Source organism: Nocardia sp. NPDC058633 (assembly GCF_042717045.1).
Classification (GTDB): Bacteria; Actinomycetota; Actinomycetes; order Mycobacteriales; family Mycobacteriaceae; genus Nocardia.
On record NZ_JBHXRA010000027.1, the window covers coordinates 1 to 49,261 of the forward strand.

The 49,261-nt window shown below is 67.9% G+C and carries 49 protein-coding genes, 2 pseudogenes and 1 riboswitch; of the genes and pseudogenes, 31 read left to right on the forward strand and 20 right to left on the reverse strand.

Going from position 1 to position 49,261, the window contains the following annotated elements:
- Nucleotides 1-337, reverse strand: a pseudogene (locus ACFWUR_RS27590) (hypothetical protein); the annotation flags it as partial.
- 359 nt (nt 338-696) lie between these two features.
- Here ACFWUR_RS27590 and ACFWUR_RS27595 point away from each other — a divergent pair.
- The 4 genes and pseudogenes from ACFWUR_RS27595 to ACFWUR_RS27610 all read left to right on the forward strand — a co-directional run bounded on the left by ACFWUR_RS27595 (nt 697) and on the right by ACFWUR_RS27610 (nt 5,099).
- Nucleotides 697-2,319 (forward strand): DUF2207 family protein, encoded by a 1,623-nt coding sequence (locus ACFWUR_RS27595; protein ID WP_378910689.1) that lies wholly within the window; start codon nt 697-699, stop codon nt 2,317-2,319.
- A 206-nt stretch (nt 2,320-2,525) separates the two neighbouring features.
- A pseudogene (locus ACFWUR_RS27600) lies at nt 2,526-3,512 on the forward strand (IS481 family transposase); the annotation flags it as partial.
- 328 nt (nt 3,513-3,840) lie between these two features.
- Nucleotides 3,841-4,695: a hypothetical protein gene (locus ACFWUR_RS27605; protein ID WP_378910691.1), complete on the forward strand. Its 855-nt coding sequence runs from the start codon at nt 3,841-3,843 to the stop codon at nt 4,693-4,695.
- 110 nt (nt 4,696-4,805) lie between these two features.
- Nucleotides 4,806-5,099 (forward strand): hypothetical protein, encoded by a 294-nt coding sequence (locus ACFWUR_RS27610; RefSeq protein WP_378910692.1) that lies wholly within the window; start codon nt 4,806-4,808, stop codon nt 5,097-5,099.
- Here the strand turns inward: ACFWUR_RS27610 and ACFWUR_RS27615 are convergent, their stop codons facing one another.
- The 3 genes from ACFWUR_RS27615 to ACFWUR_RS27625 all read right to left on the reverse strand — a co-directional run bounded on the left by ACFWUR_RS27615 (nt 5,100) and on the right by ACFWUR_RS27625 (nt 6,991).
- The gene (locus tag ACFWUR_RS27615; protein WP_378910693.1) at nt 5,100-5,918 is read right to left on the reverse strand and encodes an alpha/beta fold hydrolase; all 819 of its coding nucleotides are present in this window, start codon (nt 5,916-5,918) and stop codon (nt 5,100-5,102) included.
- Nucleotides 5,919-6,126: 208 nt separating this feature from the next.
- Complete coding sequence (locus ACFWUR_RS27620) at nt 6,127-6,690, reverse strand: methylated-DNA--[protein]-cysteine S-methyltransferase (protein WP_378910695.1); 564 nt, start codon at nt 6,688-6,690, stop codon at nt 6,127-6,129.
- A gap of 37 nt (nt 6,691-6,727) precedes the next feature.
- On the reverse strand, nt 6,728-6,991 hold the full coding sequence (locus tag ACFWUR_RS27625) for a hypothetical protein (protein WP_378910696.1): 264 nt from the start codon (nt 6,989-6,991) through the stop codon (nt 6,728-6,730).
- 62 nt (nt 6,992-7,053) lie between these two features.
- Between ACFWUR_RS27625 and ACFWUR_RS27630 the strand changes: the two genes are divergently transcribed.
- Entirely contained in the window at nt 7,054-8,553 is a 1,500-nt protein-coding gene (locus ACFWUR_RS27630) for a PLP-dependent aminotransferase family protein (RefSeq protein ID WP_378910697.1), read from the forward strand.
- On the opposite strand, the gene ACFWUR_RS27635 is transcribed toward ACFWUR_RS27630, so the two are convergent.
- Both ACFWUR_RS27635 and ACFWUR_RS27640 read right to left on the reverse strand, forming a co-directional pair.
- Nucleotides 8,540-8,911 (reverse strand): hypothetical protein, encoded by a 372-nt coding sequence (locus ACFWUR_RS27635; RefSeq protein ID WP_378910698.1) that lies wholly within the window; start codon nt 8,909-8,911, stop codon nt 8,540-8,542. The genes ACFWUR_RS27630 and ACFWUR_RS27635 overlap by 14 nt on opposite strands.
- 78 nt (nt 8,912-8,989) lie before the next feature.
- Entirely contained in the window at nt 8,990-10,087 is a 1,098-nt protein-coding gene (locus ACFWUR_RS27640; protein ID WP_378910699.1) for a CaiB/BaiF CoA transferase family protein, read from the reverse strand.
- Nucleotides 10,088-10,223: 136 nt separating this feature from the next.
- Here ACFWUR_RS27640 and ACFWUR_RS27645 point away from each other — a divergent pair, with 136 nt between their 5' ends.
- Complete coding sequence (locus ACFWUR_RS27645) at nt 10,224-10,706, forward strand: DUF456 domain-containing protein (RefSeq protein WP_378910700.1); 483 nt, start codon at nt 10,224-10,226, stop codon at nt 10,704-10,706.
- A gap of 46 nt (nt 10,707-10,752) precedes the next feature.
- Here ACFWUR_RS27645 and ACFWUR_RS27650 read toward each other — a convergent pair whose 3' ends face one another.
- Nucleotides 10,753-11,601, reverse strand: coding sequence for an amidohydrolase family protein (locus ACFWUR_RS27650; protein ID WP_378910702.1), 849 nt, complete (start codon nt 11,599-11,601; stop codon nt 10,753-10,755).
- A 160-nt stretch (nt 11,602-11,761) separates the two neighbouring features.
- Complete coding sequence (locus ACFWUR_RS27655) at nt 11,762-13,150, reverse strand: FAD-dependent oxidoreductase (protein WP_378910703.1); 1,389 nt, start codon at nt 13,148-13,150, stop codon at nt 11,762-11,764.
- 190 nt (nt 13,151-13,340) lie between these two features.
- Between ACFWUR_RS27655 and ACFWUR_RS27660 the strand changes: the two genes are divergently transcribed.
- The 4 genes from ACFWUR_RS27660 (at nt 13,341) to ACFWUR_RS27675 (ending at nt 16,208) form a co-directional block, all read left to right on the forward strand.
- Nucleotides 13,341-13,799: a hypothetical protein gene (locus tag ACFWUR_RS27660; protein ID WP_378910704.1), complete on the forward strand. Its 459-nt coding sequence runs from the start codon at nt 13,341-13,343 to the stop codon at nt 13,797-13,799.
- Nucleotides 13,800-13,844: 45 nt separating this feature from the next.
- Nucleotides 13,845-13,963: riboswitch (SAM riboswitch) on the forward strand.
- Between the two features lie 17 nt (nt 13,964-13,980).
- Nucleotides 13,981-14,397 carry a rhodanese-like domain-containing protein gene (locus tag ACFWUR_RS27665; protein ID WP_378910705.1) on the forward strand — a complete coding sequence of 139 codons (417 nt, stop codon included), beginning with the start codon at nt 13,981-13,983 and terminating at the stop codon, nt 14,395-14,397.
- A 10-nt stretch (nt 14,398-14,407) separates the two neighbouring features.
- Nucleotides 14,408-15,616 (forward strand): O-succinylhomoserine sulfhydrylase, encoded by a 1,209-nt coding sequence (locus ACFWUR_RS27670; RefSeq protein WP_378910707.1) that lies wholly within the window; start codon nt 14,408-14,410, stop codon nt 15,614-15,616.
- Nucleotides 15,617-15,674: 58 nt separating this feature from the next.
- Nucleotides 15,675-16,208, forward strand: coding sequence for an STM3941 family protein (locus ACFWUR_RS27675; RefSeq protein WP_378910709.1), 534 nt, complete (start codon nt 15,675-15,677; stop codon nt 16,206-16,208).
- A 143-nt stretch (nt 16,209-16,351) separates the two neighbouring features.
- Here ACFWUR_RS27675 and ACFWUR_RS27680 read toward each other — a convergent pair whose 3' ends face one another.
- Together ACFWUR_RS27680 and fgd are read right to left on the reverse strand one after the other, a co-directional pair.
- Nucleotides 16,352-16,696 (reverse strand): hypothetical protein, encoded by a 345-nt coding sequence (locus ACFWUR_RS27680; protein ID WP_378910710.1) that lies wholly within the window; start codon nt 16,694-16,696, stop codon nt 16,352-16,354.
- Nucleotides 16,697-16,795: 99 nt separating this feature from the next.
- The gene (fgd, locus tag ACFWUR_RS27685; RefSeq protein ID WP_378910711.1) at nt 16,796-17,806 is read right to left on the reverse strand and encodes a glucose-6-phosphate dehydrogenase (coenzyme-F420); all 1,011 of its coding nucleotides are present in this window, start codon (nt 17,804-17,806) and stop codon (nt 16,796-16,798) included.
- Between the two features lie 158 nt (nt 17,807-17,964).
- Here fgd and ACFWUR_RS27690 point away from each other — a divergent pair, with 158 nt between their 5' ends.
- From ACFWUR_RS27690 to ACFWUR_RS27705, 4 genes are all read left to right on the forward strand, one after another.
- Nucleotides 17,965-18,723, forward strand: a complete 759-nt coding sequence (locus tag ACFWUR_RS27690) for an HAD-IIA family hydrolase (RefSeq protein ID WP_378910747.1) — start codon at nt 17,965-17,967, stop codon at nt 18,721-18,723.
- A gap of 150 nt (nt 18,724-18,873) precedes the next feature.
- Nucleotides 18,874-19,965 (forward strand): LLM class flavin-dependent oxidoreductase, encoded by a 1,092-nt coding sequence (locus tag ACFWUR_RS27695; RefSeq protein WP_378910713.1) that lies wholly within the window; start codon nt 18,874-18,876, stop codon nt 19,963-19,965.
- Complete coding sequence (locus tag ACFWUR_RS27700; protein ID WP_378910714.1) at nt 19,962-20,564, forward strand: FMN reductase; 603 nt, start codon at nt 19,962-19,964, stop codon at nt 20,562-20,564. The genes ACFWUR_RS27695 and ACFWUR_RS27700 overlap by 4 nt, the downstream gene beginning before the upstream one ends.
- Before the next feature lie 28 nt (nt 20,565-20,592).
- On the forward strand, nt 20,593-21,141 hold the full coding sequence (locus ACFWUR_RS27705) for a YceI family protein (protein ID WP_378910716.1): 549 nt from the start codon (nt 20,593-20,595) through the stop codon (nt 21,139-21,141).
- A 68-nt stretch (nt 21,142-21,209) separates the two neighbouring features.
- On the opposite strand, the gene ACFWUR_RS27710 is transcribed toward ACFWUR_RS27705, so the two are convergent.
- Nucleotides 21,210-21,671, reverse strand: a complete 462-nt coding sequence (locus ACFWUR_RS27710) for a MarR family winged helix-turn-helix transcriptional regulator (RefSeq protein WP_378910717.1) — start codon at nt 21,669-21,671, stop codon at nt 21,210-21,212.
- A complete protein-coding gene (locus ACFWUR_RS27715) occupies nt 21,668-22,300 on the reverse strand; it encodes a DJ-1/PfpI family protein (protein WP_378910719.1) in 633 nt (210 codons plus the stop codon). The genes ACFWUR_RS27710 and ACFWUR_RS27715 overlap by 4 nt, the downstream gene beginning before the upstream one ends.
- Nucleotides 22,301-22,415: 115 nt before the next feature.
- On the opposite strand from ACFWUR_RS27715, the gene ACFWUR_RS27720 reads away from it, so the two are divergent.
- Both ACFWUR_RS27720 and ACFWUR_RS27725 read left to right on the forward strand, forming a co-directional pair.
- The gene (locus ACFWUR_RS27720; protein ID WP_378910721.1) at nt 22,416-22,634 is read left to right on the forward strand and encodes a hypothetical protein; all 219 of its coding nucleotides are present in this window, start codon (nt 22,416-22,418) and stop codon (nt 22,632-22,634) included.
- A 12-nt stretch (nt 22,635-22,646) separates the two neighbouring features.
- Nucleotides 22,647-23,744 carry an SPFH domain-containing protein gene (locus tag ACFWUR_RS27725; RefSeq protein WP_378910722.1) on the forward strand — a complete coding sequence of 366 codons (1,098 nt, stop codon included), beginning with the start codon at nt 22,647-22,649 and terminating at the stop codon, nt 23,742-23,744.
- Between the two features lie 90 nt (nt 23,745-23,834).
- On the opposite strand, the gene ACFWUR_RS27730 is transcribed toward ACFWUR_RS27725, so the two are convergent.
- Nucleotides 23,835-24,257, reverse strand: a complete 423-nt coding sequence (locus ACFWUR_RS27730; protein ID WP_378910724.1) for a Rid family hydrolase — start codon at nt 24,255-24,257, stop codon at nt 23,835-23,837.
- A 95-nt stretch (nt 24,258-24,352) separates the two neighbouring features.
- On the opposite strand from ACFWUR_RS27730, the gene ACFWUR_RS27735 reads away from it, so the two are divergent.
- A complete protein-coding gene (locus ACFWUR_RS27735) occupies nt 24,353-24,850 on the forward strand; it encodes a MarR family winged helix-turn-helix transcriptional regulator (protein WP_378910725.1) in 498 nt (165 codons plus the stop codon).
- A 10-nt stretch (nt 24,851-24,860) separates the two neighbouring features.
- Here ACFWUR_RS27735 and ACFWUR_RS27740 read toward each other — a convergent pair whose 3' ends face one another.
- Nucleotides 24,861-25,367 carry a nitroreductase family deazaflavin-dependent oxidoreductase gene (locus tag ACFWUR_RS27740; protein ID WP_378910727.1) on the reverse strand — a complete coding sequence of 169 codons (507 nt, stop codon included), beginning with the start codon at nt 25,365-25,367 and terminating at the stop codon, nt 24,861-24,863.
- Between the two features lie 74 nt (nt 25,368-25,441).
- Here ACFWUR_RS27740 and pta point away from each other — a divergent pair, with 74 nt between their 5' ends.
- Nucleotides 25,442-27,520 (forward strand): phosphate acetyltransferase, encoded by a 2,079-nt coding sequence (gene pta / locus ACFWUR_RS27745; protein ID WP_378910728.1) that lies wholly within the window; start codon nt 25,442-25,444, stop codon nt 27,518-27,520.
- Nucleotides 27,517-28,716 carry an acetate kinase gene (locus tag ACFWUR_RS27750; protein ID WP_378910729.1) on the forward strand — a complete coding sequence of 400 codons (1,200 nt, stop codon included), beginning with the start codon at nt 27,517-27,519 and terminating at the stop codon, nt 28,714-28,716. Before pta ends, ACFWUR_RS27750 begins: the two co-directional genes overlap by 4 nt.
- A gap of 8 nt (nt 28,717-28,724) precedes the next feature.
- On the opposite strand, the gene ACFWUR_RS27755 is transcribed toward ACFWUR_RS27750, so the two are convergent.
- Genes ACFWUR_RS27755 through ACFWUR_RS27765 form a run of 3 tightly spaced genes read right to left on the reverse strand, consistent with a single transcriptional unit; the run spans nt 28,725 to nt 33,960 of the window.
- Entirely contained in the window at nt 28,725-31,520 is a 2,796-nt protein-coding gene (locus tag ACFWUR_RS27755; protein ID WP_378910730.1) for a tetratricopeptide repeat protein, read from the reverse strand.
- A 5-nt stretch (nt 31,521-31,525) separates the two neighbouring features.
- On the reverse strand, nt 31,526-32,482 hold the full coding sequence (locus tag ACFWUR_RS27760; RefSeq protein ID WP_378910731.1) for a glutamate ABC transporter substrate-binding protein: 957 nt from the start codon (nt 32,480-32,482) through the stop codon (nt 31,526-31,528).
- Entirely contained in the window at nt 32,479-33,960 is a 1,482-nt protein-coding gene (locus ACFWUR_RS27765; RefSeq protein ID WP_378910732.1) for a hypothetical protein, read from the reverse strand. Before ACFWUR_RS27765 ends, ACFWUR_RS27760 begins: the two co-directional genes overlap by 4 nt.
- A 128-nt stretch (nt 33,961-34,088) precedes the next feature.
- On the opposite strand from ACFWUR_RS27765, the gene ACFWUR_RS27770 reads away from it, so the two are divergent.
- A complete protein-coding gene (locus ACFWUR_RS27770) occupies nt 34,089-34,727 on the forward strand; it encodes an NUDIX domain-containing protein (protein ID WP_378910733.1) in 639 nt (212 codons plus the stop codon).
- A 137-nt stretch (nt 34,728-34,864) separates the two neighbouring features.
- On the opposite strand, the gene thiE is transcribed toward ACFWUR_RS27770, so the two are convergent.
- Entirely contained in the window at nt 34,865-35,563 is a 699-nt protein-coding gene (thiE, locus tag ACFWUR_RS27775) for a thiamine phosphate synthase (protein ID WP_378910734.1), read from the reverse strand.
- 209 nt (nt 35,564-35,772) lie between these two features.
- On the opposite strand from thiE, the gene thiO reads away from it, so the two are divergent.
- From thiO to ACFWUR_RS27805, 6 genes are all read left to right on the forward strand, one after another.
- Nucleotides 35,773-36,858, forward strand: a complete 1,086-nt coding sequence (thiO, locus tag ACFWUR_RS27780) for a glycine oxidase ThiO (RefSeq protein ID WP_378910735.1) — start codon at nt 35,773-35,775, stop codon at nt 36,856-36,858.
- Entirely contained in the window at nt 36,855-37,070 is a 216-nt protein-coding gene (thiS, locus tag ACFWUR_RS27785) for a sulfur carrier protein ThiS (RefSeq protein WP_378910736.1), read from the forward strand. The genes thiO and thiS overlap by 4 nt, the downstream gene beginning before the upstream one ends.
- A complete protein-coding gene (locus ACFWUR_RS27790; protein WP_378910737.1) occupies nt 37,063-37,821 on the forward strand; it encodes a thiazole synthase in 759 nt (252 codons plus the stop codon). Before thiS ends, ACFWUR_RS27790 begins: the two co-directional genes overlap by 8 nt.
- An 85-nt stretch (nt 37,822-37,906) precedes the next feature.
- Nucleotides 37,907-38,854 (forward strand): ABC transporter ATP-binding protein, encoded by a 948-nt coding sequence (locus tag ACFWUR_RS27795; RefSeq protein ID WP_378910738.1) that lies wholly within the window; start codon nt 37,907-37,909, stop codon nt 38,852-38,854.
- Nucleotides 38,854-39,615, forward strand: a complete 762-nt coding sequence (locus ACFWUR_RS27800; RefSeq protein ID WP_378910739.1) for an ABC transporter permease — start codon at nt 38,854-38,856, stop codon at nt 39,613-39,615. The genes ACFWUR_RS27795 and ACFWUR_RS27800 overlap by 1 nt, the downstream gene beginning before the upstream one ends.
- 245 nt (nt 39,616-39,860) lie before the next feature.
- Entirely contained in the window at nt 39,861-40,709 is an 849-nt protein-coding gene (locus ACFWUR_RS27805) for an adenylate/guanylate cyclase domain-containing protein (RefSeq protein WP_378910748.1), read from the forward strand.
- Here ACFWUR_RS27805 and ACFWUR_RS27810 read toward each other — a convergent pair.
- Nucleotides 40,692-41,030: a hypothetical protein gene (locus tag ACFWUR_RS27810; protein ID WP_378910740.1), complete on the reverse strand. Its 339-nt coding sequence runs from the start codon at nt 41,028-41,030 to the stop codon at nt 40,692-40,694. The two genes, ACFWUR_RS27805 and ACFWUR_RS27810, sit on opposite strands and share 18 nt — an antisense overlap.
- A 49-nt stretch (nt 41,031-41,079) precedes the next feature.
- A complete protein-coding gene (locus ACFWUR_RS27815) occupies nt 41,080-41,223 on the reverse strand; it encodes a hypothetical protein (protein ID WP_378910741.1) in 144 nt (47 codons plus the stop codon).
- Between the two features lie 85 nt (nt 41,224-41,308).
- Here ACFWUR_RS27815 and ACFWUR_RS27820 point away from each other — a divergent pair, with 85 nt between their 5' ends.
- The 5 genes from ACFWUR_RS27820 (at nt 41,309) to ACFWUR_RS27840 (ending at nt 49,130) form a co-directional block, all read left to right on the forward strand.
- Complete coding sequence (locus ACFWUR_RS27820; protein WP_378910742.1) at nt 41,309-43,024, forward strand: acyclic terpene utilization AtuA family protein; 1,716 nt, start codon at nt 41,309-41,311, stop codon at nt 43,022-43,024.
- A 73-nt stretch (nt 43,025-43,097) separates the two neighbouring features.
- Nucleotides 43,098-44,249, forward strand: a complete 1,152-nt coding sequence (locus ACFWUR_RS27825; protein WP_378910743.1) for an acyl-CoA dehydrogenase family protein — start codon at nt 43,098-43,100, stop codon at nt 44,247-44,249.
- A complete protein-coding gene (locus tag ACFWUR_RS27830; RefSeq protein ID WP_378910744.1) occupies nt 44,246-45,844 on the forward strand; it encodes an acyl-CoA carboxylase subunit beta in 1,599 nt (532 codons plus the stop codon). The genes ACFWUR_RS27825 and ACFWUR_RS27830 overlap by 4 nt, the downstream gene beginning before the upstream one ends.
- 8 nt (nt 45,845-45,852) lie before the next feature.
- A complete protein-coding gene (locus ACFWUR_RS27835; protein WP_378910745.1) occupies nt 45,853-47,898 on the forward strand; it encodes an acetyl/propionyl/methylcrotonyl-CoA carboxylase subunit alpha in 2,046 nt (681 codons plus the stop codon).
- A 71-nt stretch (nt 47,899-47,969) separates the two neighbouring features.
- Nucleotides 47,970-49,130: an acyl-CoA dehydrogenase family protein gene (locus tag ACFWUR_RS27840; protein WP_378910746.1), complete on the forward strand. Its 1,161-nt coding sequence runs from the start codon at nt 47,970-47,972 to the stop codon at nt 49,128-49,130.
- Nucleotides 49,131-49,261 lie beyond the last annotated feature (131 nt).

Below are 49,261 nucleotides of genomic sequence, written 5' to 3' on the forward strand. Positions count from 1 at the left end.
CCGTGATGCTGAGCGTCGGCGCCTCGAAGGGCAGGTTGTTCTCCGCCAGCAGCGGTTTCCACGCCGCTTCCAGGCACGTCGCGGCCGATTCGAAGAAGGCGCGTGCCGTGGCGACCTGGGTGCCCCACGGCGCGTAGTCGCACGATGCCGGAACCAGGGTGCCGTCGGAGTCGGTGAGCAGCGGGTTGTCGCCGGTCGCGGCGGGCGCGGTGCCGGGTTGCGGGGTGTAGGTGGTGGTGGGCTCGGGGCCGATCGCACCGATGCCGAGGTCGACGCCGGTCCTGACGGCGTTCCAGCCCAGGCCGCCGACTACCAGGAAGATGACAACCAGCAGCAACGTTGTGAACCCGCCACCGCGTTTCCGTGGTGGCGGAGGCGGCCTGCCCGGCGGACCGTAAGGCATCGGCGGCGGCCGGTATCCCGGCGGCGGACCGTACGCCGGACGCTGGCCGTACCCCTGCGGCTGTGCGTATCCAGGATGGGCCTGCGGCTGCGGATGACCTGGCTGCCTATATCCCGGTTGTGGCCGGTATCCCGGGGGCGGACCATAGCCAGGGGGTGGTGGAACCGGTCGTCCACCTGGACCATTCGGCCCATAACCGTACGGTGGTTGAGTCACTCCCCCGTACCCCCCTCGTCTCATGAGTCGTCGACAGCCGCTGACGCAGAATAGCAAGCTGTCTAGAGTAGGCACCCATGCTGACTTTTCGGGGGGGCGCCGCGGGCGCGCTGCTGCTCGCTGCGGCGGGGTTGTTCGTAGCCGCGCCGGTAGCCCACACGGAGCCCTCGACCACCGGTGTTTCGATCACCGCCGATCTCACGCTGACCGAAACCGGTGTGCTCGAGGTCATCGAAACTGTCGTGGTGCCCGCCGACGGGAATTTCACGATGTCGCTGCCGTTGCGCCTCAAGGTCGGTGACGATGTCGAGCGGGTCTTCAAGGTCACCGATGTGACCCAGAGCGGCTCCGGCACCGCGACCACCGTGAACGACCAGTTCGTCGTCGAGGCGAAGCCGGGCGAATCGAAGTTCACGTATACGGTGCACAACACCGTCTCCGACATGCCCGGCACGCAGGTGTTCCACTGGCTGGGCGTGCTCAATGCCGATATCGCCCTGCTCGATGTCTCGGTGATCAGCCCGAGCTTCCAGATGGGCATCGTGGACTGCAAACTCGGTTCCGCCGGCAATGCCAGGCCGTGCGCCGACGTCCACGTCGAACCCGACGGCGTGCTCTACCTGCACCAGACCGACCTGCGCAAGGGCGATGCCATCGACCTCACCCTGCAGATGCCTCCCGGCACCGTGCCCGCCAACGCCGATGTGCGTGGCGGAGGTACAGGAGCCTTCGCGTTCACCGCGCCCGTGTTCGCCGCCTTCGGCGCCCTCCTGCTGGCGTTGGCGGGCATGGTCGCCTATGTGCTGTTGGCGCGGAAGCGGGCCGCCGCCGCGCTCGCGGGCAGCGATGCCTTCGATCCGCTGATCGAGCAGGGTGGCCGTGTCGAGTTCACCTCCCCCGATGGTGTGCTGCCCGGCGAGGCGGGCCTGATCATCGACGAGCACGCCGACCCCGTCGACATCGCCGCCACCGTCGTCGATCTCGCCGTCCGGCGCTACCTGTGGATCACCCCGGTGAACGCGCGCGGCGAAGACGATTGGCGCATCAGCCGCGTCAACGCCCCCGACGACCAGCTGCGCGAGTACGAGCGCACCGTCTACGACATGCTGCTCCCCGAGGGCACCGACGCCGTCGCCGTCCGTGAACTGCGCGCACCCGGCCGCCTGCACCTCGACCCGATCCGCGCCGCCATGCGCAACGACGCCGTCGCCACCGGCGCCTTCGCCGACCCGAAACAGCGCGCCCTCCCCCGCTGGATCGGCGCCGCCCTGGTCGTCCTCGGCCTGATCATCACGGTCGCCCTGGCCCTGACCGCGGGCCACGCCCTGGTAGGTGTAGCCGTTGCCCTCGCGGGCGGAGCCGCGATCCTGCTGCCGAACTACCTCCCCACCCGAACGCCCCTCGGCGACACCGTCGCGGGCCGAGTCCGCGCCATGCACCGCGGCCTCGACACCGTCACCCGCGACCGCATCCCCCCCATCGACCAGGAAACGATCTTCTCCCGCGCCCTCCCCTACACGGTGATCAGCGGCCGAGCCGACAACTGGATCCGCACCTTCCGCGACATGAACCCCGCCGCGGACTCACAACCGGGCCTCTACTGGTTCGCCGGCTACGACCGAGACCCCAACCTCCACCGCTTCGCCGCCCAATTCCCGTTCTTCATCACGGCATTGGAAGGCGCGTTCAACCCACGCTGACCAGCCACCACCCCACTACAAGAAGCCACACCTCCCACCCCAAGCCTGTCCCCGTCTCTCTCCCCCGCCCCCGCACCCCCCCGCACTCCCGACCCTTAGGTGTGTTGACCACAGAGGTTGGTGACGGCGTGGCGAGCTGACAGGGCGAAGACCTCCGAGTGAGATGCGAGCTGTCTAAGGAACGCGTCTCTCAACGGAGGTCTTCAGTGACACACCGTAATGCACCCCTGACCGAACTCGGACGTCTACGACTCGCCCGCTGTGTCATCGACGACGGCTGGCCACTGCGCCGAGCAGCCGAACGATTCCAGGTCTCACCCACCACCGCCGCCCGCTGGGCCGCCCGCTACCGCCATCACGGTGTTGATGGCATGGCCGACCGGTCCTCGCGTCCTCACCACAGCCCGACTCGCACCCCGACCCACACCGAACGCCGCATCATCAAAATCCGTGTCCTGCGCCGGTGGGGACCGGCACGGATCGCTTACCTGCTGGGCCTGCATCCCTCGACCGTCCACCGAGTATTGACCCGCTACAAACTGGCCCGTCTGCGCTGGCTCGACCGCACAACCGGCACCCCGATCCGCCGCTACGAACACGACAACCCCGGCGACCTGATCCACGTCGACATCAAAAAGCTGGGCAATATCCCCGACGGCGGTGGCGCGTGGGCTCTCGGGCAGAAACTCGGACGCACCAACCGCACCCGATCGGCGGACAAGACCCTCGACAGCCGTGGCCACAGCCACGTGGGTTACAGCTACCTCCACAACGCCATCGATGACTATTCCCGCTTGGCCTACACCGAGATCCTGGCTGACGAACGAAAGGAAACCGCTGCCGGGTTCTGGCGACGGGCGCAGAAGTTCTTCTCCACCAACGGAATAACGGTCCGGCGGGTCCTGACCGACAACGGTCCTTGCTACCGATCCAGGGCCTGGGCCGAGGCGATGACCACGGCCGGGATCACTCACAAACGGACCCGCCCTTACCGGCCACAAACCAACGGCAAGGTCGAACGGTTCAACCGGACCCTTGTCGATGAATGGGCTTATGCCCGCGCTTACCGGTCAGAGACCGAACGCCGAACCGCGTTCACCGAGTGGCTGCATACCTACAATCACCACCGAGCCCACACCGCACTCGGTGGACACCCACCAGCCAGCCGCGTTCCCAACCTCACAGGTCAACACACCTATGGGTCGCGGGTGCGTGGTTGGGGATGCGTGGTTGAGGGTGCGTGGTTGGGGGTGTGGTTTGCGGGTGTGTAGAGGGGGTGTGGGTTGGGGGTGTGTGGTGGGGGTGTGGGTTGCGGGTGCGTCGCTGGGGGTTTGGTCATGACGGATTCGGTGCTGGTCGAGGCGGTGTTCGGGTGGTGATGTCTTGTCGCTATCGATTTGTGGCATACGGCTGGCAAACGTTATCGTTCGCGGGCGGCGCGCGGGGACGCGTCGTTTCCCTTGAACTGGTTAGTGGGTGTTCGGCGTGATCCGTCGGTCTGGAAATGAGCATTCTTCGACGGTGCGGCGGATCGCTCGCCCGATTGTCGGGGTTCTGCCGATGGCGTTGGCGGTCGCCTGTGCCGGTGTGGCTGTCGCGGTGCCGCAGCCGGGTGTGAATGTGGCTCCGGTGCAGCCGGGTGTCACCACCGAGGCGCCTGTCGATGATGGTGGTCGCTCCGATCTGGCGAAGTTCGATGGGCCGGACTCGCTCGGCCACCTGACGCCTCCGCGTCCGGAGTCGCGCCCGGTGCCGGAATACACCGCCCCGGCCCCGCCGATCGTGATCGAGGAACTGCATCTTCCCGAGCCGGTCGAGCCTGTGGCCCCGATCGCCCCGCCCGAGCGCACGTTGCGTGTCGGCGACTTCACCACCCCGGTCCCGGACGAGGTCCCCGATGACATCCTCGGCGGCGTCAACGGTGCCGCCGCCGAGGTCGAAGCCGCGATCGCCACCCAGGGCCGCTCGGTCGGCATCGACCCGAGTCGCTCGGACAAGATCGCCGCGGCGACCGTCGGCGGTGCGCTGGCCGGTGCCGCGATCGCCGGTGTTCCCGCTGCCGCGGTCGGCGCGGTGGGTGGCGGACTCGCCGGTGCGGCGGTCGGCGCGGGTGCCGGGTTCGTGGTCGGCGCGGTGACGACCGGCACCGCGGGCGCGATCATCGCGGCCGCGTCCGCCGTTCCGACGGGTGGCGTTGGCGCGGTCGTCGCGCTCGGTGCCGCCGCCGCGGCCACCGCGGGAGCCACGGGTGCCGGTGCTGCGATCGGGGCCGGGGTCGGTGCGGCCGCCGGTGCCGCCGCGCTCGGTATCCCGGCCGCGGTCGGCGGGGCTGTCGTGGGTGGCGTGCTCGGCAGCGGGTACGGCGCCACCCTCTGACCGGGCCCGAGCGAAAATGCCCTCCGGCCCGATCACCAGGCGAGCGCGGTCAGCGGGGCGTCGATCGCGAGGCCGGGGTAGCGTCGAAGCTGGTCGGATGGAGGTCGATGATGGCGGTACGTGGTGGGTTCGCGGCGGCGGCGTTGCTCGCGCTGGCGGTTCTGCCCGGGTGCGCTGCGCCGGATGCCCCGGCTCCGTCGCCGAGCGCCGCCCCGGCGACTTCGGTGTTGCCGCCGGCGCAAACCCTCGTCCCCGCGCAGCAGCGCAACGAGCGCATTCGCGGGATGCTCTATACCGTCGGGTGCAGCAGTAACAGCTGCGTGCAGGCCTACTTCGCCTGCCTGGACGGCTATCTCACCGGTGAGCCGTGCCAGTTCTTCCGCGATCACCCACCGCCACCCTGATCACCTTGTGCGGGTGAGGAATTTGCCCGCGGCCGGTGCGAGGATCGAGATCTTCGGGTTGTGGCTCACCCCGGCGAGTTCGGCGAACTCCGCGTTCGGCAGCACTTCGGCCGCGGCCTTGGAGCCCTTGATGAGCAGCGGCGCGGTCCGGTCGCCCGCGAGCACGAGTACCGGGACCCCGACCTCTTGCCAGTCGGCGGGGACGAGCCTTTTCCCGGTCATGTACGGCTTCATCACGGCCCAGTCGTGAGCCGTCGAATTCGACGTCGCCGCAAGCGTTTTCCAGAACGGCGTCATCCGCATCGCCGCCACCATGAGCAACGGCATCCCCATCGCCTTGGTCATGTAGTACCGCACGGTTTTCCCGCGCTTGCCCGCGGCGATCATCGGATGCAGCTCGGTTTCCAGATCCTTCGGCGGCACATGGCCTTTCGTGTCGACCACGAAGGGCGGCTCGAAGGCCACCACCTCGGTGACGCCGGGCACGGACTGCGCGGCCAGCAGCGCGAGCACGGCGCCGGAAGACCACCCGAACAGCGCCGCCTTGCCGCCCGCGACCTCGACCAGCGCCGCGATGTCGGCGATCTCGTTGGCCACGTTGTACACGCCGGGGGAGTCGGTGCTGTCGCCGCGTCCGCGCCGGTCGTAGTTCAGCACCGTCAGCCCGTAGTCGTCGGCCAGTGTTTGCGCGAGTTCGACCATCGTGGGGAACCCGCGGTAGCTGAACGCGCCACCGATCAGGATGACGGTCCCGGCGGTCCCTTCGCCGACCCGGTCGTAGGCAATCGTGGTGCCGTCGGCCGACGTCACAGTCTGCATGGGGAATTCCTCTCGATAACGGGCCGCCGGACTCGACGGTACGCGATCACCTCGACCGCAGGTCCGCACGGGTTTCGCGGACTCGACGGTTGGCCGGAGCCGGACGAGTTCGATCTTGTCGGTATAGACGGGGGCCGTCGCGAGAATTCATCGGTGGCACCGGATTCGGCAGGCCACACACGTGCCCGGCGCTGGACCGAGATGCTGATCAGAACAGCATCGGTTCGCCGAACCCCGGTGTCCGTTCGATCTCCAACAGTCGCGCTTTGGTGCCGATCCCGCCCGGCGCCGAGAAACCGTGCAACGCGTGATCGGCCGCGAGCACCCGGTGGCACGGGATGATGAGCGGAACAGGGTTGCGTCCCAACGCTTGTCCGACGGCTTGCGCGGAGCCGGGAGCGCCGACGCGGGCCGCGATCTCGCCGTAGCTGAGCGTGTGGCCCGGGTCGATCTCGCGCGTCACCGCGTACACCGCCCGATGGAATTCCGGCACACCACGCAGATCCACCTCGATCCAGCGCAGTGAGTCGAGCGCCCCGTCGAGGTGAGCGCGGATGCCGGCGATCGCCTCGACGATCACCGGCCCCGGCGCACTCTCCGGTACGGGAGCGCCATCGAACGGCCGGGTGATCCGGGCGAGGGTCTCCTCCTCGCTCGCCTCCGGTAGCTGGAATCGGACCACGGCGTCACCGTGCCAGGCGATCGCGCACAGCCCGATAGCGGTGTCGAACAGTGCCGAGACCACCGTCCCGGTCTGCGTCGAGTCACTCATGGCAACAGTGTGCGCCGACCCACCGACAAAGACACGCTCACGCGGCGATCGGCCCCCGCTGCGTGTCAGTCGGCGAATCGTCAAGGCCAGTTGCGGACAACTGGACCGCATCGTCCTCGGCCTCGTGCACCCGCATCGCATCCAGGTCCCGGAAGAGTCGCTGCTCGTCGTAAGTGTTGAAAGCCCGGTCATGCGGCAGATATTGGAAAGGCCAGAACGGTAGCTCACCCTTCTTGGGCGAGAAGTGGTAGACCGCCACCCCGAAGGCAACGGCAACGGCGATGGCAAGAAGACTGGTCATGCCAATAAGAATCCTCGCACTGGCCTTGCTTAGAAATATCCACCTGGGCAATACTGGTCTTTATGGCGACAAGAGTGATCGGCGCGGCGGGCCTGGCCAGAGACCTCGGCCGGTGGCGAGATCCCGACACCGACGGCGAATCCGAACGCCGCCCGCACCGGCCCGCCTATCTGGCCCTGGCCGAGGCCATCCGCCTGCTGATCCACGACGGTCGCGCTCCGCTCGGCGTCGCGCTGCCCAGTGAGCGCGATCTGGCGGGCACCCTCGGCGTCAGCCGTACCACCATCACCTCCACGTATTCGCTGTTGCGCGAACACGGCTACGTGATCAGTCGCCAGGGCTCGCGCAGCACCGTCGCGTTGCCGCCCTCGATCCAGCACGACGGCGCCAAGCCCAGCCGCGGCATCATGGCACTGATGGCGCAGCCGGAGCTGCCGACCATCGACATGACCTACGCGGCGATGCCGGCTTCGCCCGAGCTGCACGACGCTTATTCCACTGCACTGCAAGGTATTCCGTCCTACCTCGGAACCCACGGCATGGACCCGGTCGGCATTCTCGCGCTCCGCGAAGCGTTGGCCCGCCGCTACACCGCCCGTGGCCTGCCGACGGAACCGGAACAGATCCTGGTAACTCTCGGTGCGCAGCACGGACTTCGGCTACTGCTCAACGTGCTCGCCTCTCCCGGTGCGCGAGTCCTCATCGAGCACCCGTCCTATCCCAACGCCATCGAGGCCATCCGCGATGTCGGCGCCCGCCCCATCCCGATTCCGTTGCGACCCGAATTCCCCGACGCGGGTTGGGATCTCAAGGGCCTGCGCAGTACTGCGCGGCAAACCGCGGCCACCCTGGCCTACCTGGTTCCAGACTTCAACAACCCCACCGGCCTGCTGCTGGGCGCCGAAGGCCGCGCCGAGCTGGCCGCTATCGCCCGCGACACCCGGATGACCGTCGTCGTCGACGAGTCGATGGGCGAACTCAACCTGTCGGACACGACGATGCCGCCACCGGTCGCCGCGTTCGCCAAGGGCTCCGAGATCATCTCGATCGGTTCGGCGTCGAAGTCGTTCTGGGGTGGCCTGCGCGTCGGCTGGATCCGGACCAATCAGCCCCTGATCGCCAGGCTGCTCGGCATCCGCTCCACCGTCGACCTCGGCACCCCGGTGATGGATCAGCTCGCCACCGTTCACCTGCTAGAGAACGCCGAACCCATCCTCGAACGGCGCCGCCAACAGCTGCGCACCCAGCGCACCGCCCTGCTCGACGCCGTCGCCGAGGACCTGCCCGGCTGGCACATCGCGGTTGGTGCCGGGGGCATGTCGGTGTGGGCTCAGCTCCCGAGCCCGGTCTCCACCGCGCTGGCCGCCACCGCCCCCAACCACGGGGTGTTGCTCGCCGCCGGACCCCGTTTCGGCGTCCAGGGCGCCTTCGAGCGTTTCGTTCGACTGCCCTACACCCACCCCGAGGCCGACCTGCGCATCGCCGTCAAATCCATCGCCGCCGCCTACGACGCCCTCACCCCTCGCGCCGCCGACCCACTCCAGCCGCTCACCTGCTACTGAACGCGCACGGGTTGTGGCCCGTGGTTGCTTGCTCGGGGCGGACGGTTTCGTACCCCGCCCCGAACATGAACAGCACCGATGCCACCAACCCCACCGCGGTCAGCGGCACCGCGACCCCGGCGCGTTCGGACGGATAGCGAAACAGCAGCACCAGCAAACACAGCAGCGAGATCGCGGCGGCAAGGAGCAACCCGGTCGCGAGTCCGTTCAGCACACTCACCATCACCGGCACCGGCGCCTCACTGTGGCAACGGTTTTCGGCGGTCTCGGCGTTTCGGCCGTCGAAGAGTCCTTCAGCCAGGAGGAAGCACAGCACTGCGGCTCCGAAGGTGGTGACCGCGATGAGGGCGGCGAGCACCTTCGGTGGCGTTCGAGCGGTTCGGATCCTCGGGTGGCCGTCGATAGGGGAGAACTTTACCGACGACCACCCGGTAAATCAGTCAGCCCAGACCGTTTCGATCGGTGTCGCGATGGTCGGCGGGGGAGTGGGCGTGCCGCCGGGCGTGCGCGAGAAGCGCGGCGCGGGCGCGTGCTGGACCACCCCGTCGATCTCGATCAGGCCGGTACGGGCCACGATGTGCGGGTTCTCGGTGGCCTCGGTGAAGGTCAGCACCGGCGTGGTGCAGGCGTCGGTGCCGTCGAAGATCGCGGCCCACTCGTCGCGGGTCTTGGTCAGGAACTTGTCGGTGAACAGCTTGCGCAACTGTTCCTGACCGTTCGGGTCGATCTGCATCGGCAGACCTTCCGGATCGATCTCCAACCCGGCCAGCAGTTCGGCGTAGAACTGCGGCTCGATCGCGCCGACGGCCATGTACTTGCCGTCGGAGGTCTCGTAGGTGTCGTAGAACGCCATGCCGGTGTCGAGCAGGTTGGTGCCGCGCTCGTCGGACCACAGGCCGACCCCGCGCATGCCCCAGATCATGTGCGACAGGGAAAGCGCCCCGTCGATCATCGCGGCGTCGATCACCTGGCCCTTGCCGGAACTCTGCCGCTCCACCAGCGCGGCGAGTACGCCGAACACCAGGAACATCGAGCCACCGCCGAAGTCGCCGACCATGTTCAGCGGCGGTACCGGCCGCTCGCCTTTGCGCCCGATGGCATTGAGCACACCGGTGAGCGAGATGTAGTTGATGTCGTGTCCCGCGCGATCGGCGAGCGGGCCGTGCTGGCCCCAGCCGGTCATCCGGCCGTACACCAGGCGCGGGTTGCGGGCCAGCACATCGTCCGGCCCGAGGCCCATGCGTTCGGTGACGCCGGGACGGAAGCCCTCGAGCAGCACGTCGGCCTTCTCGACCAGGTCGAGGATTGCGGCGACATCGGCGGGGTCCTTCAGATTCGCCTCGACGATCGTTCGCCCACGCCACTGCGGGCGTTCCATGAAGCCGGGCAGCTGGTTCGGGCGCTGCACGCGCACCACGTCGGCACCGAGGTCGGCCAGTAGTAGCGCGGCGTGCGGGCCCGGCCCGATGCCGGCCAACTCGATGACCTTGATGCCCGCGAGGGGCCCCTGCTTGGCGGTGGACTCCGTGCTCACGCGGCGGACCTCAGTTCGTATCAAAGAATCGGTACGGTATTGACACTCTGACAATAGCGCTGGGGTGGCGGCTCGGGTAGAGCATGGGCGAGAATTCGCACGAGCGCGACTCGGCGCGGCAACGGGAGGACCGGTAGTGAGCGTGTGGGGTGAGGTCGTTGTCGGCCTCGTCGTTCTGGTCGGCATCGTCGGCGTGATCGTTCCGATTCTGCCGGGGGTGATCCTCATCTTCGCGGCGATCGCGGTGTGGGCGTTCATGACCGGCGGCACGACGGCCTGGACAGTGCTGGCCATCGCGACCGTCGCACTGGTGCTGTCCGGCGTCGTGAAGTACACCTGGCCGGGCAGGCGGATGCGCGAAGCCGGGGTGTCCAACCGTGCCCTGCTGGCCGGTGCGGTGCTCGGCATCATCGGCTTCTTCGTGATCCCGATCGTCGGCCTGTTCATCGGCTTCGTCATCGGCGTGTACCTGGCCGAGCTGTACCGCCTGAAGACCAACGACCTGGCCTGGCCCGCGACGCTGCACGCGCTCAAGGGCGTCGGCTTGTCGATGCTGGTCGAGCTGTTCGGCGCGCTGATCGCCGCCGGAGTGTGGTTCACCGGCGCGATTTTGAGCTGAGTAGAGGCGCAGGCGGACACGCCGGGTCGAGCCAGCTGGGAACCGACTACTCGACGACCGGCAACGGGCGGGTGTGCTCGCCCGCGCCGGGCAGTTGGTTGCGCGGGATCGGGATGGTCGGATTCTCCGCGCGGGGCGGCACCGGTTCCGTGCGGCGCACCGCGGGCAGCCGGTAGAACTCGCGGGCGTTGTCCTCGAGCACCGCGTGCACGTCCGCCCCGACCACCTGGGAGATCAGGTCCACATCGTGGTCCTCGAACGGTCTACCGGCGCGCGTGCCGGGTAGATCGCTGCCGAACATCAGCGCACCCGGGTTGACCGTGTGGATGCGCCGCAGCGTTTCGGCCACGTCCATCTCGACCCGGCCGAACCCGGTCGCCTTCACCCGCGCGCCGCGGTCCACGAGATCGAGCAGATAGGGCAGACCCTCCTCGGACATGCCGAGATGGTCGATGGAGAGCGCGGGCAGCTTCGAGATCACCGGTTGCAGCGAGGCCAGCATCTGACCGTCGATGTAGAGCTCGACGTGCCAGCCCGCCAGTTCGTGCGCGCGTAGTGCCTGCAACGTCATCTCGGTGATGTCGGCGGCGGCACGCTTGAGGTTGAACCGCAGGGCTCGCACGCCTGCCTTGTCCAGCTCGAGGATCTCGTCGTCGGTGGCGTCGAGATCGAGTCGGGTCACACCGACCCAGTCGGGACCGAGTGCGGACAGTGCTGCCTTCAGATATGTCTGATCCACGCCTTGGAAAGACGCGCTGACGACAGCACCGCCGCGAACGTCGAAGTGCCCCATGCGCTTTCGATAGTCATCGATCACGTAGGGCTCGGGGAGATATCCTTCGTTCTCGATCAGCGGGAACCGCGGATCGATGATGTGGACGTGGGCATCGAACACTTGTACAGAATGCCCTATCTTCGGCGCGCTGGCGCGCTCGCGTTCGCGGCCCCACCGGGACGGCCGCGGTCCGCCGCTTCGCGGCGGACCCTCCTCGAGGTCGGGTCGTGCGGGGCTGGGAGTGCGGTCATGGCGGACCTATGGTGTGGTCGGCGGCAGCTCAGGCCTTGTTCGGTTCGGACGCGCGCAGCATGTCCTCGCGCTCGACGACCTTCACGCGCTCACGGCCTTCGGGCTCGCCGAGTGCGCGCTCGTGGGCGTCGAGGCGGTACCAGCCGGCCCAGGTCGTGAACGGGATGCCCTTGCCCTCGAGGAATTCGGTGACGGCGTCGAGCTCGGGCTTGGGGGCCGGTGCGAAGGACTTGGCGTCGTCGAGCAGGCAGGCGATGGTCTCGTTGGCGTCGCCCTTGGTGTGGCCGATGAGGCCGACCGGGCCGCGCTTGATCCAGCCGGTCACGTAGGTGGCGGGCATGAACCGGGCGTTGCCCTCGGCGGTGTCGTCGGAGATCACGCGACCGGCCTCGTTGGGCACCGTGCCCGCCTGATCGTCGAACGGCAGCTGGGTCACGTTCTGCGACAGGTAGCCCACGGCGCGGTACACGGCCTGGATGTCCCAGTCGGTGAAGTTGCCGGTGCCCTTGACGTTGCCGGTGCCGTCGAGCTGGGTGCGCTCGGTCTTCAGGCCGACGACCTTGCCGTCTTCGCCGAGGATTTCCGAGGGGGACTCGAAGAAGTGCAGGAACAGCTTGTGCGGGCGGTCGCCGTGATCGCGGATGGCCCACTGCTCCAAGGTGTTGGCGACCATGTCGACCTGCTTGGAGTTGCGGCGCGCGGCTTCGGAGCCCTCGTCGTAGTCGATGTCCTCGGGATTGACGATGACCTCGATCGTCGGCGAGTGATCCAGTTCGCGCAGCTCGAGGGGCGTGAACTTGGCCTGCGCGGGTCCGCGACGACCGAAGACGTGAACCTCGAGGGCCTTGTTGCCCTTGAGTCCTTCGTAGACGTTCGGCGGGATCTCGGTCGCCAGCAGCTCGTCACCGGTCTTGGCCAGCACGCGCGCGACGTCGAGGGCGACGTTGCCGACACCAAGGACCGCGACCTTCTCGGCCTCGAGCGGCCAGGAGCGCGGCACGTCGGGGTGGCCGTCGTACCAGGACACGAAGTCGGCGGCACCGTAGGAGCCGTCGAGGTCGATGCCGGGGATGGCCAGCGCGCGGTCGGCGTTGGCGCCGGTGGAGAAGATGACCGCGTCGTAGAACTGGCGCAGGTCGTCGAGGGTGATGTCGGTGCCGTAGTCGATGTTGCCGAGCAGGCGCACCTGGTCCTTGTCGAGGACCTTGTGCAGGGCGGTGATGATGCCCTTGATGCGCGGATGGTCGGGGGCGACGCCGTAGCGGATCAGGCCGAAGGGTGCCGGCATGCGCTCGTAGAGGTCGATGCTCACGTCGGCATCGGACTTCATCAGGGCGTCGGCGGCGTAGATACCGGCCGGTCCCGCGCCCACGATCGCAATGCGAAGCGGGCGAGTAGCTGCACTCTGTTCGGTCATGTCTACGCGCACCCTTTGGTCGAGAACTGATTTGACGGCGTCGACTTAGCTTAGGCTAAGTCGATTATCCGACTTACTGGCAGCTGCCATCGACGTCGGCAGCAGCCGCAATCAACGCGATTCTAGCTGCGGCATCGCGGCCACCCGGCGCGCGGTGTAGCTGCCCGCGCGGGTCTGTCAGGATTACAGCATGAACGAGGAGCAAACAGGCTCGGATGACCAGCCCGTCGTGGTGGATCAGACCGACAAGCGTTCCATCGTCCCGTTCGTCGCGGCAGCGGTGGTGGCGATCATCGTGCTCATCGGCATCGTGCTGGGCGGACTGCTCTCACCCGCTGAGAAAAATGTCACAGAGGCCGACCGGCTAGCGGCCGCCGTCACCAACTATATCGACGCCCGCTCGCGCAGCGACCTGCGTCCGCCGACCGGGGTGGCCTGCCCCGGCTTCGACGAGGAGACCTCCGGCCTCGGCGAACAGCTCGGTGGCCCGAAATCCACTGTCACGATCGACGGCAAGGGTTTCGAGAACGCGACCGTCAACGGCGATCGCGCCAAAATCGACGCGACCGTGGTGGTCGACGGCAACCGCTCGACGTTCAACTGGAAACTGACCCGCGTCGACAGCGCGTGGCTGGTGTGCACCTTCTGAATCGTTTGACACGATGACCGGTGCCGAGGCAATCTCAGATCGCAAGGTCATGAGTGCCAGCGTCAAGCCCCGGCTCGCTGGTCGGCAACCCTCCTCCGCGGCGGGGTGCTCCGGGTGACGACCTGGCCGTGTGTTCCGGAGTTCCGGCACGGCAAGAGCGGATTCACGCAGGAGGATCGACATGACTTACGCCGGCGACATCACCCCTGAGAAGGCGTGGGAGCTGCTCACCGAGCATCCCGGTGCGGTACTGGTCGACGTGCGCACCGAAGGCGAGTGGGCACACATCGGCATCCCCGACACCAGCTCCATCGAACGCCCGGCCCACTTCATCGAATGGGTCGACGGCACCGGCACGCGCAACCCGGAGTTCGGCGCGCAGCTCGAGCAGGCCCTCGCCGACCGCCCCGACGACGCGCCGGTGGTGTTCCTGTGTCGCTCGGGTCAGCGCTCCGCGCACGCGGCGAACCTGGCGACGGCGGCGGGCGTGGCACCGTCCTACAACGTGCTCGACGGTTTCGAAGGCGGACCCGACGCGTTCGGTCAGCGTGGCAGCACCGGTTGGCGCGCGGTCGGCCTTCCGTGGCGTCAGGCATAAGGAGAAGAGCATGATCACCGGTGGTTCGTTCGACAAGCCACTGCCCGAAGGCGTGGGCCCGGGCACGCTCGGTGTGCGTGGCGGCCTGCGCCGTTCCGGCTTCGACGAGACGTCCGAGGCGCTGTACCTGACCTCGGGTTTCGTCTACGAGAGCGCCGAAGCCGCCGAGGCCGCGTTCACCGGCGACGTCGAGCACTACGTCTACTCGCGCTTCGGCAACCCGACTGTGGCGATGTTCGAGGAGCGCATCCGCGTGCTCGACGGTGCCGAAGCGGCCTTCGCGACCGCGTCCGGCATGTCGGCGGTGTTCACCGCGCTCGGCGCGCTGCTGAAGGCGGGCGACCGGCTCGTGGCCGCCCGCAGCCTGTTCGGCTCCTGTTTCGTGGTCTGCAACGAGATCCTCCCGCGCTGGGGCATCGAAACCGTCTTCGTCGACGGTGACGACCTCGAACAGTGGGAGCAGGCCCTCTCGGTCCCCACCCAGGCGGTCTTCTTCGAGACCCCTGCCAACCCGATGCAGACCCTCGTCGATGTCCGCAAGGTCACCGAACTCGCCCACGCCGCGGGCGCGAAGGTGGTGCTGGACAACGTCTTCGCCACCCCCCTGCTCCAGCGCGGCTTCGAACTCGGCGCCGACGTGGTCGTCTACTCCGGCACCAAGCACATCGACGGCCAGGGCCGCGTCCTCGGCGGCGCCATCCTCGGCGCCAAGGACTACATCGATGGCCCCGTCAAAACGCTGATGCGCCACACCGGCCCCGCGCTGAGCCCCTTCAACGCATGGACCTTGCTCAAGGGCCTGGAAACCATGCCGCTGCGCGTGCGCCACTCCACCGAATCGGCCCTGCGGGTGGCCGAGTTCCTGGAGACCAACACCTCGGTCGACTGGGTGAAATACCCCTTCCTGCAATCACATCCACAACACGCGCTCGCCAAGGAGCAGATGACCGGCGGCGGCACCGTCGTCACTTTCGCTCTCGCCGGCGACGACGGCAAGAAGCGAGCCTTCGAGGTCCTCAACCGCCTGCGCATCATCGACATCTCCAACAACCTCGGCGACGCCAAAACCATGATCACCCACCCTGCCACCACCACCCACCGAGCCATGGGCCCGGAAGGGCGCGCGTCGATCGGCTTGTCCGACGGGGTCGTTCGCATCTCGGTGGGCCTGGAAGACCTCGAAGATCTCCTCGGGGATCTCGACCACGCCCTCAGCTAGTCTCGAATATCCGCGCGATGACCAAAGCTGTTCGCTTCCAACGATTTACACTGCGACCATGACTTCTGGGGGAGTCGCACAACCTGCGACGTCCTACTATCCGACGCTCCTGCGCTCGGTGTCGATGATCGCGCTGTCGGCGGTGTTCGTCGCGCTGGGCGTCTGGATCGTGTTCTCCGATGACGCGCCGCTGTTGGCGCTGATCTCGGGTGTGCTGTGCATCCCGCTCGGACTCGGCGCCGGACTCTTCTTCGTCGGCCGACTGGTCCGGCGCAGGCCGGAATTGGTCTTGACCGAGGATGGACTCGACCATCGCCAGTCCGGTCGCTTCGCGTGGGACGAGGTGTCGCACGCGCGAATATTCGTCCAGCGCACCTCGGCATTTTCCACAATGCGTTACGTCCAACTCGGTCTGCACGACCCGGAGGCGTACTTCGCGCGAAGTACGCGCCGGATTCGCTTGCTGGCCAAGCTCAATCAGAAGCTCGGCTACGGCACAGTGAACCTGCCGGAATCCATGCTGGGCGCGTCCGCCGAACAGGTACTGACCGCGATGTGTCACTACCGACCGACCTTGCGCATCCTCCCGTAACCAGCACCACACCAGATCGATGACGGGCACAGGGCCGAACGCGGACGCTCGCGTGCGACCCTGCTGCGAAAACCCTTGTCGCCCTTCCTCGGTGCGGTGCTCTCAGCCGAGCGCGCGCAGGCGGGGCCAGGTATCGGCTGGATTCACTGCCTGGCGGCGTCCAGAATCGCGATGGCCTCGTCGATCGGATCGATGACGAAAAGTTCGGTTCCGGTGTCGGTGTCGATACGCAGACGTGTGCGGAGGCCGCCGCTGAACAGGCCGCCATCCGGGCTTTGCTGCCCGATGGCGCGCAGTTGGGTCAGGGGCGCTTCCCAGCGTTTGCCGCCGGTGATCGCGTCGAGGTGATTGGGTACGAAGAGCAGTCGGGTTTCGGTCAGGTGGAGGCGTCCGCCGACGGCTCTGCTGCCTTGTGTTCGATTGGCGAGTTTCTGCCAGACGACGTTCTCGGTGGCGTTCAGCGCGGGGCTACCGATCCACAATCCCATGGTTCGTGTCCTTGTGTCGTTCCGGTGTTCGTCACCGTGGATCGATCTCTGGCCGGGCGCCGTTAATCGCGCCCGGTCAGAGGTTTGAGCCGACCGGTCTCAGCCCAGTGCGCGCAGGCGGGGGGCGAGGTCTCGCTTGAACAGATCGAGGAAGCGGAGCTGGTCCTGGCCGGGGGCGTGGAAGACCAGGTGGTTGAGCCCTGCGTCGAGGTATGGCTTGATCTTGGCGACGGCCTCGTCGGGGTCGCTGGCGACGATCCAGCGCTTGGCGACCTGTTCGATCGGGAGGGCGTCGGCGGCCTTCTCCATTTCGATCGGGTCGGTGATGTCGTGCTTCTGTTCGGGGGTCAGCGAGAGCGGGGCCCAGAAGCGGGTGTTCTGGAGTGCCAGTTCGGGATCGGTGTCGTAGGAGATCTTGATCTCGATCATCTTGTCGATCTCGGCGACGTCGCGCTCGACCTTGGCGGCGCCTTCGGCGACGGCGGGCAGCAGCTTCTCGGTGTAGAGGTCCATGCCCTTGCCGGAGGTGCAGATGAACCCGTCGCCCGCTCGGCCCGCGTACCGGGCGACCACGGGGCCGCCCGCGGCGATGTAGACGGGGATGCCGCCCTTGGGAACGTCGTAGATGGAGGCGCCGACGGTGTGGAAGTACTCGCCGTCGAAATCGACGCGGTCGCCGGTCCACAGTTCGCGCATCATCTTCACCGCTTCGCGCAGGCGGGCGAAACGCTCCTTGAAATCGGGCCATTCGCCCTTATATCCGGTGGCGATCTCGTTGAGCGCTTCGCCGGTGCCGACCCCGAGCATCACCCGGCCCGGGTACAGGCAGCCCATGGTGGCGAAGGCTTGCGCGATCACGGCCGGGTTGTAGCGGAAGGTGGGGGTGAGCACGGAGGTGCCGAGCTGGATGCGCTCGGTGCGCTCGCCGACGGCGGCCAGCCAGGCCAGCGAGAACGGGGCGTGGCCGCCGTCGTGGCGCCACGGCTGGAAGTGGTCGCTCACGGTCGCGCTGTCGAGACCGTGCTGCTCGGCGGCGACGCCGAGTTCGACCAGCTCTCGCGGCCCGAACTGCTCTGCCGATGCCTTGTACCCGAGCTTGAGCTCAACCATTCCAGCCACTCCTGTCGTCCGTGGACCCCTGCCTCACGACACTAGCGCGCACCCGCGTGATCCGTGCCGTGCCGTTTCGTCACCCATCGCGGCGCGATATAGCGGACAATTAACTGGTGGCTACCAAGGATGAGCAGATCTTGTCGTATCTCACCGACATGGACGGCGTGTTGGTGCACGAGGATCAACTGATCCCCGGCGCCGACGAGTTCCTCGCCGAACTGCGCGCCAACGAGATCCCGTTCCTCGTGCTCACCAACAACTCGATCCGCACCCCGCGCGATCTGCAGGCGCGCCTTCGCCACACCGGCCTCGACATCCCCGAGGAGTCGATCTGGACCTCGGCGCTGGCCACGGCGACCTTCCTCGCCGACCAGCGGCCCAACGGCACCGCGTATGTGGTCGGCGAATCCGGCCTCACCACCGCGCTGCACGAGATCGGCTACGTGCTCACCGACAGCGATCCCGACTACGTGGTGCTCGGCGAGACCCGCACGTATTCCTTCGAAGCGATCACCACCGCGATCCGGCTGGTGGACAAGGGCGCGAAGTTCATCGCCACCAACCCCGACGCCACCGGCCCCTCGCGTGACGGGGTCTTGCCCGCCACCGGTTCGGTCGCCGCCCTGATCACGCGCGCCACCGGCAAGGAGCCGTACTACGTCGGCAAGCCGAATCCGCTCATGATGCGCTCGGCACTGCGCCAGATAGGCGCGCATTCCCAGTCGACGGTGATGATCGGCGACCGAATGGATACCGACGTCATCGCCGGCCTGGAGGCAGGCTTGCGAACAGTGCTGGTGACCTCGGGCATTTCGTCGAAGGCCTCGGTGGAGGCCTACCCCTTCCGCCCGACCGCGGTGGTCGGCTCGGTCGCCGACCTCGTCGGCCGCACCCGCCACCCTTTCGCGGACTGAGCGAATGGTCGGTTGATCACCAGGCCATGAGGGATTTTCTCTCTCGGGCGATGCCGCCCTGATGGCCTGGTGATCGAATGTCCAAGTAGGCATCGGAATAGTTCGCCGCCCCCCTGGGTTATAGTTGCCATGGCAACCAAAGGAGGGCCCGTGCAGTTCGGAATCTTCAGCGTCGGCGATGTGACCACCGATCCCACCACCGGCCGCACCCCCACCGAGGCCGAGCGGATCAAGGCGATGGTCGCGATCGCGCAGAAGGCCGAGGAGGTGGGACTCGACGTGTTCGCGATGGGCGAGCACCACAATCGACCTTTCGTGCCGTCCTCGCCGACCACGATGCTCGGCTATGTCGCGGGCCGCACCGACAAGATCACGCTGTCCACTTCCACCACGCTGATCACCACGAACGACCCGGTCAAGATCGCCGAGGACTTCGCGATGCTGCAGCACCTGGCCGACGGCCGGGTCGACCTGATGCTCGGCCGCGGCAACACCGGCCCGGTCTATCCCTGGTTCGGTAAGGACATCCGCGACGGCATCCCCCTTGCCATCGAGAACTACGCTCTGTTGCACCGGCTGTGGCGTGAAGACGTTGTGAACTGGGAAGGCAAGTTCCGTACGCCGCTGCAGTCGTTCACCTCGACACCGCGACCGCTCGACGACGTGCCGCCGTTCGTCTGGCACGGCTCGATCCGTAGCCCGGAGATCGCCGAGCAGGCCGCGTACTACGGTGACGGCTTCTTCGCCAACCACATCTTCTGGCCCACCGACCATTTCAAGCGGCTGATCGACCTGTACCGCCGTCGCTATGAGCACTACGGCCACGGCAGTGCCGACCAGGCCATTGTGGGACTCGGCGGGCAAGTGTTCCTGCGCAAGAACTCTCAGGACGCGGTGCGCGAATTCCGTCCCTATTTCGACAACGCGCCCGTCTACGGTCACGGACCGTCGCTCGAGGAGTTCACCGAGCAGACTCCGCTCACCGTGGGCAGCCCGGAGCAGGTGATCGAGAAGACGCTCACCTTCCGTGAGAACTTCGGCGACTACCAGCGCCAGCTGTTCCTGATCGACCATGCCGGATTGCCGTTGAAGACGGTGCTCGAGCAACTCGACCTGCTCGGCGAGGAAGTGATTCCGGTGTTGCGCAAGGAATTCGCGGCCCGACGCCCCGCGCATGTGCCGGACGCGCCGACCCACGCCTCGCTGCTGGCCGCGAAGGAAACGATGGAGGTGACGGCATGACCCGCATCGCCGTGGTGTCGGCCGGGCTGTCGCAGCCTTCGTCCACGCGATTGCTGGCCGACCGGCTGGCCGCCGCGACGGCGCGAGAGCTGGGCGGGCAGGTCGAGGTGGACTTCGTCGACCTGCGCGATCACGCCCGCGATCTCGCCGACAACCTGCTCACCGGGTTCCCCGCCCCGCCCCTGCGGGCGGCGATCGAGAAGGTCGTCACCGCCGACGGCCTGATCGCCGTCACCCCGATCTTCAGCGCCTCCTACAGCGGTTTGTTCAAGACGTTCTTCGATGTGCTGGAGCCGGATTCGCTGGCCGCGATGCCGGTGCTCGCCGGGGCGACCGGTGGTACCGAACGTCATTCCCTGGCTCTCGAACACGCGGTTCGTCCGCTGTTCGCCTACCTGCGCTCGATCGTCGTCCCCACCGCGGTCTACGCGGCGTCGACCGATTGGGGCGCGAACGGCGCAGATCATGCGCTGAACAACCGAATAGACCGCGCCGCAGCCGAATTCAGCGCGCTGCTCCTCGGCAGGACCGCTACCCGGCCCACCGACCCCTTTACCGATACCACCCCGTTCGAAGACCTGCTCGCAGCAAATCGCTGATCCACACCTACCCACAAGGAGAACACTCATGACCACCGCCATCGCCAAGGGACTCACCGCAGGCACCTGGGCCATCGACCCCACCCACTCCACCGTCGGCTTCGCCGTACGTCACCTGATGGTGAGCAAGGTCCGCGGCCGCTTCACCGACTTCGACGGCGCCCTCGTGATCGCCGAGGACGGCACCGCCACCGCGCACGCCGAGATCCGCGTCGACTCCCTCACCACCGACAACGCCCAGCGTGACGGACACCTGCGCACCGCCGACTTCTTCCATGCCGAGCAGTTTCCGCTGATGACCTTCAAGTCCACCGCATTCCGCGGCGAGGGCAGTGATTTCGTCGTCGACGGCGAGTTCACCGTGCGCGGCAACACCAAGCCGGTGAGCCTCGAGGTCGAGTTCCTCGGCGTGAGCCCGGGCATGGGCAACGGCCCTGTCGCCGGCTTCGAAGCCAAGACCGTGGTCTCGCGCCGCGACTTCGGCCTCGACATCGACATGCCGCTGCCCGACGGCGGCGCCGTGATCGGCGACAAGATCACCCTCACCCTCGAGATCGAGGCCGTGCTCCAGAGCTGAGCCCCTCGCCGAATCGACGCCCTCACCACCTCGTCCGGTGGTGGGGGCGTCGACCGTCGCGCATCGCTTTACGTTCGGGGCCGATCCTCGTCGGCGATGATCGTGTCGAGGGTCGCCGCGAGGCGAGTGAGGGTCGCGACCGTCGCGGCGAACTCGGTGGGACCCAGTGCCCGCGCCAGCCGGTGCGCCATGGCCGCGTGCTGCGGATTTATCCGACGAATGGCGGCCTCGCCTTCTTCGGTGATCGCGACCAGCTTGGCCCGCTTGTGCGCGGGGTTGGGCCGGTACTCGCACATACCCTTGCCGACCAGCAGGTCCGCGATCCGCTGCACGCTCTGGCGCGTGACGCCCATCGCGCGGGCGATACCGGCCACCGGCTGTGGTTGGTCCTGCACGGCGGCCATCACCTGCCACCAGGCCACCGAGATTCCGGCCGGTGCGGACAATCCGTCACCGATGGTGAGGAATTGGCCGTTGAGCCGGAAGACGGTGAGGGCGGCGCCGTCGAGCAAGTCCTGTTCCTCGTTCACACCGCGTGGCTCCCTTCGTGTTCGGCGAGCACGGCGTACCCGGCCGGGTCCTTCTGTGCGTACAGCTTGTACCAGGCCTCGAGTACGTGCGGTTCGTACAGATCGAGACGCGCGAAGATCTCCCTGGCGAACTCGAACGGTGACATGCCGTCGGCGGTGATCACGTCACGGTCGGTGATCGCCGGGACCTCGGCGTACCGCTCGGCGCCCGCGTATCCGCTGTAGACGAGGAATTCCGCCGCGTTGCTGGTGTGCGCGCGGTCGTCGAGCAAGCCCTCCTTGGCCAGCCCGAAGGTGGCGCCGCAGATCGCGGCCACCGGCACCCCGGCGTCGACGAACGCTGTGGCCTTCTGCGCGAACGCGGTCAGGTCCTGGCCCATCCACAGGTCCGCGCCGGGCAGGATCAGCATCGCGCTGTCGGTGGGGTCCAGATCGGCGACAGCGAGGTCGGGGGTCACTCGCAGGCGCCCCATGGTGGTGATCGGTTCGGTGGTGAGGCCTACCGTCGCGACCTCGAACGTTCCGGGCTCCCGGTGCCAGTTGCCGTTGGCGATGTGCGCCGTCGCGGCCCCCACTTCCCAGTCGGCGAGGGTGTCGTAGACGGCTACGTGAACTGTTTTCTTCGGCATGACAGTATGCTGTCATATTTGACAGGATACTGTCAATAAGAATTTTGCTACCGCCTGATAGCCGACCCTCCGTACGCTGACGGCATCCGGTGCGAGACAGGGAGGTTCACCCGCGATGACCGATTCCGTGCACGGCATGACGGGCACCATCACTTCGCCGATTCGGGAGGCAGGCGCACTGGGCGAGGTGCTGATCTCGATTCGCGGGGGCACCGAGCTCTACCTCGCCCGAGCAGAGGAGCCGATCGCCGCCTGGACCACCGTGTTGATCGTCGCGGTCCACCCGGGTCGCCTGGTCGACGTGGTCACCTGGATTCCGATTCCCGCTGAATGAAAGGGGCCCGCGATGCTGGGCTATCACGTTCCCGATCCCGACGAGGCCATGCTGGTCAGTGGCGCCAAGACCAAGGACGACTCCCCGTTCAAGGTGGTCATCGGGCGCGGCACCTGGGTGGTGCCACTGTTCCGGAAAGTCCGCTACCTGTCGCTGGCCATGTTCGAGTCCGAGATTCGGGAGCGCTGCGTCACCAAGCAGGCCATCCAACTCGATGTGCGTGCGGTGATCGCGTTCAAGGTCGCCAACGACACCCAGTCGATCGTCAACGCGGCACAACGCTTCCTGTCCGAACAGGAGCAGGAGATGTCGGTGCTGACCGGCCGCATCTTCTCCGGTCACCTGCGCTCGATCGTCGGCTCGATGACCGTCGAGGAGATCATCCGCGAACGCCAGAAGCTGGCCGACGAGGTACTCATCGCGTCCAAGGTGGAGATGAGCAATATCGGCCTGTGGGTCGACTCGTTCCAGATCCAGTCGATCGACGACGGCAACCTCGGCTACATCAATGCCCTTGCCGCGCCGCACAATGCGGCGGTCCAACGTGATGCCCAGATCGCCCAGGCGCAAGCTGCCCAGCGCTCCGCCGAAGCCGAACAGGAATCGTTGCGCCGTCGCGCCGAATACGAGCGCGAGACCTCGATCCTCAAGGCCGAGTACCAGCGCGACATCGACAAAGCCAATGCCGAAGCGGCACAGGCGGGCCCGCTCGCCGACGCCATCGCCAGGCAGGCCGTCCTGCACGCCCAGGCCGAACAGGCTCGGAAGAACGCCGAACTGCGCGAACAGCAGCTCCAAGCCGAAGTGGTGAAACCCGCTGAGGCGGAAGCGGAAAGAGTCCGAATCCTCGCGGTGGCCGAAGCCGACCGCACCCGCATTCAGGCCGAAGCGGCGGCGTCGAACAACCGCATCGCGTTGGACCAGATGCTCATCGAACAACTCCCCGAAATCGTCAAGCAGGCCTCGCACGGCCTCGCCGGCGCCAACCTCACCGTCCTCAACGGCCCCGACGGCGTGGGCGAGTTGCTCAACGGCATGGTCGGTCAGGGTCTGACGGTGTTCAACTCCCTGCAGAAGGCGTTGTCGAACGGCGAGGTCGACAAGGTCTGACGGTTCGAGCCGGGTGGACGTCCGAGTGCGGGCGTCCACCCCACCGCGTCGTGGCGTCGACCCCGTGGCGAGCTCGTTTCCGCGGTTCGGTCAGTCCTGTTGTCCGACCAGCGCGGTGACGCGAATCTCGACGCGCATGCCGGGCGCGCCGAGGGCCGCAACGCCGATCTCGGTCCAGATGGGCGCCCGATCGCCCATGCGCTCGCGGAACTGCTCGGCCATCACCCGGGTATGTTCGTCGCCGATCGAATCATCGGCCGTGGGGATGTGGTAGCTGTCCACGGCGATGACGTCTGTCCAGGTGGCTCCCACTGTCGCGAGAGTCCGCTCGACGTTGTCGAAGGCCTGGACGATCTCGTCCTCGAGTGACTCGGGGAAGGTGATGTCGTCGTTCCAGCCACCCTGTCCCGAGATGTCGACCCGGTCTCCGACGCGGACCGCCTGTCGGTAGTGGAGCAGGTCGAAAAGGTTCTGGCCGTACCCGGGGGTGCTGGTGAAAGTGGCGGTGCTCATTGGTGCGAACCCTTCGATTGACTTCATGTGTGAAGTCAGACTAGCGCACTTTTACTTCACGTGTGAACTCAATCGGCGCCGCTATGATAATCGGCATGACTGCGGTGACCCCAGGATCCGGCGACGCCGAGGCGGCAGCGCCCGCGTGGCTGAACCAGGAGGAGAAGGAAGCCTGGACCGGGCTGGTCTCGCTCATCCTGTTGTTGCCGGGCCGCTTGGAGGCGCCGCTGCACGCCGAGGCCGGGCTGACCCTCTTCGAGTACCTCGTGCTCAGCCACCTGTCCGAGGCTCCCGAGCGTCGAATCCGGATGAGCGAGTTGGCCTTTCTTGCCAACGGGTCCCTGTCACGGCTGTCCAACGTCGTCAAACGTTTCGAGCAGCGAGGCTGGGTCACCCGCTCGCCCGACCCCGACGATGGGCGCTACACGGTCGCGTCCCTCACCGAGGCCGGCTACGCGGTGGTCGTGGCGGCGGCCCCGACGCACGTGCGCGCGGTCCGCGAGTCCTTCCTCGACCAGGTGAGTGCCGCCGACGGACGAGCGCTGGCCCGGATCGCCGCGAAACTGCGGGTCCGCCCCGCCGACCTGGCCTGAAGCGAGCGGCTTACGTCCGGCGCAAGGCGAACATGCGCAGGTCGCGGGTGGTGCGGTCGCGGTAGGCGGCGTAGGCGCCGGTGATCTCGATGAAGCGGGCGAAGATCGCGTCCTGGTCGGCCTCGGGGACCGGGGTGGCGGTGACCGGGATCCGTTCGCCCGCGATGGCGACGGTGGCCGACGGGTCGGCGATCAGGTTCCCCGTCCACGCCGGGTGGTGCTGCTGGCCGAAGTTGGAACCGACCACGTACAGGGTGTCGCCGTCGTGCACGTAGAGCAGCGGCTGGGTGCGCGCGGCGCCGGACTTGCGACCGGTGGTGGTGAGCAGGATCACCGGGGCACCGATCGGGCCGAGGACGGTGTACTTGGCGTCGGTGCGTTCGAGCAGGGCCCGATCGAGTGGGGTGATCGTGCGGATCAGCCAAGAACCCGGTCTGGTCGCGGCGAAACGGTTGGCTGCGCGCGACAAGGGGTTGGTGCGGGAGCCCCACTGCCGATCCGGGAACTGCGATGTCATGGGCCGGACTATAACGCGATCGATCGGACCACACCGAACCCCTGAATCGCCGCCGATTCACTAAGCTCGCGAGCATGGTCGAACAAGCACCGTCCACCGTGTACATCGCCTCGCCCGAGGGTGACACCGGAAAATCTACGGTGGCACTGGGTGTCCTCGGCATGCTGTGCGCGACCACCGCGCGCGTCGGCGTGTTCCGGCCGATCACCCGCTCCGCCGACGAACCCGACTACATCCTCGAGCTGTTGCTCGAGCACAGCACCGCCGACATCAGCTACGAGCAGGCCGTCGGCGTCACCTACGAAGACGTGCACCGCGACCCCACCGCCGCGATCAGCGACATCGTGATGCGTTTCCACGATGTCGCCAAGGCGTGCGACGCGGTGGTGATCGTGGGCAGCGACTACACCGACGTCGCCAGCCCGAGCGAGTTGCGCTTCAACGCCCGCATCGCGGTGAACCTGGGCGCGCCCGTATTGCTGGTCGTTCGCGGCGCGGACCGCACCCCCGGCGAGGTGAAGCAACTGGTGGAACTGTGTACCTCCGAGCTCGCCACCGAGCACGCGCATCTGGTCGCGATCGTGGCCAACCGCTGCGCACCCGACGAGCTCGACGAGATCGCCACCACACTGTCCGGTTTCGACGTGCCGTCCTGGACGCTGCCCGAGGTGCCGTTGCTGATGGCGCCGACCATGGGCGAGCTGTGTGAGGCGATCGACGGCGAAATCTACAGTGGCGACGCGGAATTGCTGCAGCGTGAAGCGCTGCGCATCATGGTCGGCGGCATGACCGCCGAACACATCTTGGAGCGGCTCTCCGACGGGGTGGTGGTGATCGCGCCGGGCGACCGCTCCGACGTGCTGCTCAGCCTGGTGAATGCCCATGAGGCGGAGGGCTTTCCGTCGTTGGCCGGCGTGATCATGAACGGTGGTCTCCGCCCGCATCCGGCGATCGCGCGGCTGATGGAGGGTCTGCGTCCCAGGCTGCCGATCCTGGCCACCGAGCTGGGGACCTACGACACCGCCAGTGCCGTGCACGGCACCCGTGGCCGGATGTGGGCGGGCAGCCCGCGCAAGGTCGACACCGCGCTCGCGCTGATGGAGCAGCGGGTCGACGCGTCGGAACTGCTGCGGCGCGTGCAGGTTCCGTCCTCGGCGGTCGTCACACCGCAGATGTTCGAGTACCGCCTGATCGAACGCGCCCGCGCCGATCGCAAGCGCATCGTGCTGCCCGAGGGCGACGACGACCGCATCCTGCGGGCCGCGGGCCGGGTCCTGCAACGCAAGATCGCCGACCTCACCATCCTCGGCGACGAGACCTCGGTGCGCGCCCGCGCCGCCGAGCTCGGTGTCGACATCGCCGACGCCCAGGTGATGTCCCCACGAACCTCCGGCTACCTCGACGACTTCGCGGCCGAGTACACCGAACTGCGCAAACACAAGGGCATGACGCTCGAGCGGGCGCGCGAAACCATGGCCGACATCTCCTATTTCGGCACCATGATGGTGTACAAGGGAATCGCCGACGGCATGGTCTCCGGTGCCGCCCACACCACCGCGCACACGATTCGGCCCTCGTTCGAGATCATCAAGACGGTGCCCGGCGTCTCCACGGTGTCGAGCGTGTTCCTGATGTGCCTGGCCGACCGGGTGCTCGCCTACGGCGACTGCGCGGTGGTGCCCGATCCGACCTCGGAGCAGCTGGCCGATATCGCGGTGTCGTCGGCGGGTACGGCGGCCCGGTTCGGGATCGATCCACGGGTGGCGATGCTGTCGTACTCCACCGGTGCGTCCGGCACCGGCGCCGATGTCGACAAGGTCCGCGCGGCCACCGAGATCGTGCGCGAACGTGCGCCGGAACTGCCGGTGGAAGGCCCGATCCAGTACGACGCGGCGATCGAGCCCTCCGTCGCCAGCACGAAGCTGCCCGATTCCGACGTAGCCGGTAAGGCAACGGTGTTCGTCTTCCCCGACCTCAATACCGGCAACAACACCTACAAGGCGGTGCAGCGGAGCGCGGGCGCGGTCGCGATCGGGCCGGTGCTGCAGGGTCTGCGCAAGCCCGTCAACGACCTCTCGCGTGGCGCGTTGGTCGCCGACATCGTCAACACCGTGGCGATCACCGCCATCCAGGCGCAGGGAGATGCCGAGTGAGCGACCTGGTACTGGTGCTGAACAGCGGCTCCTCCTCGATCAAATATCAACTGCTGCACGCTGTCTCGGGAGACGTTCTCGCCTCCGGGCTGGTCGAGAAGATCGGCGAACCGCACGGCGGGCGGATCGCGCACGAGGCGGGCACCGCCGAACTCGAGTACAAGGGGTCGATCCCGGACCACAAAGCCGGTCTGCTGCGCGCGTTCGAGATGTTCCGCGAGACCGGCCTCGACCTGACCACCATCGGTATCGGCGCGGTCGGGCACCGGGTGGTCCACGGCGGCGAGGTGTTCTGGGAGCCGACCCTGATCACCGACGAGGTGTTGCACGCGATCGACAAACTGTCGGTGCTCGCGCCGCTGCACAACCCCGCCAATGTGGTCGGCATCGAGTCGACGACAGAGCTGCTGCCCGGCATCCCCCAGGTCGCGGTCTTCGACACGGCGTTCTTCCACGCGATGCCCGACGCCGCCAAGACCTACGCGATCGACGCGAAACTCGCGACGGCCCACGGCATTCGCAAGTACGGCTTCCACGGCACCTCGCACCAATACGTGTCGCGCAAGGCCGCGCAGTATCTGGGCAGGCCGACCGAAGAGCTGAACCAGATCGTGTTCCACCTGGGCAACGGCGCGTCCGCTTCGTCGATCCAGGGCGGCGTCGCGATCGACACCACCATGGGCATGACCCCGCTGGAGGGGCTGGTGATGGGGACGAGGCCGGGCGATCTGGACCCCGGCGTGATCCCGTATCTCATGTGGGCCGCCGATCTGGACGTGAGTCAGGTGGAACAACTGCTCAATCGCAGTTCCGGTCTCAAAGGAATGAGCGGGGTGAACGACTTCCGCGAGTTGCAGCAGCTCATCGATGGTGGCGATGCCACCGCCAAGCTCGCCTACGACGTCTACATCCACCGCCTGCGCCGCTACCTCGGCGCCTACCTGGTGGAACTGGGCACCGTCGACGTCGTCGTCTTCACCGCGGGCGTGGGCGAGAACAGTCCCGCGGTGCGCGCCGACGCACTGGCGGGGCTACAGGCACTCGGTATCGAAGTCGACCCGGCGCGTAACGAGACGAGAACCCCTGGCGTCCGCCGGATCTCACCGGACTTCGCTCCGGTGACGGTGCTGGTGGTGCCGACCAACGAAGAACTGGCCATCGCTCGCGCGGCCCACGACCTGGTCGGCGCGCGGTGATCGCGCGCTCAGAACCACGACTTGGGTCGTAGCGAGTTGGCGAGGTCGACGAGGGCGTAGCGATGGTCGCGGTCCGGTGCGTTGCGGGCCAGGGACCGCAAGCCGGTTTCGGTGCCGTCGCGCAGCTCACGTTCGGTGAAGTCGCGGCCGAACAGTTTGGCGTCCTTGCGTTTCGGGGTGTTCCCGGCCTGCAGCCAAGCCAGCGCGGTGCCCTGGACCAGCGTGCGCATGAGGGTGGCTCGGTGCTCGCCCGGCGCGATCGCCTGGGCGCGCGAGGCGGCCAGCCGCAGGATCTGTTCGTCGAGTTCGGCGACGGGGGAGCTGGTGAGCAACAACAGGATCGCGGTGGTCTGTGCGGTGGTGAAGTGCCGGGAGGCGGCGGGCACGTCGTCGAGCGCGTGCACCGCTTCGCCCACGCGCCCCGCCACCGCCAGCTGCCTGGCGAGGCCGAACGCCGCGCTCACCACCGCCCGGTCGGTGCGCCAGACGGTGTCGTAATAGCGTTCGGCGAAGCTGCGCCACTGTTCGGGCGCCGCGGAATCCCAGTGTTGCAGGATGAGTTCCGCGGTCGCCGCCAGTGCCAGCTTGGGCGCGATCTCACCCGGAAGTACCCGCAGCACCGCCTCGAACGAGGCGAAGGCGGCCTCGTAGTCGAGCTCGAGCAGGTGGGCCTGGCCGGTGAACCAGTCTGTGCGCCAATCTGATTCATCGGGCACCCGGGTGAGCATGTGCAGTACCGCCGCCGACTCGCCCAGTTCCAGTCGCGCTCGCGCCTCGGCGAAGAGCAGTTCGTTCGCCAGGGTCTCGGGGGCGTTGTCGGGGTCGGCCTCGGCGCGTTCGCGGGAGTCGTGCAGCGCCTCGAGTACCCGTTCCGGCTCCGGGTTGGCGGTGGCGGCCAGCAGCGGGGCCGACGGGTCGGCGGGGTCGATCAACGGAATCGGCAGTGCGGCAACCACCTCGCGGGAATCGAGCAGCGGTGAGCGACCGACGCCGTCGAGGTAGGCGTCGGTCTGGCTGATCAGTTCCTCGGTGCCGAAGCTGGTGCGCTGTGGACTGAACACTGTGGACAGCTGTGGATGTTCGGTGCCGGTGTCGAAAGCGAGGATCTCGCGCAGCACACCGGCCAGCTGCGCCGACATCGCCCGTGCCGACGGAAACCGCTGTGCCGGATCGGGATCGGTGGCGGTGAGCAGGAATCGGTGAAAGAACTCGTAGCGCGCCAACAGGGGTTCGTCGGCCGGGTCGGGGATACCGTCGAGGTAGCGGCCGTGCTCGCTGGGCAGGGCCAGCGTGAGCGCGGCGACGGTGCGGCCGACGGTGTAGACATCGGAGGCGGGCGTCGGCCCGGTGCGGGCAATCTCGGGTGCCTGGAAACCCTTGGTGCCGTAGAGATTTCCGTAGGCGTCGATGGTCGCGACCGCGCCGAGGTCGATCAGCTTCACCTGGTCCTCGGTGACCATCACATTGTCGGGCTTGAGGTCGTTGTAGGTGAGGCCGATCGAATGCAGGTGTTCGAGCGCGGGCAGGATCTCCAATACATAGGCGATGGCCTCGGCCAGCGGCATCTGCTCCCCGCGTGGCCTGGCATCGAGGATGTCGCGCAGCGAATGTCCGCCCACGTACTCCATCACGATGTAGCCGGTGGATCCGTCGCTGGCGGTGTGTTCGACGAAATTGTGGATCTTGACGATGCTCGGGTGCGCCACCTCGGCCAGGAACTGCCGTTCGGCCACCGCGACGGCCTGTGCCTCCGCGTCGCCCGCGTGCAACAGCCCCTTGAGCACCACCCACCGATCGCTCACATTGCGGTCGATGGCCAGATAGATCCAGCCGAGCCCACCGTGCGCGATGCACCCCTGGATCTCGTACTGCCCGGCGACCATATCGCCCTCGTGCAAAGAGGGGCGGAAATCGTAAGCAGCCCCGCAGGTTTCGCATTCGCCGCTGGTCGACGCGGCCCGCGCGGGCGTCGACCGCCCGACCGGATTGCCACAGCGCCAGCAGAAACGCCGACCTTCCGAGACCATCGGATCCGTCAGCACGGCGTCGCGCGGATCGGCCGGGGTGACCGTCGGAATCGGCACCAGCCCCGCGCCGAGCCTGCGCGTCGGCCGCGAACGCGCCGTTCGCACACTGCGCCCCGACCGCGTGGTGTTGGCCATGGTCTGCGGCGCGGAACCCCAGGCTTCGGGATCGTCGGGTGTGCCCGACGGATCGACCCGCTGCGCGGCTTCGGTGGCTGCGTGCGGTGCGGTCAGGGGGGCTCGTTGCGCGGCTTCGGTAGCCGCGTGTGGTGCGGTCACGGGGGCTCGTCGCGCGGCTTCGGTCGGCGCGTACGCCGCGGGTCCGGTTCCGGGCATCATCCCCGGTCGGCTCGCCCGCTGGGTGGCGACCTGCTCCTCGACGTGCTGCGCCGTGTCTGCGCTGTCGGCCTCGGCCGAGCGCTGGAGCGCGGCGGACTCCTCGGCGCGCCGGGTGGCATCGGTCGCCGGGGTCTGGTCGCGGCTGCTCGCCTGCTTCCTGGCGAAAGCCGCGGCCGCCGCTGCGGTGAGTTTGGGCAGCGGTCGGGTCTCGTCGTCGGCTCGGCCTGCGGGCAGCGTCCACCCGCCGGGCAGCGTGCCCGGTCGGTGCCGCTGCGTCAGCTGAGTGGACTCGCGTCGTTCCGGCTCGCTCGGGGGCGCGACCCGCGGCGTCGGGTCGGCGGGTATCGGGTCGCCGGAGGTCGGGTCGGGGCGCGCAGGAGCAGGCTCATCGCGGGCCGAATCGCGTTGTCCTGCTTCGTCAGGGGGAGGAATCGCACTCATGGCCGTCAGTCCTGGTACTTCGGGGCGGGCGGACTCGGTGTCTCGCCGAGGGTCGCGAGCCAGCGACGGTGGATGCGGGTCCAGGTGCCGTCGTTGCGGATGCGGTCCAGTGTGGCGTTGACGAAACGCACCAGGTCGTCGTCGCCTTTGGGGATGCCGATGCCGTACGGTTCGGCGCTGATACTGCCGCCGACCACCTCGGTGTAGGGGTCCTGGGCGGCCAGGCCCGCCAGGATCGAATCGTCGGTACTCACCGCGTCGACCTGACGCTGTTGCAGAACCACCAGGCAGTCGGCCCAGGTCGGCACCGTCAGGATCGTGGCGGCGGGTTGGTCGCGGCGGATGTGGTCGAGCGAGGTGGTGCCGCGCACCACGCACACGCGCTTGCCCGCGAGATCGGCCAGCCCGCCGATGCCCGAACCCTTCACCGCGAGCACCCGCTGGTCGGCCCGCAGATACACCGTGGAGAACGCCACCCGCTGACGTCGTTCGCAGGTGATCGTCATCGTCTTCGCGATCAGGTCGACGGTGTGGTCCTGCAGTGCGCGCTCGCGCTCCTCCGAAGCGAGACTGCGGTATTCGATCAGATCGGGGTTACCGAGCAGGTCGCGGGCGATCTCGCGGGCGATGTCGGCGTCGAAGCCGACGATGCGCCCGCTGAGCGGATCGCGGAAGCTGAACAGATTGCTGCCCGCGTCGAGGCCGACGACCAGCCTGCCGCGCGCCCTGATGGCGGCGATCGTCGGGCCGGAGGCGGTACTCGGCCGCAGGCTCGCGGTCGGATCGCCGCACTGCTCGCCACCGGTGGGGGGCACGGGGGTATCGGTGCCGATCGGAATCGCCTTGGCGGGCAACGGCGGTTCGGAATAGACCCCGCGCTCATCCGGCGCCGGGGTGCTGTCGGAACAGCCGGCGAGCAGACCGACCAGCACCAGCGCCGCGAGGACGCGTCCGCGCCTCACCGGTACTCCCGCAACCGCGGCCACAGCCCCAGCGCGACACACACCGCCGCCGCGATCCCCAGCACGAACGCCCCGGGGGCGAGGAAGGAGAGCACGTCGGTCGCCTGCGAAACCTTGGCGCGCAATGTTTCTCGCGTCGCCGCGCCTGCCTTGTCCAGTGCCCGGTCGAGCGCGTCGACGTGGGCGGCCGAATCGGCGGCGCTCGGACCGGTCGCGACGGCGGCCGCGCCGACGAAATCGCCACGCTCGAGTGTGTCGTTCATTCGCTGATGGGCCGACTGCCAGCGGGCCAGCGCGGCGCGCGCGTGCGCCACTTCGTCGCGCGCGGGGGCGTCCTCGGAATAGCCGGCGAGCAGTTCGTTGAGCCGTGCGGCGTTCGTATCGAACGTGCGGTCGTAGTCGCCGGTCGCGTCGCGGCGCACCAGCTTCACCATTTCCGCCGATCGTGCCTGTTGCACCAGGATCCGGCTCTCGGCCAACCTCGCCGACGGCACCGCGCCCTCGTCGCGGCAGCGGATCATCGCCACCGCGGAGACCGAACCGGCCGCCACCGTCCAGATCAGCGTCACCGCCAGCGCGCCGGTGCCGACCAACAGGCCCACATTGAAGAATCGGCGTGAGCGCCGCGCCAGCTCGACCTGCACCCAGATCAGTGCGCCCAGCGCCACCACCAGCAGCAGGATCGCCGTCCACGGCGGCTGCACGTGCCGGTACTGCGCGGCGGTGACCGCGTCGAATCGGTGGTCTTCGAGTTCCTCGGCCATGGGCAGCAGTCCGGTCTGCATCTGGTGCGAGGCCTCGCTCAGGTACGCCGCGCCGACGGGGTAGCCGTTGCGATTATTCACCCGCGCGGTTTCGATCAGTCCGCTGTAGACCGGCAGTCCGGTCGCGATGCCGGTGCGCAGGCGGCGATCGGTTCCGGTCGGGTCGGCGGCTTCCTCGTCGGAGATGTGCCCGGCCTGGGTCACCAGCTCGGCGGCGGCTTCGCCGATGGCCTGGGTGTAGCGATCGCGCACCGCCTGCGGTTCGAGTCCGCCCGCGATGAACGCGGTGCCGGCGGCGGCGTCGGCGATCGACAGTGACGTGTAGAGGTGATTGGCCGAATGCGCGTCGGGTTCGGTGTCGTCGAGCAGGACGCCGAGCGCTTGCTGGCGCTCACTCACGGTCGTCGAAGTCACCGCGCCCGCGGTGACGCACAGCACCATCAGGACCAGTCCCGCGGCGACGAGCCGACCCGGCGAGGATTGCGCGAATCCGCGCAACCGGGCGGGCTGGAACTGGGCGCGCAACGCTCTGACGTCGGGTGCGGGCGGCCGGTCGACGGGCACGTTCGGTCGGCGCAAGGGCGCCCATCGTGGCGATACCGGCGCCGCCGCCGGCGTCTCGGAGTGCTCGGCACCCGTTGTGGCCTGCGCTGACGGGCGAACACGGACGGCCGCCACCTCGGTCGAGGCATTGCGATTCCCCGGCTCGTCCATCGTTCACCTCCCGGTGTTGTTCGTGCGCACCTACCTGTGCGGAGTTTATTGTGGGGCCACGGGTAGCGCAGCCCCTCACACACCCCCGAAGCGGTTGCTGTTCGGCTGCTCGCAGGAAAGAGTATGGGATGCGCGGCGACGGAGATGGCTGGTACAAGAGCCCCGACGGGGTCAAGCACTGGGGCAAGTTCGGTGCGGCGGGGCTGCTGCTGCGCGCGCCGTTGCCCGGCGGCGGGTCCGCGGTGCTGTTGCAGCATCGGGCGGCGTGGAGCCATCAGGGCGGTACCTGGGCGCTGCCCGGTGGGGCGCGGGATTCGCACGAGTCACCCGAGCACGCCGCGGTGCGAGAGGCCGAGGAGGAAGCGGGCATCACCGCCGGTGACCTCCGGGTCCGCGCCGAGCGCCTCACCATGACCGCCGCGAGCGGGTGGACCTACATCACTGTCATCGCCGACGCCGACAAGCCGCTGCCCACGGTCGCCAACAGGGAGAGCACCGAACTGGCCTGGGTTCCCGAGGACGAGGTCGCCGACCTGCCGTTGCACCCCGGCTTCGCCCTCGCCTGGACCGAACTGCGCGCGGTGCCGTTGCGGGTGCGCCTCGCGGCCGACGCCGAACTCGCCGATGCGCTACCCCGCACAGTCGAACTGCCCGACCAGGGCTTTTTCTGGTTGCACGGGTGTGCCGACGGCCCTGGTATCGAGGTGGTCCTCGATGTCGCGCTGACCGGGGGCCCGGCCATCACCCGAGCCGATGTCCTGTCCTGAACAGTCGGACACAGGGCGTTCGTCGGCGGCGAAGACGGCCGTCGCCGAACGCGACGCGGCCTCGGCTCGCGGTGACCAGCGCCAGGTCCGAGCCGTCGGCGCCTTCGCGATCGCGAGTCGCACCAGCCCGTCCGCGGTCAGTTCGCGGCGAGCAGGGCTTGCTTGAGTTCGCGGGCGGCCGCTTCCGGGTCGGCGGCCTCGGTGATCGCCCGGACGACGACCACGCGGCGAGCGCCGGCCGCCAGGACGTCGGGCAGTCGCCGCATGTCGACGCCGCCGATGGCGAACCAGGGCAGCGTCGGGTGGGACTCGGTGGTCGAGCGCAGGAAATCGATGCCCGCGGCCTGGCGGCCCGGCTTGGTGGGGGTGGTCCAGATCGGGCCGGTGCAGAAGTAGTCGAGGTGGCCGTCGATCGCGGCGAGGCCCGCCTGGTTGCGGTTGTGGGTGGAGCGGCCGATCACGACATCGGGTCCGAGGATGCGGCGGGCGTAGGCGGGCGGTAGGTCGCCCTGTCCCAGGTGCAGCACGTCGGCGCCCGCGGCCAGCGCGATATCGGCGCGGTCGTTCACCGCGAGCAGGCCACCGTGGCGGCGCGTGGCGGCCTTGATCTCGGCGAGGGCACCCAACTCGGCTTTCGCCTCCAGCGGACCGAATTCGGCCTCGCCCGGCGACCCCTTGTCCCTGAGCTGCACGATATCGACGCCACCGGCGAGCGCCGCGTCCACGAATCTGGCCAGGTCGCCCTTTTCCCGCCGCGCGTCGGTGCACAGATACAGCAGCGCACTCGACAGGCGCTCCCGGGGCGGGACGGAACGGTTCGGATGGGAGGGCTGCACGATGTCGACGGTAGTCGCGCTACCGTTGAGACGCGAGTGCCGCGTAGCCCGGACGTCGGCTTCGGCCCTCTCCGAATGCGGTGCGCGGCCGCCCGAAATCGACCGATCTTCAGGTCGCGACCAAGGCGTGACCGGCGGGGGAGGAAGATCGGGGGAGTAAGCCCGAGAACCCGCGGCAGCAGCCGCTGATCGAGACAGGTGGGAACGCGATGCGAACGCTGGCGGTCGTTGGCGGCGGCGCCGTCGGACTCGCCGTCGCATGGCGAGCGGCCGACGCGGGCTGGACGGTCACCGTGTACGACCCGGAACCCGCGCGCGGCGCCTCCTACGTGGCAGGCGGCATGCTCGCACCCCTGTCCGAAGGCTGGCCCGGTGAGGATCGGGTGCTCGCCTTCGGCGCTGCCGCGCTCGCGCGGTGGCCCGCCTTCGCCGAAAGTCTGCGCGAGATCTCTGGCGAGACGATGTTCGTGGCCGACGAGACATTGACCGTCGCCCTCGACGGCGCTGATGCCGCCGACCTGCGCACCGTCTCGGAGTGGCTGGCCGGTTTCGGCCACGACCTGCGAGTGCTCGACCGCGCCGGGGTGCGCGCGCTGGAACCCGCGCTGGCGCGCACCGTCCGCGCGGGCCTGCACGCGAGATCCGAACCCGCCATCGACAACCGCCGCGTGCTTCGGGCGCTTCGGCGAGCCTGCGCGGGCATCGAGATCCGCACCGAATCAGTGGTCGCGCTGGATGATCTACCGCACGACCGGGTCGTCCTCGCGGCGGGTGCGCGCTCGGCCGAACTCTGGCCCGGCCTGCCGGTACGTCCGGTGAAGGGCGAGATCCTGCGGTTGCGTCGCAGGCCCGGTGTCGGTCCGGCACCGACCAGGGTGATCCGCGCCAGGGTCCACGGCCGACCGGTCTACCTCGTTCCCCGTGCAGACGGAGTCGTCGTCGGTGCGACACAATACGAGGCGGGCTTCGACACCACGGTCACCGTCGGCGGCGTTCGCGACCTGATCGCCGATGCCGAGGCGGTCCTGCCCGGCATCGCCGAATACGAACTGGCCGAAGCGAATGCGGGCTCCCGGCCGGGCACCCCCGACAACCTCCCGCTGCTCGGCCACCTCGACGACCGCGTCGTCGCCGCCACCGGGCACGGCCGCAACGGCATGCTCACTCTCGCCCTCACCGCGGCGGTCGTACCCGCGCTGCTCGACGGTGCCACCCCCGCGGTCGTGGAAGCTGCTTCACCCCAACGTTTTCCGGCATCGACGATGCCGACTCTGTCGCAAGGAGGAGTTCGATGACCTCGACCATCCCGATCGGCGTCACCGTCAACGGTGTCGACCACGAGTTCCCCGAGCCGCTCAGCGTCCGCGAACTGCTGGCCGTGCTCGAATTGCCCTGTCAGGGCGTGGCATTGGCGGTCGACGGCGCGGTCTTCTCGAAATCCCGCTGGGACGAACCGGTGGGCCGTGGCTGGACCATCGAGGTGCTCACGGCGGTGCAGGGTGGCTGAGACGCCGTTGCGCATCGCCGACAAGGAGTTCGGCTCCCGCTTGATCATGGGCACCGGCGGCGCCGAGAACCTCGCCGTGCTCGAACAGGCACTGATCGCCTCCGGCACCGAACTCACCACCGTCGCCATGCGGCGAGTCGACGCCGCGGGTGGCACCGGCGTCCTCGACCTGTTGAAGCGCCTCGACATCACCTTGCTGCCCAACACCGCGGGCTGTCGCACCGCCGCCGAGGCCGTCCTCACCGCCCAGCTCGCCCGCGAGGCACTCGACACCAACTGGGTCAAGCTCGAAGTGGTCGCCGACGAACGCACGTTGCTGCCCGACCCCTTCGAACTGCTCGACGCCGCCGAAAAGCTCGTCGACGACGGTTTCGTCGTCCTGCCCTACACCACCGACGACCCCGTTCTCGCCCGCCGCCTCGAAGAGGCAGGCTGCGCCGCGGTGATGCCGCTCGGCTCGCCGATCGGCACGGGTCTGGGGATCGGCAACCCCCACAACATCGAGATGATCGTCGCCGCCGCCGGCGTGCCCGTCATCCTCGACGCGGGCATCGGCACCGCGAGCGATGCCGCCCTCGCCATGGAACTCGGCTGCTCAGCAGTGCTGCTGGCAACCGCGGTGACCAGGGCGAAAGAACCCGAACTCATGGCATCGGCGATGTCGGCCGCGGTGCGGGCGGGCTATCTGGCCAGGCAGGCAGGCCGCATTCCCCGGCGTTTCTGGGCTCAGGCTTCTTCCCCATCGGTCTAAGGGTCGCAGGTCATCCTCGAGGATGACCCGACTCGCTACTTCCCGGCGACGCGCGTCGCGGGGTTCATCGGGCAAGCTGGGGTTCATGATCGAGCTGAAGGGCCTGACGAAGCAATTCGGCCAGACCGTCGCGGTGCAGGACCTCACGTTCACCGTCCAACCAGGACTGGTGACCGGGTTCCTCGGACCCAACGGTGCTGGCAAATCGACAACCATGCGGATGATCCTCGGGTTGGACAAGCCGACCGCGGGCACCGCGCTCATCAACGGCAAGCACTACCAGGCGTTGGAACGCCCGTTGACGCAGGTCGGCGCGCTGCTCGACGCCAAGTGGGTGCACCCCAACCGGTCGGCGCGCGCGCACCTGGAGTGGCTGGCCGCCTCCAACGACATCCCGAAGTCGCGGGTCGAGGAGGTACTGCGACTGGTCGGGCTGTCCGAGGTGGCGAGCAAGAACGCGGGCGGCTTCTCCCTCGGCATGTCCCAGCGCCTCGGCCTGGCGGGCGCGCTGCTCGGTGACCCGAAGGTGCTGCTGTTCGACGAGCCGGTCAACGGCCTCGACCCGGAGGGCATCCTGTGGATCCGCCGGTTCATGCAGCGCCTGGCCGCCGAGGGACGCACGGTGCTCGTCTCGAGCCACCTGCTCTCGGAGATGGCCCAGACCGCCGAGCAGCTCATCGTCATCGGTCGTGGTCAGCTGATGTTCGACGGCTCCACCAAGGAGTTCATCGACCGCGCCTCCGAGCAGTCGGTGCGCGTGCGCAGCCCACAGCTGGATCAGTTGCGCAGCCTGCTCACCTCGCACGGCATGACCGTGAAGGAAGACGGCGATGCCGCGCTGATCGTCGCGGGCGTCACCTCCGACGAGGTCGGCAAGGTGGCGGGCACCAACAACGTCACGCTCTACGAGCTGGCACCGAAGCAGGCCTCCCTGGAGGAAGCGTTCATGCGGATGACCGGCGGCGCCGTGGAGTACCACGGTGAAGGTCTCGACCAGGTCAGCCTCGACAAGCCGATGGGAGGTGCGCTCTGATGGGCGTGCTCGCTGCGGAACGAATCAAACTCACCTCGACTCGCTCGCCCTGGTGGTGCTCGGCGGCCGTGGTGGTCCTCAGCATCGGCCTGGCCGTGCTGATCGCGCTGGTCTCCAACGTCGACACCGCGGGCGATTCCGCGGAAGGCCCACCGTTGCTCACGGCGAGCGTGGCCGTGTCGGGCGTAGCCGGCTTCGGCGTGATGGTGCTGATGATCATGGCCGCACTGACGGTGACCAGCGAATACCGCTTCGGCATCATCCGCAACAGCTTCCTCGCGGTGCCGAATCGGACCAAGGTCGTCCTGTCCAAGACCGCGCTGGTCGGTGGCTACGCGGCCGTGCTGACCGGCGTGCTCGCCCTCATCGCGTTCGTGGTCGCCAAACTGATCGCCGGTGACAATGCCCCCGGGCTCGTGCTCGACGGCAACTGGCGGGCCATCTACAGCATTCCGATCTACGCCTTCCTGTGCGTGATGCTCGCCATCGGTGTCGGTGTGCTGGTGCGCCAGTCCGCCGCGGCGATCTCGCTGATCGTGCTGTGGTCGCTGCTGTTGGAGAACCTGCTCGGCGCGTTCGGCAGCTTCGGCCGTACCGTCAAGCCGTTCCTGCCGTTCCAGAACGCGAACCGTTTCCTGAGTGTCGAGGAGTACGCCGCGGACTGGCACTGGGGCGTGTGGGGCAGTCTGATCTACTTCATCGCGTTCGTGGCGATCGTGTTCGCCGGTGCGCTCGTACTGGTCAACCGCCGCGACGCCTGATAATCCAACCCGGGCCGCCCTCGTTATGGCCCGGGACGCGAGGGTCGCGACCTTGTCGGGAGGTCGCGCGACCCGACCCTTCGGGCTTCCGCTGCCCGGTAGCTCGAAGGGAGGACCGCCGGTCCGCTGCACACAAGCAGCGGACCGGCGGTCGTCGTCTGGTGAGATACCCTCGGGGCGTGAGTGAAACGCCTTCTGGCGGGGTGAATCCGCGGCGCGAGCCTGCCGCGGATATCTCCATTCCGTTGGAGCCGATCGTGAGTGAATCCGGCGAACCCGGCAGCGCGGCGCGCGCAGGCAGGAAGCGCGCCCAGCTTTCGTCGAAGCTGCAGGCCGCCAACCGTCGGGCCGACTTGATCGGTGCCGTGCGCAGGGCGCGTCAGCAGCTGCCCGGTGACCCCGCGTTCGGTGATCCGCTGTCGGTGACGGGTCCGGGAGGTGCGCGCGCGGTAGCGCGGGCAGCGGACAAGATCGTCGGCGGTGCCCCGACCGCGGCCAGGGAGATCGGTTTCGGTGCCCTTCAGGTATGGCAGGCCGGGCTGGAGCGGATCGGTCGTGGGCGCGGCTCCGAGGAGGTGACCATCGTGTTCACCGACCTGGTCGGGTTCTCGAGTTGGTCGCTGTCGGTGGGCGACGAGCGCACCCTGGAACTGCTGCGCAAGGTCGCCAGGGCCATCGAGCCGCCGATCGTGGAGCGTGGCGGTCAGGTGGTCAAGCGGATGGGCGACGGCCTGATGGCGGTGTTCTCCTCGCCCGATCGTGCCGTGCGGGCCGCACTGGCGGCGCGGCGCAACCTCGCCGCGGTCGAGATCGACGGCTACACCCCGCGCATGCGGGTCGGCCTGCACACCGGATCGCCCCGCGAGTTCGGTGGCGACTGGCTCGGTGTCGACGTCAATATCGCCGCCCGCATGATGGAGGCGGGCGGCAACGGCAACATGATGCTGTCGAGTACCACTCTGGCCGCTCTGCGCCCGGAAACCCTCGGTGAGCTGGGTGTTGTCGCCAAGGCCTACAAGCGCAACTTCTGGGCCGCGCCGCTGAGCGGCGTCCCCGAGGACGTGCGGATCTTCAAGCTACACACGGCGAGCTGAGCGCTTCGACAGCCGATCCTGTTCCTTCCAGTACTCGCGGAAGGCCTTCTGGGTCGGGGTCGGCCGCGAAGTCAGCGCCTGCCAGTTCGTCGAGCGCACGAAGTCGATGGTCATCAGCACCGGCAGGATGAACGCGGAGAAGAAGATCAGGTAGTCGCCGCCGTCGAACACGAAAGCCAGGTAGCCCGCGTAGCCGAGGAAGACGATGCCGAACACGGCGTTGAGGGCACGCGAGAGTTCGTTGCGGCCGTTGTCGAGGTTGGCCATGACGATCATCGCGAGGCCGCTGACTGCGAGCAGTCCGACATACCAGGTGAACATGTGGGCAAGCCAACAGCGTGAGCCTTGCCCTGATCTTGCGAAAGTCTTGCTACTGCAGCCAGAGCGCGGCGCCGAGGCCCGCGAGGACGGCGGCGACGATCAAACCGATCGCCAAGGCGCGATTGTTCTTCCAGGACGTGTACGCGCCGCCGAGCAGGAATCCGGCGAGGGCGAAGAGGAGGACGGACAGCATGGGCTCCATCTTGCCTGGTCGATTGCCCACAATTAACAAGCACGCATGCTTGCTTTTTTTCTGAACCGCTGCGATCCTGGGTGCCATGAGTGCTCTCTCCGCTGACCCGGACCTGATCCGGATCGGGAATTGTTCCGGGTTCTACGGTGACCGTCTCAGTGCCATGCGCGAGATGCTCGAAGGCGGCGATCTCGACGTGCTGACCGGCGACTACCTCGCCGAGCTCACTATGCTGATCCTGGGCCGCGACCGGATGAAGGACCCTGGCCTCGGCTACGCGAAGACCTTCGTGAAGCAGATCAAGGACTGCCTGGGCCTGGCCCTCGAGAAGAACGTCCAGATCGTCGCCAATGCCGGCGGGCTGAATCCGGCGGGCTTGGCCGACGAGTTGCGCAAGGTCGCCGCCGAACTCGGGCTCGACGCCAAGATCGCCCACGTCGAGGGCGACGACCTGGTCGCGCGTGCCGCCGAGCTCGATCTCGGTCAGCCGCTCACGGCGAACGCCTACCTCGGTGCGTGGGGCATCGTCGAATGCCTGAACTCCGGCGCCGACATCGTCGTCACCGGCCGGGTCACCGACGCCTCGGTGATCGTCGGTCCGGCCGCGGCCCATTTCGGCTGGGGCCGAACCGATTACGACGCACTGGCCGGTGCCGTGGTCGCCGGGCACGTGATCGAGTGCAGTACCCAGGCCACCGGCGGCAACTTCGCCTTCTTCACCGAACTCGGTGACATCGGCCGCCCCGGCTTCCCGATCGCCGAGATCCGTCGCGACGGCTCCTGCGTGATCACCAAGCACGACGGCACCGGTGGCGCGGTCACCGTCGACACCGTCGAAGCCCAGCTCATGTACGAGATCCAGAGCGCGCGCTACGCCGGACCCGACGTCACCACCCGCCTCGACAGCATCGCGCTGAGTCAGGAGGGCAAGGATCGCGTGCTGATCAGCGGCGTCACCGGCGAGGCGCCGCCGCCGCAGCTCAAGGTCTCGCTCAACACGCTCGGCGGCTTCCGCAACGAGATGTCGTTCGTCCTCACCGGCCTCGATATCGAAGCCAAAGCCGCACTGGCGCAACGGCAGCTGGAGTCCTGGCTGCCGGACAAGCCCGCCGAACTCACTTGGACGCTGGCCCGCCTCGACCGCCCCGACGCCGACACCGAGGAGCAGGCCAGCGCGATGCTGCGCTGTGTGGTGCGCGATCCCGACCCGAACAAGGTCGGCCGCGGGTTCTCCAGTGTCGCGGTGGAATTGGCGCTGGCCAGCTACCCGGGAGCCAGCTTCACCGCGCTGCCCGGGAACGGTTCCCCCTACGGTGTCTTCACTCCCGGCTTCGTCGACGCGCACGAGGTGCCCCACGTCGCGGTGCTGGCCGACGGCACCCGAGTCGATATCGCCCCCGCCACGGAAACCCTGGTCCTCGAACCTGTTTCCGAACCCGAGCTGCCCGCGCCGCTGCCTCCCGCCGAGACCGGTCGCGTGCCGCTGGGCGCGATCGCCCTCGCCCGCAGCGGCGACAAGGGCGGTGACGCCAATATCGGCGTGTGGGTGCGCACCGACGACCAGTGGCGCTGGCTCGTGCACACCCTCACCGTTGAAAAGCTGCAGGAACTTCTTCCCGAGACGGCCGAACTGACCGTCACCCGCCACGTGCTGCCCAATCTGCGCGCGGTCAACTTCATCATTTCCGGCCTGCTCGGCAAGGGCGTCGCCTATCAGGCGCGTTTCGACCCGCAGGCCAAGGGGCTCGGCGAATGGCTGCGCTCCCGCCACATCGATATGCCGACGGAGCTGCTCGCATGATCGGCCAGCGCCCGGAGGCGGCAGCGGAGCGTAACCACGTGGGGCGCCCGATCATGCGACAGGAGACACAGGCATGACGTCTGTTTGGGAAACGCCGGAGCGAAAAGAGCTGCGCGCCACGGTGCGTGGGTTCGTCGAGCGGGACATCCTGCCCGACCTCGACGCCTGGGAGCGCGCGGGCGAGCTGCCGCGCGAACTGCACAAGAAGGCGGGCGAACTCGGCCTGCTCGGTATCGAGTACCCGGAATCGGCGGGCGGTGAGGGCGGCGACGCCATCGATTCGCTGATCGTCGGCGAGGAGATCCATCTCGCCGGTGCCTCCGGTGGCCTGTGGGCGTCGCTGTTCACCTGCGGTATCTCGTTGCCGCACATGATCGCCTCGGGCAACCAGGCCCAGATCGACAAGTGGGCCAAGCCGACGCTGGCCGGTGACCTGATCGGCTCGCTGGCCATCACCGAGCCCGGTGGCGGTTCCGATGTCGGTCACCTCACCACCGCCGCCGTGCGCGACGGTGAGGACTTCATCATCAACGGCGCCAAGACGTTCATCACCTCGGGCTGTCGCGCCGACTTCGTGGTCACCGCGGTGCGCACGGGCGGTGCCGGCGCGGCGGGTGTTTCGCTGATCCTGGTGCCCACCGATACGCCCGGCTTCACCGTCAGCCGCAAGCTGGAGAAGATGGGCTGGCTGGCCTCGGATACCGCCGAGCTGTCGTATGTGGATGTGCGGGTGCCCGCCTCGAACCTGGTCGGCGCCGAGAACAGTGGCTTCGCCCAGATCGCCGCCGCGTTCGTCAGCGAGCGAGTAGGCCTTGCGGTCCAGGCGTATTCGCTGGCCCAGCGCGCACTCGATCTCACCGTGCAGTGGTGTCGCGATCGCGAGACGTTCGGGCGTCCGCTGATCAGCCGCCAGAAGGTGCAGATGACCTTGACCGACATGGCGCAGCGCGTGGACATCTCCCGCACCTACACCCGTGCGCTCGTCGAGCGCTACGTCGCCGGTGAGCAGAACCTGATCGCCGAGGTCTGCTTCGCCAAGAACAATGCGGTCGACACCGCCGAATGGGTGGCCAACCAGGCCGTGCAGTTGCACGGCGGGATGGGCTACATGCGCGAGGCCGAGGTCGAGCGCATCTACCGCGATGTGCGCATCATCGGCATCGGCGGCGGCACCAACGAGATCCTGACCATGCTGGCGTCGAAAGTATTGGGGTACCAGTCGTGACGACCTTCCGTTCCATCATCGACACCGCCTCGCCCGAGTACACCGCGGCCGCCGAGGCGATGTCGGTCAAGCTCACCGAGGTCGAGGCTGAGTTCGCCAAGGCCATCGCCGGCGGCGGCCCCGACAAGGTGGCCCGCCACCACAAGCGCGGCAAGCTGACCGCGCGGGAGCGCATCGAACTGCTCCTCGACGAGGACTCGCCGTTCCTCGAACTGTGCCCACTCGCCGCCTGGGGCAGTGACTTCCAGGTCGGCGCGTCGACGATCGCCGGGATCGGCCTTGTCGAGGGTGTCGAGTGCATGATCGTGGCGCCCGACCCGACAGTGCGTGGTGGCGCGTCGAACCCGTGGACGCTGCGCAAGCAGTTCCGGATCAACGAGATCATCAAGGAGAACCGACTCCCGGTGATCTCGCTGGTCGAGTCCGCGGGCGCGGATCTGCCGACGCAGAAGGAGGTGTTCATCCCGGGTGGCGCGATGTTCCGCGACCTCACCCAGGCCTCGGCCGCCGGGATCCCCACCATCTCCCTGGTATTCGGCAACTCGACCGCCGGTGGCGCCTACATCCCCGGCATGTCCGACTATGTGGTGATGGTCAAGGAGGGCGCGAAGGTCTTCCTCGCCGGCCCGCCGCTGGTGAAGATGGCCACCGGCGAGGATTCCGACGACGAAACCCTGGGCGGTGCCGAAATGCACGCCCGCACTTCGGGTCTGGCCGACTACCTGGCCGCCGACGAGCAGGACGCGATCCGGCTCGGCCGCAATATCGTGCGCCGCCTGAACTGGAAGAAGACCGGCCCCGAGCCGCGCGCCGAGGTGATCTCGCCGCTCTACGATCCCGAGGAACTGCTCGGCATCGTGCCCTCGGACCTGAAGATCCCGTTCGACCCGCGCGAGATCATCGCCCGCGTCGTCGACGGCTCCGACTTCGACGAGTTCAAGCCGCTCTACGGTTCCAGCCTGGTCACCGGCTGGGCCGAGATCAACGGCTACCCGATCGGCATCCTCGCCAACGCGCGCGGGGTGCTGTTCTCCGAGGAATCGCAGAAGGCCACCCAGTTCATACAGCTGGCGAACAAGAAGAACACGCCACTGTTGTTCCTGCACAACACCACCGGCTACATGGTCGGCAAGGAGTACGAGCACGGCGGCATCATCAAGCACGGCGCGATGATGATCAACGCCGTCGCCAACTCCAAGGTGCCCCACATCTCGCTGCTGGTCGGCGCGTCCTACGGCGCCGGTCACTACGGCATGTGCGGGCGCGCGTTCAACCCGCGCTTCCTGTTCGCCTGGCCGAGTGCGAAGTCCGCCGTGATGGGTGGGGCGCAGCTGGCCGGTGTCATCACCATCGTGCAGCGTGGCGCGGCCGAGTCCAAGGGCATGCCCTTCGACGAGGAAGGCGCCGCCGGCCTGGCCGCGATGGTCGAGGCGCAGATCGAAGCCGAGGCCATGCCGATGTTCTTGTCGGGCAGGCTCTTCGACGACGGCATCATCGACCCCCGCGACACCCGCACCGTGCTGGGAATGGCCCTGTCGGCCATTCACACAGCCCCGATCAAGGGCGCCGAGGGCTTCGGCGTCTTCCGAATGTGAGGCAAACAATGACTGCATCGCGAAGCGATTCGGTGAGGGGCGGCACTCGGGTGACGGGCGGGCCGATTACGAATGTTCTTGTCGCCAATCGCGGTGAGATCGCGCGCCGTGTGTTCGCCACCTGCCGTCGGATGGGTATCGCTACCACCGCGGTCTACTCCGATGCCGATGCGGCCTCGCCGCATGTGGCCGAGGCCGACGCCGCCGTCCTCCTGCCCGGAAACACGCCCGCCGAGACCTACCTGCGCGGTGAGCTCATCATCGAAGCTGCACTGTCGGCCGGAGCCGATGCGATCCACCCGGGCTACGGATTCCTCTCCGAGAACGCCGAGTTCGCGCGCGCTGTGCTCGACGCTGGCCTGGTGTGGATCGGTCCGCCGGTCGCGGCGATCGAGCAGATGGGCTCCAAGGTCGAGTCCAAGAAGATGATGGACGCCGCCGGTGTTCCGGTCCTCGCCGAGCTGGACCCGGCGGAGGTCACCGACGCGCACCTGCCCGTGCTGATCAAGGCGTCCGCCGGTGGTGGTGGTCGCGGCATGCGCGTGGTGCGCGACCTGGCCGAACTGCGCGATCAGATCGCCGCCGCCCAGCGCGAGGCCGAGTCGGCCTTCGGTGATCCGACGGTGTTCTGCGAGCGCTATCTGGAGACCGGGCGTCACATCGAAGTTCAGGTCATGTCGGATACTTTCGGCAAGACCTGGGCTGTGGGCGAGCGCGAATGCTCGATCCAGCGTCGTCATCAGAAGGTCGTGGAGGAAGCGCCCTCGCCGCTCGTCGAGAAGATCGACGGCATGCGCGAACGGCTGTTCGAGGCGGCGCGCCTGGCCGCCGAGGCGATCGGGTACGAGGGTGCGGGCACCGTCGAGTTCCTGGCCGACGAGAAGGGTGACTTCTTCTTCCTGGAGATGAATACCCGTCTGCAGGTGGAGCATCCGGTCACCGAACAGACCACCGGCCTGGACCTGGTCCGCCTGCAATTGCGGGTGGCCTCGGGGCTGCCGCTGCCCGTGACCCAGCCCGCTCAGCGCGGTCACTCGATCGAGGTCCGCCTCTACGCCGAGGATCCCGCCCACGACTGGCAGCCGCAGAGCGGCCCGGTGCACAAGATCGAGATTCCCTTCACCGCTGGTGAATTCACCGTCCTCGAGCAGCCCGGCGTGCGCCTGGACACCGGCGTCGTGGACAACTCGGTGGTCGGCGTGCACTACGACCCGATGCTGGCCAAGGTGATCTCCTATGCCGAAACCCGCTCGGAGGCAGCGCATCTGCTCGCCACCGCGCTCCAGCGCGCCAAGATCCACGGCCTGGTCACCAACCGCGATCTGCTCGTACGGGTGCTGCGTCACCCGGCGTTCCTCGCCGGCGACACCGACACCGCCTTCTTCGCCACCCACGACCTCGCTGTGCTCTCGGCGCCGCTGGTCTCGGAAGCCGACGAGGCGCTGTCGATCGTGGTCGCGGCACTCGCGGATTCGGCCGTCAATCGTGGCGCTTCCCGGCTGGCCGGACTCACCCCGAGCGGCTGGCGCAATCTGGCTTCGCAGCCGCAGACCAAGTCCTACGAGAGCCGCACCACCGGCACCCACGAGGTGCGCTACCGCTTCACCCGCACCGGCGTCGCGGTGGAGGGCCACGACGGGCTCGAGCTGATCTCGGTCGCGCCCGATCGTGTCGTGTTCGGTGTGCCTGGCGAACGCGGCTCGGTGCGTAGGCAATTCGAGATCGCCCGCTACGGCGACCTCGTCGCGATCGACTCCCCGCTCGGTCCGGTGGCCGTGCGCAGGCTGCCGCGCTTCACCGACCCGTCGGAGCAGGTCGCGGCCGGTTCGCTGCTCGCGCCGATGCCGGGCAGCGTGATCCGTGTCGGCGCCGCCGAAGGTGATCACGTCGAACAGGGCCAGCCGATCCTGTGGCTGGAGGCGATGAAGATGGAACACACCATCGCCGCGCCCGCCACCGGCATTCTCAGTGCACTCAATGTGACCGTCGGCCAGCAGGTCGAGGTCGGAACCGTCCTCGCCGTCGTCGAGGAAGAACAGCAGGAGCCGTCCTGATCCGGTCGAGCCCGGAGGCGGTAGCGGAGCGTGACCACGGAGGGCTCCGGGTCAGGACAGAAAGGTACAGCATGAGCTTTATCGAAACCGAAGAGCAGAAAGCGCTGCGGGCGGCGGTCGCCTCGCTCGCGTCGAAGTACAACTACCGCGACTACGTGCTGCCGCTCTCGCGCAAGAACGAGCCGCTCACCGAACTGTGGGACGAAGCGGGCAAGCTCGGCTTCCTCGGCGTGAACCTGCCCGAGGAGTACGGCGGCGGTGGCGCGGGCATGTACGAACTGGCACTGGTGCAAGAAGAACTCTCGGCGCAGGGTGCGGGCCTGCTGCTGATGGTCGTGTCCCCGGCCATCTGCGGCACCATCATCACCAAGTACGGCACCGACGCGCAGCAGCAGAACTGGCTGCCCAAGCTCGCCGACGGCACCTCGAAGATGGTCTTCGCGATCACCGAGCCCGACGCGGGCTCCAACTCGCACCAGATCACCACCACCGCCCGCCGCGACGGTGACGACTGGATCCTCAACGGCCGCAAGATCTTCATCTCCGGTGTCGACCAGGCCGAGGCCATCCTGGTGGTCTCGCGTACCTCCGACCACAAGACCGGCAAGCTCAAGCCCGCGCTGTTCATCGTGCCGGTGGACGCGCCCGGCCTGGTGAAGAACGTCCAGGAGATGGACGTCATCGAGCCGGATCACCAGTACACGCTGTTCTTCGACGACGTGCGGCTGCCCGCCGACGCCCTGGTCGGCTCCGAGGACGCGGCCTTGGCGCAGCTGTTCGCCGGGTTGAACCCCGAGCGCATCATGGGCTCGGCCATGGCGATCGGCCTCGGCCGCTACGCCATCGACCGCGCCGTGGAATACGCCAAGGAGCGCACGGTCTGGAAGACGCCGATCGGTGCGCACCAGGGCATCTCGCATCCGCTGGCCCAGATCAAGATCGAGCTGGAACTGGCCAAGCTGATGATGCAGAAGGCCGCGACCCTCTACGACTCCGGCGACGAATTCGGGGCCGCCGAGGCCGCCAACATGGCCAAGTACGCGGCGGCGGAGGCCAGTATCAAGGCCCTCGATCAGTCGATCCAGACCCACGGTGGTTCGGGTCTGACCCGCGAGGTCGGGCTGGCGGCCATGCTGCAGGCGGCGCGGATCATGCGCATCGCTCCGGTGAGCCGGGAGATGATCTTGAACTTCGTTGCGCAGCACTCGTTGGGTTTGCCCAGGTCTTACTGATGTTCGGTAGTCCCAGGCAGGGTTGAGAGGTGTTTGTTGGCGCGCTGGCGCGCGCGTGTCCGCGGCCCCGAGGGGCCGCCGGTCAGGCACCGGTGCTTGCTCCTTCGTCGCCTACGCACCGGCGCCTGACC

Bases quoted from the DNA above. Each gene is read 5' to 3' on its own strand.
- ACFWUR_RS27625 (WP_378910696.1), bottom strand. From the start codon at position 6,991: ATGACCAGTCTTCTTGCCATCGCCGTTGCCGTTGCCTTCGGGGTGGCG.
- ACFWUR_RS27690 (WP_378910747.1), top strand. From the start codon at position 17,965: ATGGACGGCGTGTTGGTGCACGAGGATCAACTGATCCCCGGCGCCGAC.
- ACFWUR_RS27705 (WP_378910716.1), top strand. From the start codon at position 20,593: ATGACCACCGCCATCGCCAAGGGACTCACCGCAGGCACCTGGGCCATC.
- ACFWUR_RS27660 (WP_378910704.1), top strand. From the start codon at position 13,341: ATGAACGAGGAGCAAACAGGCTCGGATGACCAGCCCGTCGTGGTGGAT.
- ACFWUR_RS27700 (WP_378910714.1), top strand. From the start codon at position 19,962: ATGACCCGCATCGCCGTGGTGTCGGCCGGGCTGTCGCAGCCTTCGTCC.
- ACFWUR_RS27730 (WP_378910724.1), bottom strand. From the start codon at position 24,257: ATGAGCACCGCCACTTTCACCAGCACCCCCGGGTACGGCCAGAACCTT.
- ACFWUR_RS27810 (WP_378910740.1), bottom strand. From the start codon at position 41,030: ATGTTCACCTGGTATGTCGGACTGCTCGCAGTCAGCGGCCTCGCGATG.
- ACFWUR_RS27815 (WP_378910741.1), bottom strand. From the start codon at position 41,223: ATGCTGTCCGTCCTCCTCTTCGCCCTCGCCGGATTCCTGCTCGGCGGC.
- ACFWUR_RS27610 (WP_378910692.1), top strand. From the start codon at position 4,806: ATGGCGGTACGTGGTGGGTTCGCGGCGGCGGCGTTGCTCGCGCTGGCG.
- ACFWUR_RS27595 (WP_378910689.1), top strand. From the start codon at position 697: ATGCTGACTTTTCGGGGGGGCGCCGCGGGCGCGCTGCTGCTCGCTGCG.
- pta (WP_378910728.1), top strand. From the start codon at position 25,442: ATGGTCGAACAAGCACCGTCCACCGTGTACATCGCCTCGCCCGAGGGT.
- ACFWUR_RS27720 (WP_378910721.1), top strand. From the start codon at position 22,416: ATGACCGATTCCGTGCACGGCATGACGGGCACCATCACTTCGCCGATT.
- ACFWUR_RS27735 (WP_378910725.1), top strand. From the start codon at position 24,353: ATGACTGCGGTGACCCCAGGATCCGGCGACGCCGAGGCGGCAGCGCCC.
- ACFWUR_RS27765 (WP_378910732.1), bottom strand. From the start codon at position 33,960: ATGGACGAGCCGGGGAATCGCAATGCCTCGACCGAGGTGGCGGCCGTC.
- ACFWUR_RS27825 (WP_378910743.1), top strand. From the start codon at position 43,098: ATGACGTCTGTTTGGGAAACGCCGGAGCGAAAAGAGCTGCGCGCCACG.
- ACFWUR_RS27675 (WP_378910709.1), top strand. From the start codon at position 15,675: ATGACTTCTGGGGGAGTCGCACAACCTGCGACGTCCTACTATCCGACG.
- fgd (WP_378910711.1), bottom strand. From the start codon at position 17,806: ATGGTTGAGCTCAAGCTCGGGTACAAGGCATCGGCAGAGCAGTTCGGG.
- ACFWUR_RS27770 (WP_378910733.1), top strand. From the start codon at position 34,089: ATGCGCGGCGACGGAGATGGCTGGTACAAGAGCCCCGACGGGGTCAAG.
- ACFWUR_RS27755 (WP_378910730.1), bottom strand. From the start codon at position 31,520: ATGAGTGCGATTCCTCCCCCTGACGAAGCAGGACAACGCGATTCGGCC.
- ACFWUR_RS27725 (WP_378910722.1), top strand. From the start codon at position 22,647: ATGCTGGGCTATCACGTTCCCGATCCCGACGAGGCCATGCTGGTCAGT.
- ACFWUR_RS27680 (WP_378910710.1), bottom strand. From the start codon at position 16,696: ATGGGATTGTGGATCGGTAGCCCCGCGCTGAACGCCACCGAGAACGTC.
- ACFWUR_RS27670 (WP_378910707.1), top strand. From the start codon at position 14,408: ATGATCACCGGTGGTTCGTTCGACAAGCCACTGCCCGAAGGCGTGGGC.
- ACFWUR_RS27665 (WP_378910705.1), top strand. From the start codon at position 13,981: ATGACTTACGCCGGCGACATCACCCCTGAGAAGGCGTGGGAGCTGCTC.
- ACFWUR_RS27835 (WP_378910745.1), top strand. From the start codon at position 45,853: ATGACTGCATCGCGAAGCGATTCGGTGAGGGGCGGCACTCGGGTGACG.
- thiS (WP_378910736.1), top strand. From the start codon at position 36,855: ATGACCTCGACCATCCCGATCGGCGTCACCGTCAACGGTGTCGACCAC.
- thiO (WP_378910735.1), top strand. From the start codon at position 35,773: ATGCGAACGCTGGCGGTCGTTGGCGGCGGCGCCGTCGGACTCGCCGTC.
- ACFWUR_RS27615 (WP_378910693.1), bottom strand. From the start codon at position 5,918: ATGCAGACTGTGACGTCGGCCGACGGCACCACGATTGCCTACGACCGG.
- ACFWUR_RS27795 (WP_378910738.1), top strand. From the start codon at position 37,907: ATGATCGAGCTGAAGGGCCTGACGAAGCAATTCGGCCAGACCGTCGCG.
- ACFWUR_RS27620 (WP_378910695.1), bottom strand. From the start codon at position 6,690: ATGAGTGACTCGACGCAGACCGGGACGGTGGTCTCGGCACTGTTCGAC.
- ACFWUR_RS27840 (WP_378910746.1), top strand. From the start codon at position 47,970: ATGAGCTTTATCGAAACCGAAGAGCAGAAAGCGCTGCGGGCGGCGGTC.
- ACFWUR_RS27630 (WP_378910697.1), top strand. From the start codon at position 7,054: ATGGCGACAAGAGTGATCGGCGCGGCGGGCCTGGCCAGAGACCTCGGC.
- ACFWUR_RS27800 (WP_378910739.1), top strand. From the start codon at position 38,854: ATGGGCGTGCTCGCTGCGGAACGAATCAAACTCACCTCGACTCGCTCG.
- ACFWUR_RS27820 (WP_378910742.1), top strand. From the start codon at position 41,309: ATGAGTGCTCTCTCCGCTGACCCGGACCTGATCCGGATCGGGAATTGT.
- ACFWUR_RS27655 (WP_378910703.1), bottom strand. From the start codon at position 13,150: ATGACCGAACAGAGTGCAGCTACTCGCCCGCTTCGCATTGCGATCGTG.
- ACFWUR_RS27715 (WP_378910719.1), bottom strand. From the start codon at position 22,300: ATGCCGAAGAAAACAGTTCACGTAGCCGTCTACGACACCCTCGCCGAC.
- ACFWUR_RS27740 (WP_378910727.1), bottom strand. From the start codon at position 25,367: ATGACATCGCAGTTCCCGGATCGGCAGTGGGGCTCCCGCACCAACCCC.